Raw genomic sequence first — 56,518 nt, 5'->3', positions numbered from 1 at the left:
CAGACCGCGCGGGAGCGCTACGAGCGCTCCCGCGCGGTGCCATATCCGAACCACTCCACGGAGGCCCTGCGGTGCACGAACTGCCGCAACAGCTGGCCAATGGACTCATCCTCGGCGCGATGTACGGACTCATCGCGATCGGCTACACGATGGTCTACGGAATCATCCAGCTCATCAACTTCGCCCACGGCGAGATCTTCATGATCGGAGGCTTCGGAGCTCTCACCGTGTACCTCTGGATGCCGGCCGGCTCCAACCTCCTCGCAATCGTCCCCCTCATGATCATCGGCGGCGTCATATGCTCCGTCGCCATCAGCGTCGCAGCCGAACGCTTCGCCTACCGGCCGCTGCGCACCGCCCCCAGACTCGCCCCGCTGATCACCGCGATCGGACTCTCCCTCGCACTCCAGCAGGCCATCTGGAAGTGGTACCCCAACGCCACCAAGGACCGACCCTTCCCCCAGTTCAAGGGCGAAGCATTCGACGTCTTCGGCGCCCACATCCAACGCGGTGACCTCTTCGTCCTCATCGCCGCACCCGTCTGCATGATCGCCCTCGGCCTCTTCGTCTCCAAGACCCGCTCCGGCCGCGGCATGCAAGCCACCTCGCAGGACCCCGACACCGCCAAGCTCATGGGCATCAACACCGACCGCATCATCGTCATGGCCTTCGCCATCGGTGCCGCGTTCGCAGCCGTCGCCGCCGTCGCCTACGGGCTCAAGAACGGCCAGATCGGCTTCAAAATGGGCTTCATCATGGGCCTCAAAGCCTTCACCGCAGCCGTACTGGGCGGCATCGGCAACATCTACGGCGCCATGCTCGGCGGAGTCGTACTCGGCGTCGCCGAATCCCTCGCCACCGGCTACATGAGCGACGTCCCCGGCATGGACCTCTTCGGCGGCGGCGCCTGGAAGGACGTATGGGCCTTCGTCCTCCTCATCGTCGTCCTCCTCCTCCGACCCCAGGGCCTACTCGGCGAACGCGTCGCGGACAGGGCGTGATACGGATGACCACCCAGAAAGCACTCATCCCGCTGCCCGCACCGCTCGCCCGGATCGCCACCGCAGCAGGCGCGGCCATCGCACTCGCCGGCACCTTCCTCCCCTGGACCTGGACCTCCGAATTCCCCGGCGACCTCACCGTCACCGGCTACCCCGGCGGCCTCCAGATCCTCACCCTCACCGCAGCGATCCTCACCCTCCTCTTCACCCTCTGCGGATACGGCATCCGAGGCCTGCGCTGGCTCTCCCCCGGCGGCACCAACAGCCCCGTACGCCTCCTCGCCCTCGCCACCCTCGGCACCACCGGCTACACCATCGGTGCCATCGCCTACGAACTCGGCGGCGTAGTCAACCTCGAACCCGGAGCCTGGGTCAGCGGCGTCGGCGCACTCATCGCCTTCATCGCCGCCCTCGGACTCCCCAGCGACGTGGCACTCCCCGCCCACGAAACCCGGCCCGGCGCCTGGAAAACCTTCCGCAACAGCCTCGCCGCACCCTCCGCGGGGCGCGCCAAGGCCCTCCCCGCCTGGGCCGAAATCCTCATCATCGCCGCCTCCTTCGGCGCCGCGCTGTACTTCTTCACCTACGGGATCGACATCCCCACCGAGGAATCCGAACAGTTCATCGGCTTCCTCATCACCGCAGGCTTCACCTTCACCGCACTCACCCGGGCCGGACTCATCGCCCGCCTCACCGCTCTGACCACGAAGCACCGCAACGTCACCCTCACCGCAGCCCTGGTCGCAGCCTTCTGCTTCCCCTTCACCCAGGACACCGCGGAATACGCCCTCATCGGCGCCAACATCCTCATCTTCGCCACCGTCGCACTCGGCCTCAACGTCGTCGTCGGCCTCGCCGGCCTCCTCGACCTCGGCTACGTCGCCTTCCTCGGCGTCGGCGCCTACACCGCCGCCCTCGTCTCCGGCGCACCCCTGTCCGCCATCGGCGTCCACTTCCCCTTCTGGGCCGCCGTCCTCACCGGTGCCGCGGTCTCACTGATCTTCGGCGTCCTCATCGGCGCCCCGACCCTGCGACTGCGCGGCGACTACCTCGCCATCGTCACCCTCGGCTTCGGAGAGATCTTCCGCGTCACCGTCAACAACCTCAACGGCAACAGCGGACCCGACCTCACCAACGGCTCCCAAGGCATCCCGAGCATCCCCGACCTCAACCTCTTCGGGATCGACTTCGGACTCAGCCACGACATCGGCCCCTTCACCCTCAGCCGGCCGGCCAACTACTACCTGATGATGCTCGTCGTCACCGCAGTAGTCGTCCTCGTCTTCCGCCGCTCCGGAGACTCCCGCATCGGCCGCGCCTGGGTCGCCATCCGCGAAGACGAAACAGCAGCCACCGCCATGGGCATCAACGCCTTCCGGCTCAAACTGCTCGCCTTCGCCCTCGGCGCCACCCTCGCCGGACTCGCCGGCACCGTCCAGGCACACGTCAACTACACCGTCACACCCGAGCAGTACCAGTTCGCCGGCTCCGTACCCCCGAACTCCGCCTTCCTCCTCGCCGCCGTCATCCTCGGCGGCATGGGAACCCTCAGCGGACCCTTCGTCGGCGCCGCACTGCTCTACCTCATCCCGGCCAAACTGCAGTTCATGCAGGACTACCAGCTCTTCCTCTTCGGCGTCGCGCTCATCCTCCTGATGCGCTTCCGCCCCGAAGGCCTGGTCGCCGACCGCCGGAAACAACTCGAATTCCACGAGAACGACGAACCCGTCCTCGTACCCGAACCACGGCAACCCGAAGAAGCCGACGCCGGCATCACCAAGGCGGGGGCGTGAACACCATGACCACCACCACGAACACCACGACCACCGTCCTCGACGCCAGCGGCGTCACCATGCGCTTCGGCGGCCTCACCGCCGTACGCAACGTCGACCTCACCGTCAACGCGGGCGAAATCGTCGGACTCATCGGCCCCAACGGCGCCGGAAAAACCACCTTCTTCAACTGCCTCACCGGCCTCTACGTCCCCACCGAGGGCAAGGTCAGCTACAAGGGCACCGTCCTGCCGCCCAAGCCCCACCTCGTCACCAAGGCAGGCATCGCCCGCACCTTCCAGAACATCAGGCTCTTCGCCAACATGACCGTCCTGGAAAACGTCCTCGTCGGACGCCACACCAGAACCAAAGAAGGCCTCTGGTCCGCACTCCTGCGCCTCCCCGGCTTCACCAAAGCCGAACAGGCCAGCCACGAACGCGCCATGGAACTCCTGGAGTTCATCGGCCTCCAGGACAAGGCCGACCACCTCGCGCGCAACCTCCCCTACGGAGACCAGCGCAAGCTGGAAATCGCCCGCGCCCTCGCCAGCGACCCCGGACTCCTCCTCCTGGACGAGCCCACCGCCGGCATGAACCCCCAGGAAACCCGCGTCACCGAAGAACTCATCTTCGCCATCCGGGACCAAGGCATCGCCGTCCTCGTCATCGAGCACGACATGCGCTTCATCTTCAACCTCAGCGACCGCGTCGCCTGCCTCGTCCAGGGCGAAAAACTCGTCGAAGGCACCGCCGAAGTCGTCCAGAGCGACGAACGCGTCATCGCCGCCTACCTCGGCACCCCCTTCGAAGGCGCCCCCGGCGCCGAAGAAGTCGCCGAAGTAGAAGCGGCGGAGGCAGAAGCCGAAGCGGCAACACCCCCCGTCACCAAGAACACCACCACCACCGAGGAGGAGGACACCCGATGACCGCACTGCTCGAGGTCGAGGACCTCCGCGTCGCCTACGGCAAGATCGAAGCCGTCAAAGGCATCTCCTTCAGCGTCGACGCCGGCCAGGTGGTCACCCTCATCGGCACCAACGGCGCCGGCAAAACCACCACCCTGCGCACCCTCTCCGGACTGCTCAAGCCCATCGGCGGACGCATCCTCTTCGAGGGCAAACCACTCACCAACATCCCCGCACACAAGATCGTCGCCCTCGGCCTCGCCCACTCCCCCGAGGGCCGCCACATCTTCCCCCGGCTGACGATCACCGAGAACCTCCTCCTCGGCGCCTACCTCCGCAACGACAAGGCAGGCATCGAGAAGGACATCCAGCGCGCCTACGACCTCTTCCCCATCCTCGGGGAACGCCGGAAGCAGGCCGCCGGAACCCTCTCGGGCGGCGAACAGCAGATGCTCGCCATGGGACGCGCCCTCATGTCCCAGCCCAAACTGCTCATGCTCGACGAGCCCTCCATGGGCCTCTCCCCGATCATGATGCAGAAGATCATGGAGACCATCGTCGAGCTCAAGGCCTCGGGCACCACCATCCTGCTCGTCGAGCAGAACGCCCAGGCCGCCCTCTCCCTCGCGGACCAGGGCCACGTCATGGAGATCGGCAAGATCGTCCTCTCCGGCACCGGAGCGGACCTCCTCCACGACGAGTCCGTCCGCAAGGCGTACCTCGGCGAGGACTGAGCCCTCATACGAAGAAGCCCGCGCCCCGGATGTCCGGGGCGCGGGCTTCTTCGTACGCGCGTACGGGTGGCTACTCGGCCGCCCGCTTCTTCTCCTCGGCGTCCTCGATCAACGCCTCCGCCAGCTGCTGCATCGACAGCCGCCGGTCCATCGACGTCTTCTGGATCCACCGGAACGCGGCAGGCTCGGAGAGCCCGTAGTCCGTCTGCAGGATGCTCTTCGCCCGGTCCACCAGCTTCCGGGTCTCCAGCCGCTGCGACAGGTCCGCGACCTCGCCCTCCAGCGCCTTCAGCTCCGCGAACCGCGACACCGCCATCTCGATGGCCGGTACGACATCGCTCTTGCTGAACGGCTTCACGAGGTACGCCATCGCCCCGGCGTCCCGGGCGCGCTCCACGAGGTCGCGCTGCGAGAACGCGGTGAGCATCAGGACGGGCGCGATGGACTCCTCGGCGATCTTCTCGGCGGCCGAGATGCCGTCGAGGACCGGCATCTTCACATCGAGGATGACCAGGTCCGGCTTGTGCTCCCGGGCGAGCTCGACAGCCTGCTGCCCGTCCCCGGCCTCACCGACGACCGAGTACCCCTCTTCTTCGAGCATCTCTTTGAGGTCGAGGCGGATGAGTGCCTCGTCCTCGGCGATGACGACGCGGGTCGTCAGCGGCGGGACGTGCGACTTGTCGTCGTCGGCGACGGGCTGGGGCGACTCGGGGGTGGTCACGGGGCTCCTTGATTCAGGGCAGGTGCTGCTGCGAAGCAGCCTACCTACCTGCTGTGCGCTTCTGACACCAGGTACACTTCTGTCCGGTCGACTAGCCGGGTTGGCGCAACTGGTGGACGCGGAGGTCTCAAACACCTCTGTCCGAGAGGACATGTGGGTTCGAATCCCATACCCGGCACCATTCCGAGCAAGCGGAGGTTCACGTTCTCGTGAACCTCTGTTTCTTGCTACCTATCGATACACGCCGTCACCCAGAGTGGTGATGTGATCTTCCACAGCACAGAAGTCCGCCAGAAGGCGCTCGCTCTCCTCAGGTCCGGCACCTCGGGCGCTGCCGTCGCCCGGCAGCTGAACGTTCCTCGCGGCACCGTGTCGTACTGGCTCCACATGGACCGCTCCAAGCGGGGCGAGTGTCCGGGCTCGCACAACCCGATGTGCCACCGGTGCGATGGCGTCGATCTCGACGAAGCCGCGTACTCCTATCTCCTGGCCCTGTACTTGGGCGACGGCCATGTAAGCCAGTACGCACAGCACCGAGTACCGAACCTCATGATCACACTCGACGACTCCTGGCCGGGCATTCAGGACGAAGCCGAGGCAGCAATGCGCAAGGTGTTCCCGGACAACGCCACGTGTCGAGTCCGTAAGATCGGCTGCCACAACATCAAGGTCTACTCGAAGCACCTTCACTGCTTATTCCCTCAGCACGGCCCGGGGAAAAAGCACGAGCGTGAGATCACGCTGGAGGCATGGCAGCAGAAGATCGTGGACGCGAATCCGTGGCAATTCGTCCGGGGGCTCATCCACTCGGACGGTTGCCGCATCACTAACTGGACCACTCGCCTCGTCGCAGGTGAGCCGAAGCGGTACGAGTACCCCCGCTACTTCTTCAGCAACAAGTCAGACGACATCCGGAAGCTGTTCGGTGACACGCTCACCGCCCTGGGTGTCCAGTGGACGACCCTGGCCCGCGGCAACGACCCGTTCAACATCTCCGTCGCCCGACGGGCGTCCGTAGCCCTCATGGACGCACACGTCGGGCCGAAATACTGAGCGAACCACCCTACTTCGGGCTGTCATCCTCGCCGATGTGGTGCACGCGCACCAGGTTCGTCGAGCCCGCGACGCCGGGCGGGGAGCCGGCGGTGATGACCACGACGTCGCCCTTCTGGCAGCGGCCGATCTTCAGGAGCTCCTCGTCGACCTGCGCCACCATCGCGTCTGTCGAGTCCACGTGCGGGCCCAGGAACGTCTCCACGCCCCACGTGAGGTTCAGCTGCGACCGAGTGGCCGGGTCGGGGGTGAAGGCCAGCAGCGGGATGGGTGAGCGGTAACGGGAGAGGCGCTTGACCGTGTCGCCGCTCTGGGTGAAGGCGACCAGGAACTTCGCGCCGAGGAAGTCGCCCATCTCCGCTGCCGCGCGGGCGACCGCGCCGCCCTGGGTGCGGGGCTTGTTGCGGTCGGTGAGCGGGGGCAGGCCCTTGGCGAGGATGTCTTCCTCGGCGGCCTCCACGATGCGGGACATCGTGCGGACGGTCTCGATGGGGTACTTGCCGACGCTGGTCTCGCCGGAGAGCATCACGGCGTCCGTGCCGTCGATGACGGCGTTGGCGACGTCGGAGGCTTCGGCGCGGGTGGGGCGGGAGTTGTCGATCATCGAGTCGAGCATCTGGGTGGCGACGATGACCGGCTTGGCGTTGCGCTTGGCGAGTTTGATGGCGCGCTTCTGGACGATCGGGACCTGTTCCAGGGGCATTTCGACGCCGAGGTCGCCGCGGGCGACCATGATGCCGTCGAAGGCGGCGACGATGTCGTCGATGTTGTCGACGGCCTGGGGTTTTTCGACCTTGGCGATGACGGGGAGGCGTCGGCCTTCTTCGTCCATGATGCGGTGGACGTCTTCGATGTCGCGTCCGCTGCGGACGAAGGAGAGGGCGATGACGTCGGCGCCGGTGCGCAGGGCCCAGCGGAGGTCTTCGATGTCCTTTTCGGAGAGGGCGGGGACGGAGACGGCGACGCCGGGGAGGTTGAGGCCTTTGTGGTCGGAGACCATGCCGCCTTCGATGACGGTGGTGTGGACGCGGGGGCCGTCGACTTCGGTGACTTCGAGGGTGACGCGGCCGTCGTCGATGAGGATGCGTTCGCCGGCGGTGACGTCGGCGTTGAGGCCGGCGTAGGTGGTGCCGCAGGTGTGGCGGTCGCCTTCCATGGGTTCGACGGTGATGGTGAAGTCGTCGCCGCGTTCAAGGAGTACGGGTCCTTCGCGGAAGCGTCCGAGGCGGATCTTCGGGCCTTGAAGGTCGGCGAGGATGCCGACGCTGCGGCCGGATTCGTCGGATGCCTTGCGTACGTGGTGGTAGCGGTCTTCGTGTTCGGCGTAGGTGCCGTGGCTGAGGTTGAGGCGGGCGATGTCCATTCCCGCGTCGACCAGGGCTTTGATCTGGTCGTATGTGTCGGTGGCGGGTCCCAGGGTGCAAACGATTTTGGCTCGGCGCATAGGGCGAGCCTAAACCTTACCTACGGGTAGTTAATTGGCTGCGCATGACTGGTCAACGTCCTTTGGGTGAAGGGTTTTTGACAAGTGTTGAATTGTGCGGCGGGGTGCTCGGATGAGCATTCGGTGGAGGGTTCGGGTGGTGCGGGGCCGGGCGGTGTGGGTCCTGAGTTCGCTGTGGCAACCGGGTGTGGTGGTGGATGGTCATCGAACAGAAACCTGCCGGGGGTGTTGCCGGGGGTGGCGTGTGGGTGATTATCTACGCGCGTTGTCCACGCGTGCGTGGGGTCTACGCGCGTTGTGTACGGACTGAACTGTGCACGGAGTGAACTGAGATGTGGGAGACGAGATGCCGCTGAACCGAAGGACGTTCCTGGGCACATCGGCCGCGGCCGGCGCCGGTGTGGCGATCGCGGGTGGTGCCGCGGTGCCTGCCGAGGCGCATGGTCACGGGGCCGGGCACGGGCGTCCGCCAAAGCGGTACTCGTTCACCGTGATGGGGACGACGGATCTGCACGGGAACGCGCTCAACTGGGACTACTTCACGGACAAGGAGTTCGACGACAAGGATCACAACGACGTCGGTCTGGCGAAGATCTCGACGTTGGTGGATCAGGTGCGCCGGGAGAAGGGTCGTCACAACACGCTGATGATCGACGCGGGTGACACGATCCAGGGCACGCAGTTGTCGTACTACTACGCGAAGATCGATCCGATCACGGCGAAGCACGGGCCGGTGCACCCGATGGCGCAGGCGATGAACGCGATCGGGTACGACGCCGCCGCGTTGGGGAACCACGAGTTCAACTACGGCATTCCGGTGTTGCGGAAGTTCGAGGAGCAGTGTGATTTTCCGCTGCTGGGTGCGAATGCGTTGGATGCGAAGACGTTGCGGCCGGCGTTCGCTCCGTATGTGATCAAGAAGTTGCGTACGCCGCACGGCCGGGATGTGAAGGTGGCGATCCTGGGGTTGACGAATCCGGGTATCGCGATCTGGGACAAGGCGAACGTCGGCGGGAAGATGGTGTTCCCGGGTCTTGAGGAGCAGGCGGCGAAGTATGTGCCGCGGCTTCGTTCGATGGGTGCGGATGTGGTGATCGTTTCGGCGCATTCGGGGAACAGCGGGACGTCGTCGTACGGTGATCAGATTCCGTATGTGGAGAACGCCGCGGGTCTGGTGGCGGAGCAGGTGCCGGGTATTGACGCGATTCTGGTGGGTCACGCGCATCTGGAGATTCCCGAGTACTTCGTGGAGAACAAGGAGACCGGTAAGAAGGTCGTGTTGTCCGAGCCGTTGAAGTGGGGGCAGCGGTTGACGTTGTTCGACTTCGATCTGGTGTGGGAGAAGGGGCGCTGGGTGGTCGAGAGGGCCGGTTCGCAGGTGCTGAACTCCAACACGGTGGCGGAGGACCCGAAGATCACGCGGATGCTGGCGGACGAGCACAAGAAGGTTGTGGCGTACGTCAATCAGGTGATCGGTACGTCGACGGCGGCGATGACGACGGCCGAGGCGGCGTGGAAGGACGAGCCGATCATCGATCTGATCAATGTCGTGCAGGCGGAGACGGTGAAGGCGGCGTTGGCGGGTGGCGCGTACGCGGCGTTGCCGGTGTTGTCGCAGGCGTCGTGTTTCTCGCGTACGGCGCAGATTCCGGCGGGGGATGTGACGATCAGGGATGCGGCGGGTCTGTATCTGTTCGAGAACACGCTCGAGGCGCGGTTGCTGACGGGTGCGCAGCTCAAGGATTATCTGGAGTTTTCGGCGCGGTATTACGTGCAGACGGCTGTGGGTGCTCCGGTGGATACGTCGAAGTTGACGAATGCGGGTGGTACGCCTGATTACAATTATGACGTGGTGTCGGGTCTGGCGTATGACATCGATATTGCGAAGCCGAATGGTTCGCGGATTGTGAATCTGTCGTTCGGGGGGAAGGCGATCGATCCGGCGGCGCAGTTTGTGCTGGCGGTGAATAATTACCGTGCGAGTGGTGGCGGTAACTTCCCGCATGTGGCTGGTTCGAAGCAGTTGTGGGCGAATTCGGAGGAGATCCGGAATACGATTATTGCGTGGGTGCGGGCGAAGGGTTCGGTGGATGGTGCTGCGTTCGCTTCGGTGGATTGGCGTCTGACGCGGGATGGTTCGCCGGTGTTCTAGTCGGGTGTGTGTGGGGCGGCCGCTCGTTTTCCTGTGTTCGGGGAGGCGGGCGGCCGTCTTTTTGTGTCCGGGCTTCGTCAGTGGCTTGGGGTGAGGGGGACGAGGTTGGGGGTTTGGGTGGGGATGCCGGTGGTTTGGGGGGTGAGGCCGAAGGTGGTGAAGGCGGTGCGTTGTGGGAGGGGGTAGGGGGTGGTGCCGGTGAGGTGGTTGAGGATGGTGGCGCTGCGCCAGGCGGCGAGGCCGAGGTCGGGTGCGCCGACTCCGTGGGTGTGGCGTTCGGCGTTCTGTACGTAGATGTTGCCGGTGATGGTGGGGTCGAGGTCGAGGCGGTAGTGGGCGTCGATGCGGGGGCGGCCGGCGGTGTCTCGGCGTAGGTGGGTGTCGAGGCTGCCGAGGATTTGGTCGAGGGGGCGTTCGCGGTAGCCGGTGGCGAGGACGACGGCGTCGGTGGTGAGGCGGCTGCGGGTGGCTTGTTGGGTGTGTTCGAGGTGGAGTTCGACGCGGTTGGTGGCGAGGCGGCCTGCGGTGCGGACGGTGACGCCGGGGGTGAGGGTGGCGTCGGGCCAGCCGCCGTGGAGGGTGCGGCGGTAGAGCTCGTCGTGGATGGCGGTGATGGTGTCGTGGTCGATGCCTTTGTGGAGTTGCCATTGGTGGGGGACGAGTTGGTCGCGTACGGGTTCGGGGAGTGCGTGGAAGTAGCGGGTGTAGTCGGGGGTGAAGTGTTCGAGGCCGAGTTTGGAGTACTCCATGGGGGCGAAGGCGGGGGTGCGGGCGAGCCAGTGGAGTTTTTCGTGTCCGGTGGGGCGGGCGCGGAGGAGGTCGAGGAAGATTTCGGCGCCTGATTGTCCTGAGCCGATGACGGTGATGTGTTCGGCGGCGAGTAGTTGTTGGCGGTGGTGGAGGTAGTCGGCGGAGTGGATGACGGGGACGGTTCCGGCGTCGGCGAGGGGTTTGAGGGGTTCGGGGATGTGGGGTTCGGTGCCGATGCCGAGGGCGATGTGGCGGGTGTGGGCGCGGCCGAGGGCTTCGGCTTCGCCGTGGGTGTCGAGTTGGGTGAAGTCGACTTCGAAGAGGTTGTGTCGGGGGTTCCAGCGGATGGCGTCGATTTGGTGGCTGAAGTGGAGTGCGGGGAGTTGTTCGCTGACCCAGCGGCAGTAGGCGTCGTATTCGGCGCGTTGGATGTGGAAGCGCTCGGCGAAGTAGAAGGGGAAGAGCCGGTCGCGGGTGCGTAGGTAGTTGAGGAGGGTCCAGGGGCTGGTGGGGTCGGCGAGGGTGACGAGGTCGGCGAGGAAGGGGACTTGGAGGCTGGCGCCGTCGATGAGGAGGCCGGGGTGCCAGTGGAAGGCGGGGCGTTGGTCGTAGAAGGTGGCGGTGATGGGGTGGGTGAGGCCGTGGGCGAGGGCGGCGAGGGAGAGGTTGAAGGGGCCGATGCCGATGCCGACGAGGTCGTGGGGCTGATCGGTCTGGGGGGTGGGCCGGTCGGTCCGGGCTGTCATCGGTGTGTGTTGCTTTCTGTGAGTTCGGTGGTGGTGCGGGTGACGAGGTCGAGGAGTTTTTGCAGGTCGTCGGGGGTGGTGTGGGGGTTGAGGAGGGTGGCTTTGAGCCAGAGGTGGCCGTGGGTGCGGGTGCGGCCGAGTACGGCGTGGCCTCGGGTGAGGAGGGTGCGGCGGATGGTGGCGACGGTGTGGTCGTCGGTGTCGGTGGGGCGGAAGAGGACGGTGCTGATGGTGGGTCGGTCGTAGAGGTCGAGGGTGGGGGTTTTGGTGATGAGGTCGGCGAGGTGGTGGGCGGCGGTGCAGGTGCGGTCGATGAGGTCGGCGAGTCCTGTGCGGCCGAGTGCTTGGAGGGTGACGGCGATTTTGAGTGCGTCGGGGCGGCGGGTGGTGCGTAGGGAGCGGCCGAGGAGGTCGGGGAGTCCGGCTTCGGTGTCGTCGTCGGCGTTGAGGTAGGGGGCGTGGTGCTGGAGTGGGTCGAGGTGGTGGTGGTCGGGGACGGCGAGGATGCCGGCTGATGCGGGTTGCCAGCCGAGTTTGTGGAGGTCGAGGGCGACGCTGTGGGCGCGGTCGAGGCCGGTGAGCTTGTGGCGGTGGGTGGGGCTGAGGAGGAGTGGTCCGCCGTAGGCGGCGTCGATGTGGAGTTCGGCGCCGTGGGTGTGGCAGAGGTCGGCGATGGCGGGGAGGGGGTCGATCTGGCCGGTGTCGGTGGTGCCTGCGGTGGCGGTGACGAGGAGGGGGTGGTGTCCCTGGTGCCGGGTGAGGGTGTCGTTGAGTGCGGTGAGGTCGAGGGTGCCGTCGGGGGCGGGGACGGTGAGGGGTGTGGGGAGGCCGAGGAGCCAGGCGGCGCGGGTGATGCTGTGGTGGGCGTTGGTGCCGCTGATGGTCTGGATGGTGCCGTGGCGTTCGCGGGCGAGGAGCAGGGCGAGTTGGTTGGCTTCGGTGCCGCCGGTGGTGATGAGGGCGTCGGGGTGGGGGTGGTGGGGGTAGATCTCGGCGGCGAGTGCTGCGGTGGTGTCGGCTTCGAGGGTGGAGGCGGCGGGGGCTTGGTCCCAGGAGTCCATGGAGGGGTTGAGGGCGGAGGCGGCGAGGTCGGCGGCGGTGGCGAGGGCGAGGGGCGGGGTGTGGAGGTGGGCTGCGCAGAGGGGGTCGGCGGGGTCGGCGGCGCCTTCGGCGAGGGCGCCGATGAGGGTGGCGAGGGCGTGGTGGGGGCCGGTTCCGTGTTCGGGGATGAGGGGGTCGAGGGCGGTGCGCATGTGGGTGGTGACGGTGTGGGGTCCGCCGGCGGGGAGGGGGCCGTCGCGGCGGCGGGCGCCTTCTTGGAGTGCGGTGAGGACGGTGTCGATGAGGGGGCGCAGGGCGGTGGGGCCGGTGGTGGATCCGGCGAGGGGTGGGGTGGGCATGGGTGGGTGGCCCTTCGGTGCGCGCGGGTGGGCATGGGGGGACTTGCCAGCTTGTCGGGGTTTGGGTGGGCGCGGCCGGGGAGCCCGGTGATCTGAACTCGAATGGGGGATGGGTGGGCGCTTGGGGGTGTTGGTGTGGGGCGGGGGTGGTAGGGGTGCGCGGGTTGGTGGCTGGACAGGGGTGTGCCCGGCCTGTCCTCGGGGTGAGGGCGGGCCGGGCACGGGTGGTGCGGGTGGTGTGGGGTTCTGGTCAGTGGGCGTTGCGGACGGTGAGGGCGCGGCGGAGGTCGTCGATCTGGTCGGTGAGTTTGCGGCGTAGTGCGGGGATGAGGGCCTGGTCGGTGAGGGCTTGTTCGCCGAGGTGGAGGCTGTCGGCGTCGATGGCGCAGGCGGGGAAGGCGTAGCGTCCGGCGGCTTCGGCGATGGCGGGGCCGCGGCGGACGGCGAGTGCGGTGGCGTCGGGGTAGTAGCGGGGGACGTATGTGGTGAGGAGGTCGGTCTGTTCGGGCTGCCAGAAGCCTTGGGCGGTGGCGGTGAACAGGTAGTTGGACAGGGTGTCGTCGGTGAACATGGCGTGCCAGGCGGCGGCTTTGGCTTCGGGGGTGGGCAGGGCGGCGCGGCAGCGGGCGGCGCCTTCCTGGCCGGTGGCGCTGGGGTCCGCTTGGAGTTCGGCGGTGATGGCCTGTTCGTCGGTGGCGCCGAGGACGGCGAGGCGGGTGAGGATGCGCCAGCGCAGTTCGGGGTCGAGTTCGGGGCCGCCGGGGACGGTGCCGTCGGTGAGCCAGGCGTGGATGGTGTCGGGCTGGGTGGCGGCGTCGATGAAGTGGCGTACGGCGGTGAGGCGGAGGCCGAGGTGGGTGCCGTCCTCGGTGCGGCGGATGAGGTCGCGGGTGAGGGCGGTGAGGGTGGCGAGGGCTGCGGGCCGGTCCTGGGGGGTGACGTAGCGGGCGGCGATCTGGGTGTCGGCGAAGGCGAGGACGCCTTGGAGGAGGGCCAGGTCGGTTTCGTGCGGGAGGTGGGTGCGGGCGGTTTCGAGGTAGGTGGTGGGGGCGAGTTCGCCGTCGCGGACCATGTCGCGGGCGGCGTTCCAGATGACGGCGCGGGTGAGGGCGTCGGGGATGCCGGAGAGGCTGTTGAGGACGGTGTTCCAGGAGTCCGGGTCGAGGCGGATCTTGGCGTAGGTGAGGTCGTTGTCGTTGAGGACGACGAGGGCGGGGCGGCGGCCGGGGCGGGTGGTCGCGCCGTTCGGGGAGGTGTCGTCCGTGGTGGTGCTGTTCTGGGGGATGCCGATGTCGAAGCGGTCGCGCAGGACGAGCCGGTCGGGGCCGGACTGGGTGTCGATGGTGTGGTCGTACGTGCCGACGGTGATGCGGTGGGGGCGGGTGCCGTGGTGGTCGACGGTGAGGGACCAGGTGGTGTCGGCCTCGGTGAGGTGGGGGGTGAGGGTGTCGACTCCGGTGGTGCGCAGCCACTGGTCGGCCCAGGCGTGGACGTCGCGGTCGGTGGCGGAGGCGAGGTTGTCGATGAAGTCGGCGAGGGTGGCGTTGCCGAATTTGTGGCGGGCGAAGTGGGTGTTGATGCCGGCCAGGAAGTCCTTCTCGCCGAGCCAGGCGACGAGTTGGCGCAGGGCGGATGCGCCCTTGGCGTAGGAGATGCCGTCGAAGTTGAGCATCGCGGAGGCGGTGTCGGGGACGGCGGCGGGGTCGGGGGCGACGGGGTGGGTGGAGGGGCGCTGGTCGGCGTCGTATCCCCAGCCCTTGCGGGCGACGCCGAAGTCGACCCAGGTGTCGGTGAAGCGGGTGGCTTCGGCGAGGGTCTGGTAGCCCATGTATTCGGCGAAGGACTCGTTGAGCCAGATGTCGTCCCACCAGGCGAGGGTGACGAGGTCGCCGAACCACATGTGGGCCATTTCGTGGGCGATGACCATGCCGCGGGTCTGGCGTTCGGTGTCGGTGACGGCGGAGCGGTAGATGAATTCGTCGCGGAAGGTGACGAGGCCGGGGTTTTCCATGGCGCCCGCGTTGAATTCGGGGACGAAGGCCTGGTCGTAGGAGTCGAACGGGTAGGGTTCGTCGAATTTTTCCTGGAACCGGTCGAAGCAGGCGCGGGTGATGTCGAGGATCTCGTCGGCGTCGGTGTCGAGGTGGGGGGCGAGGGAGGCGCGGCAGTGGATGCCGAAGGGCAGTCCGGCGTGTTGGGTGGTGACGGAGTGCCAGGGGCCTGCGGCGACGGCGACGAGGTAGGTGGAGACGGGGGGTGTGGGGGCGAGGGTCCAGTGGCCGTCGCCGGTGTGCCGGGCGATGCCGTTGCCGAGGACGGTCCAGCCTTCGGGGGCGGTGACGGTGAGGGCGAAGACGGATTTGAGGTCGGGCTGGTCGAACGCGGCGAAGACGCGTTGGACGTCTTCCATGAAGAGCTGGGTGTAGACGTAGGTCTCGTTGTCGGTGGGGTCGGTGAAGCGGTGCATGCCTTCGCCGGTGCGGGAGTAGCGCATGGTGGCGTCCACGCGCAGTTCGTGGGGTCCGGCGGTGAGGGCGGTGAGGGGGTAGCGGTTCTCGGTGAGGTCCGCGGGGTCCAGGGGGTGCCCGTCGAGGGTGAGGGAGCGCAAGGTGGCGGGCTTGATCTCGACGAAGGTGTCACCGGTGGCGAGGGCGGTGAACTGGATGACGGTGTGGGAGTCGAAGGTCTCCTCCCCTGCGGTGAGATCGAGGTCGATCGTGTACCGCTGTACGTCGAGGAACTGGGCTCGGGCCTGCGCTTCATCGCGCGTCAGTACGGACATGGGGGCCATGCTGCCGTATGCGGTGGGCGGTGTGCAGGTGCGTTCTCGCTGGGCTGACGGGGCCCGGGGGTGTCCTTTGAGGGCTAAGATTCTTGATGACGGTGTACCTGTACGGAGGAGTGCCCGGGATGGCGAAGAACGGCTCTGGGGGGTCCGGGGATTCGGCCGGTTCCGCGTCGCGGGAGGACGCGGTGGCGTCGATCGTGGCGGACTGGCGGCGGGAGCGGCCGGAGCTGGATACGGCTCCGTTGGAGGTGTTCGGCCGGCTGCACCGGGCGTTCCTGCGGTACAGCGCGGCGATCTCGCGGCCGGTGGAGCGCAAGGGGCTGTCGATGGCGGGTTTCGACGTGCTGACGGCGCTGCGGCGGGCGGGGGCGCCGTTCCGGCGTACGGCGGGTGAGCTGGCCGATTCGGGGTTGATCAGTTCGGCGGGGGTGACGCTGCGGATAGACCGTCTGGAGAAGGACGGGCTGATCCGGCGGGAGCGGGATCCGCAGGACCGGCGGGTGGTGCATTCGCGGCTGACGGACGAGGGGCTGTCGGTGATCGACGAGCTGTTCTCGGAGCATCTGGACAATGAGCGGCGGATGCTGGCGGGGTTGTCGCCCGAGGAGTGTGCGCAGTTGGCCGGGCTGCTGGAGAAGCTGGAGCGGTCTGTGCTGGCGGCGGAGTCGGACGCGTAGGGGTGCGTGGGGGCGCTCCGCGGGGGCGCCGTTGCCTCGGCGCCGGGGGGTGTCCTCAATCGCCGGACGGGCTTGATGTGCCGGGGGGGTGTCCGGGCGATTGAGGACTCGTGCGGGAGCGGGGTTCAGCTCGCTGCCTGGGTTTCCGCCTCGGTGCGGTACATGCGGCGGACGCGGACCACGCCCAGGTCGTGCTGGTAGAGGTTTTCCGCCTGGTCGGCGTCGGTGCGCAGGTCTTCCAGCATGATGCGGTCCTGTTCGAGGACGTCCCAGTGGCGGTCCTCCAGGAGCGTCTTGTAGAGGAAGCGCCAGGTGTCGCGCTGCCAGTCGGTGACCTTGCGGTAGCGCCAGAAGAAGACGGCGCAGCGGTTCTCGTCGATGGGGGTGGCCATGCCGACGATGCCGAAGGGTCCGCCGGGGCCGGCGGTCGGTGGGTAGGGGATGGTGAGGTCGACCCAGTCGACGCCGGTGCGGCAGAGTTCGACCCAGTCGAAGTTGACGCCGCTCTGGTCGGTCTTCTCGAAGAAGAAGCCGCGTTCGGTCTCGCGGATGCGGAAGCGTGCGGTGGTCTGGCCTTCGGCCATGCTGTGCGAGTCGCGGTGGAGGAACGAGCCGTGCATGGGGTCGAGGAGGTTCTCGACGGCGTAGCGCCAGTTGACGTTCCACTCGGCGTAGCAGAGGAACGCGGACGTGCCGGGGTCGGTGAGGTGTTCGGGGAGTACGAGCGGGGTGGGTTCGGGGTGCTCGTTGTCGCCGAAGTAGGCGAGGATGCCGCCGGCGGTTTCGATGACGTGGGGGGCCGCGACGAGCTGTTTGCCTTCGAGGTTGCAGCCGGGGAGGCCGGGTACGGCGGCGACGGTGCCGGTGCCGTCGACCTGGACGCCGTGGTACCAGCAGGCGATGCGGTCGCCGAGGTGTTTGCCGAGGGAGAGGCGGGCGCCGCGGTGGGGGCAGCGGTCCTCCAGCATGTGGAGGGTGCCGTCGGCGCGGCGGAAGAGGAGCCATTCCTCGCCGAGGAGGGTGAGGCGCTTCATGCCGCCGGCGGGGACGGAGTCGGAGGGGCAGACGGCGTACCACTGGTTGCGGAGGCCGGTGGCGTAGAGCCGGTCGGCGGTGCGGTTGCCGGGGCGGGCGACTTCGGAGGGGCGGGTGGGGGTGCCGGGCTGCACGGGGGTGGTGGTGTGGGTGGTCATGGTCGTCTCACGCTCCCAGGCGTCGCATCTCGTTGCGGAAGGTGTCCTCGGTCCACGGGCTGCCGTCGGGGGCGGGCAGGTCGCGGGCGTTGAGTCCGGCGACGAGGCCGGGCAGGTCATGGGCTCCGCTGCCGAAGACCTCTTCGATCACTGCGGCGAGCTTCTTCTCGTACGGGGTGGGCTCGGCGGTGCGTGCCTGGTGGGGCTCGAGGTACTGCGGGGTGGTCGGGCTGGTCATGTCGGCTCCCTTCGGGGGCGTGTCAGAGGTCGAGTACGAGGCGGGGGGTGCGGGAGCGGGAGACGCAGAGCATCATCGAGGCGCCGGCTTCGCGTTCGGTGTCGGTGAGGAGGAAGTCGCGGTGGTCCGGGGTGCCTTCGAGGACTTTGGTCTCGCAGGTGCCGCAGATGCCGTCGCGGCAGGAGGAGGCGACGGGGATGCCGGCGTTCTCCAGGGCGTCGAGTGCGGAGGTGGTGGGGCCGACCTCGACGGTGCGTCCGGTGCGGGAGCAGACGATGTCGAAGCCGGTGTCCTCGCCGTCGCGGGGTGCGGGGGTGGGGGCGGTGAAGCGTTCGGTGCGGGCGTCGGGGTGGCGTTCCTCGACTGCGGCGAGGAGGGGTTCGGGGCCGCAGCAGTAGACCTGGGTGCCGGGTGTCAGGTCGCCGAGGAGGGTGTCGAGGTCGAGGTGGCCGTGTTCGTCCTGGGGGATGAACGCGACGGTTCCGCCGGAGTGTGCGGCGAGGGCGGTGAGTTCGGCGCCGAAGGCCATGGAGGTGCGGGTGCGGCCGCCGTGGGCGAGCTGCCACGGGGTGCCGGTGCGGGTGGCCTCGCGGGCCATGGCGAGGAGCGGGGTGATGCCGATGCCGCCCGCGATGAAGAGGTAGCCGGTGGCGTCGCCCGTGGTGTCGAGCTCGAAGTGGTTGCGTGGGCCCTGGACGTGGACGGTCTGGCCGGGGCGGAGCTGGGTGTGGAGGTGGGCGGAGCCGCCGCGGGAGGCGGGTTCGCGCAGGACGCCGATGCGCCAGTGGGTGGTGTCGGCGGGGTCGGAGCACAAGGAGTACTGGCGGATGTGTCCGCCGGTGTGTACGTCGATGTGGGCGCCGGGCCGCCAGGCGGGGAGGGGGTTTCCGCCGGGGTGGGTGAGTTCGATGCTCAGGACGCCGTCGGCCTCCCAGGTCATGCGGTGGACGAGCAGGTCGAGCCGGGGTTCCTCGGCGGTGGTCATGACGGGTTGCCTCCCTGTCCAGGGGTATCGGTCGCGGTGGCGGGGAGCTTGACCGGCGGGGTGAACGGGGTGTTCATCGGGCCGAGTGCGGTGAGGTCGATCTCGACGAGGGTGGGGCCCGGGGAGGCGATGGCCTCCTTGATGACGGGTCCGGCGTCGGCTTCGGCGGCGATGCGTGCGTACGGGAGGCCGACGGCGGCGGCGAGGAGCGCGAAGTCGGGGGTGGTGAGGTCGACTCCGGAGCGGCGCGGGAAGTGGGTGTCCTGCATGTTGCGCAGGACGCCGTAGCCGCCGTCGTTGAAGACGAGGAGGGTGAGGTCGGGCTTTTCCTGGGCGAGGGTGAGGAGTTCGCCGAGGTGCACGGCGAGGCCTCCGTCGCCGGCGATGACGACGGTGGGGGTGCCGGGGCGGCCGAGTGCGGCGCCGATGCCCATCGCGAGGCCCTGTCCGATGCCGCCGCCGCGCGGGAAGACGTTGGTGGCCGGGTCGGTGATCTCCAGGAGCCGGTTTCCCCAGGTGGAGGAGGGGATGGTGACGTCGCGGGCGATGACGGAGCCGGGCGGGCAGGCGTCGCGGATGGCGTCGTTGATCGCGGCCTGGGGTCCGATGGCGTGGCGTTGTGTGCTGCGGGCGTCGGTGCGGGCCTTGCGGACGCGGGCGGGCCAGCTCGTCTCCGTGCCGCCGCTGGTGACGCGCCCCAGGAGCGCGGCGAGTACGGCGGTGGCGTCGCCGTGGAGGGCGACGGTGGCCGGGTACACGCGGCCGGGGGCGGCCGGGTCGAGGTCCAGTTGGATGTGGACGGGCGGGAGTTCGAGGCTGTAGTCGGCGGTTTCGTTGGAGCGGAAGTGGGTGCCGATGGACAGCAGGACGTCGGCTTCGGCGAGCAGGGCGCGGCCGGCGGGCGCGGTGGCGTAGTTGCCGAGGACGCGGTCGTCGGACTCGGGGACGCTGCCGCGGCCGGAGTTGGAGGTGACGAGTCCGGCGTTCAGCGCGTCGAGGAGTGCGGCGAGTTCGGGGCGGGCACTGTTCGCTCCGCCGCCGGCCCAGACGAGGGGGCGGCGGGCGGCGGAGAGCAGGGCGGCCGCTTCGTCGAGGAGTGCCGGGCCGGGCAGGGCGGGGGTGGCCGGCTCGGGCACGGGGGTGCCGGTGAGTTCCTGGGGGGCGAACTGCAGGTCGATGGGCCATTCGACGCTGACGGGTCCGTGCGGGGCGGTGCGTGCGCGGGCCGCCGCGTCGCGGAGGATGTCGCCGGCGTCGGCGGCGTCGGTGACGGTGACGGCGTGGGTGGAGACCGCGCGGAGCATGCCGAGCTGGTCCTTGGTCTCGTGGATGAAGCCGCGTCCGGAGCCGAGGTATTCGCTGTCGATCTGTCCGGTGATGTGGAGGACGGGGGTGCCGGAGCTGAGGGACTCGATGAGGGAGCCTGCCGCGTTGCCCGCTCCCGTGCCGGTGCTGGTGAGGGCGCAGCCGAGGTTGCCGGTGGCGCGGGCGTAGCCGTCGGCGGCGTTGACGGCTGCGGCTTCGTGGCGGACGGGGACGAAGCGCAGGTCGCGGTCGACGGCTTCGACGAGCGGCAGGTTGTGCACGCTGACGATGCCGAACACCGTGTCGACGCCGAGTCCGCGCAGCGTCTCGACGAGCAGGTCGCCGCCATTGGGTCGGGTCATGTCGGGTGCTCCTGGGGTGGGTGGGGTGGGGGTGGGTGCTATGCGACGGCGCGGTTGACGCCGCCGCAGACGTCGACGGTCGTGCCGGTGATGTAGGAGGCCCTGGGTGACAGGAGTGCGGTGACGGCGTACGCGACTTCGTCGGCGTTGCCGAGGCGGCCGAGCGCGATGCCGCGGTCGGCGGCGAGTTCTGCCTGCCAGGCGGGGTAGTCGAGGGGGCTGCCGGAGGCGGCGTAGCGGCGTTCCCACTGTCCGGTGTCGACGAGGCCGAGGCAGACGGAGTTGACGCGGATGCCGTCGGGGGCGAGTTCCTTGGACAGGGAGGTGGAGAGGTTGAGGATGCCGGCGCGGGCGGCGCTGGTGGTCATCAGTGCGGTCTCGGGTTGTTTGGCGAGGACGGCGTTGATGTTGACGACGGAGGCGTTGCCGGATGCGCGGAGGTGGGGCAGGGCGGCGTTCAGGGGGTTGAGGACGCCGAAGAACTTGAGTTCGAGTTCGTCGCGCCAGTCGGCGGCGGTGGTCTCGGCGAAGGGTTTCATCCGGGAGGCGCCGGCGTTGTTGACGAGTCCGTCGAGGCCGCCGAGGTGGGCGGCCGCGTTCTCGGTGAACGCCTGTACGGCGGCTTCGTCGGTGACGTCGCAGGGGGCGTGGTAGAGCGCGTCCGGGCCGGCGAGGCCGTCAAGGGCTTCGTCGAGGGCGTCGGCGCGGCGGCCGCAGGTGGCGACGCGGGCGCCTTCGGCGAGCAGCATGCGGACCGTGGCGAGGCCGACGCCGGAGCTGCCGCCTGTGACGAGGATGCGGTGGCCTTTCAGGCGGAGGTCCATGGGGTTCCTTGCGGGTCGGGTGGCGGTGGGGTGAGGCGGGGGGGCCGGCGCGACCGCTTCTGTCCTCGAACGCCGGACGGGTTCGATGCCGTCACTGCATCGTGAAGCCGCCGTTGACCGCGAAGGTCTGGCCCGTGATGTAGCCGGACTCGTCGCCGATGAGGAAGGCGATCAGCCCGACCAGGTCGGCGGGTTGCTGGGGCCGGGAGATGGCCCGGTTGAGGCGGTACAGCTCGTGGCGTTCGGCGGGGATGTCGACGGCGGACTCCCCTTCGGTGAGGCCGGGGGCGACGGCGTTGACGGTGATGCCGTAGTCGCCGGTCTCGCGTGCCATGGCCCGGGTCAGGGAGATGACGGCGCCCTTGGACGCGATGTAGTGGGCGAGGCGGGGCGAGCCGTACAGGGCGGCGTCCGAGGCGAGGTTGACGATGCGTCCGCTGCCGTGGTCCCGCATGAGCGGGAGGAGGGCGCGGGCGACGAGCCAGGGGCCGCGGGCGTTGACCGCCATGATGCGGTCCCATGCCTCGACGTCGATCTCGTGGAACGGTTTGCCGCCCACCGCGTTGGCGAGTCCGGCGTTGTTGACCAGTCCGTACAGCCGGGTGCCGTCGCCGGCGAGGGTGGCGGCCAGGGCCGCGGCGGAGTCGGGGTCGGTGACGTCGAGCGGGTGGTAGTCCGCGGTGATGCCGTCGGCGCGCAGTTCGGCGGCGGCCTGCTGTCCGGTGGTGGCGTCGAGTTCGGCGATGACGACGCGGTGGCCGTCGTTGCCGATCCGGCGGGCCGCGGCCAGTCCCAGGCCGCGGCCGGCGCCGGTGACGACGACCGTACGGGGGGTGTCGTCGGTGGCCATCAGTCGCGGGTGATGCCGTGCATCGGGGAGTGCTCGGGATAGGTGGGGACCTGGGGCTTCTGCGTGCCGATGATGACGCAGAACAGGGCGTCGGTGTCGCCCTCGTTCTTCAGGGAGCGCGCCACTCCGGCGGGGACGACGATCATGTCGCGGTAGCCGAGGGTGCGGTACTCGGCCTCGTCGGCGCCGCGGTGGATGCCGACCTTGACCTGGCCCTCCAGGACGAAGAAGGCCTCCTCGACGTCGTGGTGGGTGTGCTCGGGGCCTTCGGCGCCCGGCGGGAGCAGCATGTTGGAGAGGGTGAAGCCGCCGGAGGGCAGGATGCGGTTGTCGTTCTCGTGGTTTCCGGTGGCGCCGGAGCCGACGTAGCGGATCTGGGCGCGGCGGTACTGGGCGCCGGCCTTCTCCTGGAAGGAGAGGGTGTTCCAGTCGGGTTCGCGGGAGTCCTTGGTGGCGATGAGCGAGTCGGTGAACTTGGCGAGGTCGCCGTCGGTCTCGTACGGGGTGTTGTCGATGGGCACGGGATGCTCCTCGGTTCGGTGGTGGGGGTGGGGTGCGTCGTTACGCGGGTATGCGGGCGACGACGTGGAGGTGGGCGCGGACCCAGGCGTTGAAGGCCTCGGGGCGTTCCTGGTTGGAGAGGTGTCCGGCGCCGGAGAGGGTGACGTAGACGGACTTGGTGAGTGCTCCGGCGATGGCCTGGGACTCGTCGGTTCCGGTGACGGTGTCCTGTTCGCCGCACAGGACGAGGGCGGGTGCGGCGATGGCGGGCAGGTCGTCGGTGAGGTCGGCCTCGGCCATGGACGCGGTGGCGTAGCCGTAACCGGGGTTGCGCAGGGAGGCGGCCATGGTGGCGACGACGCGTTCGACGAGGGCGGGGGGTGCGGCGTCGGAGACGAGGCGTGGTCCGCGGACGGCGGCGAAGGCCTCGGGGCCCTGGTCGGCGAGTTGCCGCGCCCGTCCGCGCATGGCCTCGGCCTTGTCGGGGTGGGTGCCGGAGCCGCGGCTGGAGTCGGCGACGATCAGGGAGGCGACGAGGTCGGGGTGGCGGGTGGCCAGGCGCAGGGCGATGACGCCGCCCCAGGAGACGCCGAGGACGTGGGCGGGGCCTTTGCCGTGTTCGCGGATGAGGGCGGCGGCGGTGTCGGCGTAGCCGTCGAGGCCGGGGGCGTGGTCGGGGTCGGCGGAGTCCGCGTAGCCGGGTGCGTCCCAGGCCACGACGTGTACCTGGTCGGCGAGGGCGTCGAGTTGCGGGGTGAACGCGGCGGAGGAGGACCCGATGCCGTGCAGGCAGAGCAGCAGTGGGGCGTCCGGGTCGCCGGCTTCCCGCGTACGGACGTGGGCGGTGGCGGTCACAGGATCTGTCCGGCCCGGCCGACGACGGCGCCGAGGCTGCGGAGCACGGCGTGCGGGACGACCTGGCTGGTGGCGGGGTTCGCCTCGTCGGGGCGGTGGGCGACCTCGAAGCGGTACGTGCCGTGCGGGCCGGCCGCTTCGATGACGTGCCGGGTGAGGGTGGCGGCCGGGTCGGCGATGACGACGACCTGGACGAGGGCGGGGTCGCCGGTGGCGAGGGCGACGGATGCGGCGACGTTGGTCGACTTGGGGAACTTCACCGGGACGTCGATCGCGGTGCCGCGCATCACCTCGACGGGTCCGGTGGCCGTCCGCAGCCGCTCGGTGAGGTCGGCGTCCATCCACGGCTGGTGGAGGGTGGCGGGGAGTTTGGTGGTGGTCAGGGTGACGGAGGTGAGGGGGCCGAGCCCGCGGACCGCCTGGAGGAGGTCGAGTCCGCCGACCGCTCCGCCGGTGAAGTAGACGCGCCCCGGTCCGGCGGCGCGCAGGCGGTCGGTGAGGTCGGGGTCGACGAGGGCGCCGGTGGAGGCGATCAGCAGGTCGGCGCCGCTGTCGAGGACGCGCTCGGCCCATTCCCGTACGACTGCCTGGCCTGCTGCCTCGACGATGAGGTCGCAGACGGCGAGGGCGTCCTCGAAGGAGAGCTGGGGTGCGGGGGCGTCGACGAGGGGGCGGTTGTCGATGATGCAGGTGAGTTCGGCGCCGGGGATGTGGCCTTCGGCGAGGGCGGTGCCGACGACGCGTCCGATGGCGCCCCAGCCGACGAGGCCGATGCGGCGCACGGGGCGGGCGGGGCGGGCGGCGGTGTCCGGGCGGGGGGTGAGGGTGGCGGTCATGCGGTCACCTCTTCGGTGGTGTCGGAGGGGGTGGCGGCGAGGGGCCCGGGGTCGGGCGTGCCGGCCATGTGGCCGCGGATGCCGGGTGAGGGCGGGCCCGCGGTCCCCCACAGGTCGGAGAGGTCGGGGGTGCGGCGCCAGACCTTGGCGATCCAGGCGTCCTCGACGATCTGGGCGACCTCGGAGGTGTATTCGCAGACGAGTCCGGCGGGGTCGGTGAAGTAGGAGAAGGTGTTGTTGCCGGGGCCGTGCCGGCCGGGCCCCCACTGGGGGGTGATGCCGTGGTGGCGCAGGCGGCCGAGGCCGCGCATGAAGTGGTCGATGGACGTCATCTCGTAGGCGACGTGGTTGAGGGAGGTCCATGCGGCCTGGTTGAACGCGATGCAGTGGTGGTCGGCGTTGCAGCGCAGGAACGCCATCTGGTGCTCGGACCAGTCGGAGACGCGCAGTCCGAGGACCGAGGTGTAGAAGGCGACGGCGGCGTCGATGTCCGTGGTGTTGAGGACGGTGTGGGTGACGCCGACGGGGACGGCGGAGTCCCGGCCGCGCGGGGTGACGGCGTGGGTCTGGGCGCTGAGTTCGATCAGCCGGCCCTCGGGGTCGGTGAAGCGGAGCCCGTAGCCGCCGCCGACCTGGTCGAGGGGGCCGGGTCCGGCGACGGGCGCGATGCCCCGGGCGAGGAGCCGGCGGGCTGCCTCGTCGATCTCGGCGGGGGTGGCGACGGCGAAGGTGATGCGGCCGAGGCCGTTCCGCTCGCCGCGGGCGAGGTGGAGGACGTGGTGTTCCTCGCCGGTGCCGCGCAGCCAGGTGGCGTCCGCTTCGCGTTCGACGGGTTCCAGGCCCCAGACCTCGCGGTAGAAGTCGGCGGACTCGGTGAAGGCGGGGGTGCGCAGTTCGACGGAGCGCAGGGCGCGCAGCCGGGCGACGGGTCCGAGCAGGGGGCGTGGGGTTTCTTCGTACGGCATGGGGGGCTCCGTATTCGTCTCGCTCGGCTTCACTGGGCGGCCCAGGGCAGGGGGGTGGTGTCGGTGGCCCAGTAGAGGGACTTCTGCCGCTGGTAGCCGCGGATGAGGTCGCGTCCCTTCTCGGTGCCGATGCCGCTGTCCTTCAGTCCGCCGAACGGGGTGGAGATGCTGAACTGCTTGTACGTGTTGATCCAGACGGTGCCCGCGTCGATGCGGCGGGCGAGGCGCCAGGCTCTGGCGTGGTCGCGGGTCCAGATGCCGCAGGCCAGTCCGTAGACGCTGTCGTTGGCCCGGTCGACGAGGTCGTCCTCGTCGTCGAAGGGCAGGGCGACGACGACGGGTCCGAAGATCTCCTCCTGGCAGACGCGGGCGGTGTTCGGCAGACCGTCCAGGACGGTGGGCAGGTAGTAGGCGCCGTCGCGGTAGCGCTCGCCCTCGGGGGCCGCTCCCCCGCACCGGACGGTGGCGCCCTCCTCGCGGGCCAGGTCGACGTAGGCGGCGACGCTGTCGCGGTGCTTGTGGTGGACGAGGGGGGCGACCTGGGTGTCGGGGTCGGTGCCGGGTCCGACGCGGAGCTTCTCCGTACGGGAGACGAGTTCGCCGAGGAACTCCTCGTAGCGGGAGCGGGCGATGAAGAGGCGGGAGCCGGCGATGCAGCTCTGGCCGCTGGAGGAGAAGACGCCGTACATGACGCCGGCGAGGGCCTGCTCCAGGTCGGCGTCCTCCAGCACGATCGTCGGGGACTTGCCGCCGAGTTCGAGGGAGACGGGGATGAGCTTGTCGGCGGCGGCGTGGGCGAGGGTGCGGCCGGTGGACGTGCCGCCGGTGAAGGTGATCTTCTCCACGGCCGGGTGGCGGACGATGGCGTCGCCGATGACGCTGCCGCGGCCGGGCAGGACGGAGAGCAGGGCGGTGGGCAGGGCGGCCTCGGTGAGTGCCTGGTGGACGAGGCGGCCGAGCGCGAGGGCGACCAGGGGGGTCCACTCGGCGGGCTTGAGGAGGACCGCGTTGCCCGCGGCGAGGGCGGGGGCGAGCTTCTGGGCGTCGCTGGCGATCGGCGAGTTCCACGGGGTGATCGCGCCGACGACGCCGATGGGTTCGTGGACGCTCATGGTGACGTACGGGCCGCGGGAGGGGGTGAGGGCGTCCTCGGCGGTCTCCAGGGCGGCGGCGGTGTAGCGGAAGGTGGCGGCGGCGCTGTGGACGAGGGCGCGGGTCTCGGTGCGGCACTTGCCGGTGTCGGCGGTCTGGAGGGCGGAGAGCCGGTCGGCGCTCTGCTCGACGAGGTCGGCGATGCGGTGGAGCAGCCGGGCGCGGAGGTGGGCGGGGAGTTCGCGCCAGGCGGGTTCGTGGGCGGCGCGGGCGGCTGCGGTGGCGGCCTCCTCGACGTCGTCGAGGGATGCGGCGTGCACGGTGGCGATGACCTGGCCTGTGGCCGGGTCGACCGTCTCGATGAGGGCGCCACGGCCCTGCCGCCACTGCCCCGCGACCAACACCTCGTCGGCAAGCATCCGTTGGCCTCCTGCGATCGAATCGGTTACCTCAGGGCTAAAAATCTAAGGGCTTAAATAAATCTCCGCAAGCCCCCCCGGCAAAATCTCCTTTTGCCTCCAGGGGGTTGACGGCCACCACCCCGCGACCGGTAAAACTTAAGCACTTAAAAGCTAGGCACTTACAGAGCCAGCGGCAGAGATCAGTGGGTGACCTCACAAGCTCGCGAGCGCCGTGCGGCCGTTCCCGCCCGTACGCTCAGCTCGTTCCCGTCCCCCTCGCCGCCCCGTACACCTGGCTCCCCAACCGCTCCGGCCCCACCGCGGAGCAGGAGGAACCCTGGATGAGCACCGATACCTCGCCGGACGCCGCCGCCCCCGGCTCCCCGCCCGCCGGCACGACCCGCACCACCATCGCCGCCCGCTTCGAGCGCCTGCCGCTCTCCCGCTGGCACGTCACCGTCCGCCTGATCGTGGGGGTCGTCACCTTCTTCGAGGCCTTCGACCAGCTGCTGATCGCCTACGCGCTGCCGGAGCTCCGTGACGAGTGGCAGCTGTCCACGGGCGACGCCACGGCGGTCCTCACGGTCGGCTCGGCCGGGATGCTCGTCGGCGCGCTGCTGTCGGGGCGGCTGGCCGACCGCTACGGCCGGGTGAAGGTGATCGCGTACTGCGTGGCCGCGTCCGGACTCGTGAGCCTGGCGCTGACCGCGTGCACCTCGCTCACCCCGTTCCTGGCCCTGCGCTTCGTCCAGGGGCTGGCGATCGGGGGCGAGGTTCCGGTGGCGGCGGCCTTCATCAGCGAGATCACCCGGAGCTTCAAGCGGGGCCGCTTCGTCCTGCTGTACGAACTCGTCTTCCCGGCCGGTCTCACCATCGGCGCCCTGGTCGCGGCCTGGGTGGTCCCGGCGGCGGGCTGGCGCGTGATGTTCGCGGTCGCCGCCGTGCCCGGCCTGCTGGCCTTCCTCGTCCAGCGCAAGGTGCCGGAGTCGCCGCGCTGGCTGGCGGAACGGGGACGCCTGGCAGAGGCCGAGGCCGTCATGACCGAGATCGAGACCAAGGTGTCCGCGGCGACGGGCGAACCACTCCCCCGGCCACGTGTCGGCGCCGCCGCCACCACCCCGGCACCCACGGCCGTGGCCGCGACCCCGGCGGAACGCGCCGCGACCGGCCCGCGCGGCCTGTTCACCGGCCGCTACCGGCGCCGCACCCTGGTCGTCGGCGCGATCTGGTTCACCGGCTACTTCGTCAACTACGGCGTGACGTCCTGGCTCCCCAGCATCTACAAGGACGAGTACGGCCTCACCCTCTCCGACGCCCTGCTCTACTCCACCGTGACGTCGGTCGCAGGCCTGCTCGGCTGCCTGATCGTCGCCCTCACCGTGGACGTCCTCGGCCGCCGCCGGATCTTCGCCCTCTGCCTCGGCGCCTCGGCCGCACTCCTGCTCACCCTGGCCGCCCTCGGCGCCGGTACCCCTGCGGAGGTCCTGATCTGGACCTCCCTCTCGGCGGTCGGCTTCTTCGGCTCCAACATCTGCCTGTACCTGTACACACCCGAGCTCTACCCGACCCGGATGCGCGCCCTGGGCTGCAGCGTCGGCGGCGCGGTCAACCGGCTGGGCGTGATCCTCGGCCCGATCCTGGTGGGCGTCGTCTACGCGGCCGGCGACAGCGTCGCCGCGGTGTTCGTGATGCTGGGGGCGGTGGCCCTGGTGGGCGCGGTGGTGGCGGGGACACTGGCGGAGGAGACGGCGAACCGGCCGCTGGAGGAGATCTCGCCCTGAGCCCCCGCCCCGGGCTCTCCCCTCGCTACTCCCCCGCCCCGTTCGCCGACTCCTCCGCGATCCGCTCATGGTGGCGGATGACCTCGGCCACGATGAAGTTCAGCAGCTTCTCGGCGAAGGCCGGGTCGAGGTGGGCGCTCTCCGCCAGTTGCCGCAGCCGGGCGATCTGGCGGGACTCCCGGGCCGGGTCGGCCGGGGGGAGCTGGTGGGCGGCCTTGAGGTGACCGACCTGCTGGGTGCACTTGAAGCGCTCGGCGAGCATGTGGACAACAGCCGCGTCGATGTTGTCGATGCTCTCGCGCAGCCGGTTCAGCTCGGCGCCTACGGAATCGTCGATGTCGCTCGTGGTCATGGTCAGTGAGCTTAGAGGGGCCCGGCTACGTGATGATCGTCGGAGGGTGTTCCGGGTCCGGCACCCGGTCGCTCCAGCCACCCGGCACGCTGCGCCCCTGCTGTTCGCGGAACCGGACGGGGGCCATACCGACGCGTCGGGCGAACAGCCGGGAGAAGTACGCCGGGTCGTCGTAGCCGACGCGGCGGGCGACCGCGGCGACGGGCAGGTCACTGGTGGCCAGGAGCTCCTTGGCGCGCCCCAGCCGGATGCCGAGGAGGTAGTCCTTCGGGCTGCACCCGGCCCCCCGCCGTACCGCCGTGCGCAGCTCGGCGGGGGTCATGCCGTGCCGGGCGGCGTGCTCGGCGACGGAGAGCGGCTGGAAGGCGTCGCGAGCCAGGGCCTGGAGCACCGGGTCGCCGTCGGGGCTGACGTCGGCGCGCGCCCGGCGGAGCGCGACGAGGAGTTCGTGGACGGCCGCCCCGGTCTCCACCTCCAGCAGCGGGTTGCCGCGCCGGGCCGCCCGTACCATCCGGCCGATCGCGGCCCGCGGTGCCGCGGTGTCGGCGAGCGGGACGAGGGGGCGTTCGGGTTCGATGTAGCCGAGTTCGGCGTACGTGGTCGTGGCGGGTCCGGTGAAGTCGACGAAGCTCTCGTCCCAGCCGGTGACCGGATCGGCGCCGTAGTGGTGCGGGGTGCCGGGGGTCAGCCAGATCAGGCTGGGCGCGGTGACGGGCACCCGGCGCCCGTCGGGTCCCGCGAACCATCCGCTGCCCGCGTTGATGACGACGGCCACGTGGTGGTCCAGGGTGCGGGGGCCGACGGTCGGCAGCGTGCCGTGCTGCAGGCCGACCCCCAGGCAGACCAGGCCGAGGCGGTGGTGGAGCGGGCTCGGGGTGAAGAAGCGCATCCAGGTGTGGTACATCGGCCCTCGCTCCTCCGCCCGCGGCCTTCTGACGTGCGGCGTCGTGTGTGCGTCGTGTGCTGCGTCCAAACAGCAGCGATCTTTGTCCATGGACCGGCCGCACGCCAGGGGGCGACGCTGGGCCGTGACCTTACTCCCGGGTTCGCCCGCTCCGTCACACCTACCGCGTTCCGCTCGCACCGGGCCGCGCAGCGCGGCGTTCTCGGGACCGCGCGCACAGGAGAGAACGAGCACGATGGCTGACTTCACCGTGGGCGACGACCACTTCCGGCTCGACGGGAAGCCCGTACGGCTGCTTTCGGGGGCCCTGCACTACTTCCGGGTGCACGAGGCGCAGTGGGAGCACCGGCTGTCGATGCTGCGGGCGATGGGCCTGAACTGTGTAGAGACGTACGTGCCGTGGAATCTCCACGAGCCGCGGCCCGGCGAGTTCCGTGACGTGGGGGCGCTCGGCCGGTTCCTGGACGCGGCGCGGCGGGCCGGTCTGTGGGCGGTCGTCCGCCCGGGACCGTACATCTGCGCGGAGTGGGAGAACGGCGGGTTGCCGGCCTGGGTGACCGGGCGGTTCGGCCGGCGGGTGCGGACCCGGGACGCGGGGTATCTGACCGCGGTGGAGCGGTGGTTCGCCGAGCTGCTGCCGCAGGTGGCGGAGCGGCAGATCGACCGCGGCGGTCCGGTGATCATGGTGCAGGCGGAGAACGAGTACGGCAGTTACGGCACCGACGCCGTCTATCTGCGCCGGATCACGGCGATGCTCGGTGAGTGCGGTGTGAGCGTGCCGCTGTTCACCTCCGACGGGCCCGAGGACCACATGCTCACCGGCGGTTCGGTGGCCGGCCTGCTCGCCACGGCGAACTTCGGTTCGGGCGCGCGCGAGGCGTTCCGGGTGCTGCGCCGCCATCAGCCCGGTGGTCCGCTGATGTGCATGGAGTTCTGGTGCGGCTGGTTCGAGCACTGGGGCGCGCCGCCGGTCCTGCGGGATCCGGCGCAGGCCGCCGGCGCGTTGCGGGAGATCCTGGAGTGCGGGGCCTCGGTGAACATCTACATGGCGCACGGGGGGACGAACTTCGCCGGCTGGGCGGGCGCCAACCGTTCCGGGCCGCTGCAGGACGAGGACCTGCTGCCGACGGTGACGTCGTACGACTACGACGCGCCGGTCGACGAGTACGGGCGGCCCACGGAGAAGTTCCGCCTGTTCCGGGAGGTCCTGGCCGCGTACGCGGACGGGCCGCTCCCCCCGCTGCCGCCCGAGCCCGCCGGCCTCGCACCGGTGCGGGCCGAACTGACCGAGTGGGCGCCGCTGCCCGACGTCATGGAGGCGCTGGGGGACGAGGAGGCGGCGCGGTCCGGTGTGCCGCCCACGTTCGAGGAGCTGGGGGTGGATCGCGGCCTGGTGCGCTACCGCGTCGCGGTGCCGGGTCCGCGGAGCCCGTACACCCTGGCGGTCTCGGGGCTGCGGGACCGGGCGGTGGTGTACGTGGACGGGATCCGCAAGGGCGTCCTGACCGAGGGCGACAACTGCCTGGCGGAACCGGTGGGCGGGCCCGCCGAGGTGGAACTGTGGGTGGAGTCGCTGGGCCGGGTCAACTACGGGCCGCGGCTGGGCGAGCCGAAGGGGATCACCGGCGGTGTGCTGCACGAACGCCAGTTCCTGCACGGTGTACGGGCGCGGGCGCTGCGCCTCGACGCGTTCGACGGGCCGGCCGCCGTGGAGGGCGTCCCCTTCGTACCGGTCGACGGGTCCGGGGGGACCGGCCTGTACCGGGGCACGTTCGAGGTCGCGGATGTGTCCGGGACGGGGCACGCGGGGCTCGAACTGCCGGGCTGGACGCGGGGGTTCGTCTGGGTGAACGGGTTCTGCCTCGGGCGCTACTGGGCGGCGGGCCCGCAGCGGACGCTGTACGTGCCGGGTCCGGTGCTGCGGGACGGGGCCAACGAGGTGTGGGTGCTGGAGCTGGAGGGCGCGGCGGCACCGTACGCGCTGCTGGGGCCGGGCGTGCCGGTGCGGGCGGGCGTGCCGGCCGACGCGGACGCCTGACGGCCCCCGCCCGCCGCGGTTTACAGTGGTGAGGAGCTGAGCGTCGCGGAGTGGGGGTGGGCACGTGCCGGACGACCTCCACCGCAGCCCGGTGGTGCACGGCTTCCCCCATCTGGCCACCGTCCACTCGTCGATCACCGCGCTGTACCGGCGGCTGTCGTACGACGGCGTGCACCGCTTCGCCCCCAGTCTCGCCCCCGTCGACGCGGCGTTCGCCGATGCGGACGACCTGCACCTCGGTGCGCAGCGGGTGGCGCGGGCGATGGTGCAGCACCTGCGGCTGCCGGACGCCCGGATCATCGTGGCGTTCCGTGCGATGGAGCATGCGGGAAGTGTCGAACTGGCGTCGGGCCCGGAGTACTTCATCGAACTGAACGACCGCTTCCGTACCCATCGCAGGGACATCGGTGCCGCGTTGTCGCACGAGGTCACGCACGTGCTGTTGCACCGGCTCGGCCTGGAGTTCCCGGGGACGCGTGAGAACGAGATCCTCACCGACACCGCGGCGGCCTATCTGGGGGCGGGCTGGCTGTTGTTGGACGCGTTCCGTCAGGACGCCACGTCCAGTCAGAAGCTCGGCTACCTCACCCCGGAGGAGTTCGGGTACGTGCTGGCCAAGCGGGCGCTCGCGTTCGACGAGGATCCCTCGCCGTGGTTCACCAGCCCGCAGGCGTACACGGCGTACACCAAGGGGCGGGCGCAGGCCCTGCGGGAGAGCGCGCAGCCGCCGCTGACGGCTGCGGGGTGGGCGGGCCGGCGCCGTTACGCCAAGGACCGCCGCTACGCCCAGGATCATCCCGGGGCGCTTCTGGCCCCGGGTCCGGAGGTTCCGTACGCCTTCGAGTCCGGCGCGGACGGGCTGCGGGTCGCGTTCCCGTGCCCGACCTGCCATCAGCGCAACAGGGTTCCGGTCCGGGGCCGGGTGCGGGCGCGGTGCGGGCTGTGCCGGACGGTGCTGGACTGCACCACCTGAGGCGGCCGCCGCGGGCCGCGGGAAGCCGGTGCCGGCGCGGCTCGGGGTACGGACAAGCCCGCCCGGCGTCCGAGGACGGAAGCGGTGCTCCGGGCGGACCCGGTTGCCGCTCCGTCCTCGCACGCCGGACGGGCTGTCCGAACGAGAGGCCCTAGGCCGCGCGACGGCCACGTGCGGGCGCGCCACCGCGGCCGGAGCCGCCGGAGCGACCCGCGCCGCCCGCACCGGAGGCACGCGAAGCGCCACCCGTGCCGGAGCCGCGCGTGGCGCCACCGGCGCCCGAGCCCCGGGACGCGCCGCCCGCGCCCTGTGCACCGCTGCCGCCGGCGGCACCCGCGCCACCGCGTCGGCCACGGCCGCGGCTGCCCGAGCGGAATCCGCCGCCGGTGCCGGTGCCCGCACCCGTACCCGCGCCGGACCGAGTGCGCTGCTTCGGCGGGGTCGGCTGCGGGACCTCGATCACGATCGCGACACCGGACGGTTCGCGCGCCCCGGTGATCCGGGAGAGCTCGTCGTCGGTGGACTTGATGCGGGTGGTGTGGGGCGCGATGCCCGCGTCCTGCATCAGCCGGGTCATCTCCCGCTTCTCCTCGGGCAGCACCAGCGTGACGACGCTGCCGGACTCGCCGGCGCGCGCCGTGCGGCCGCCCCGGTGGAGGTAGTCCTTGTGGTCGGTGGGCGGGTCCACGTTGACGACCAGGTCGAGGTCGTCGATGTGGATGCCACGGGCCGCCACGTTCGTCGCGACGAGCGCGGTGACCTCGCCGGTCTTGAACTGGTCCAGGGTCCGGTTGCGCTGCGGCTGCGAGCGTCCACCGTGCAGGGCGGCAGCCCGTACACCGCTGGCGAGCAGCCGCTTGGCGAAGCGGTCGGCGGCGCGCTTGGTGTCGACGAACATGATCACGCGGCCCTCGCGGGCGGCGATCTTCATGGCGACGACCTTCTTGTCGGTCTCGTCGAGGACATGGAGCACGTGGTGCTCCATGGTGGTGACGGCACCGGCGGACGGGTCGACGGAGTGCACGACGGGGTCGGTCAGGAACATCTTGACCAGCCGGTCGATGTTCTTGTCCAGGGTCGCGGAGAAGAGCATCCGCTGGCCGTCGTCCTCGACCTGCTTGAGCAGGGCGACGACCTGCGGCATGAAGCCCATGTCGGCCATCTGGTCGGCCTCGTCGAGGACCGTGATGGAGACCTGGTCCAGGCGGCAGTCGCCGCGTTCGATGAGGTCCTTGAGGCGGCCGGGCGTGGCGACGACCACTTCGGCGCCTCGGCGCAGGGTGCCGGACTGCTTGCTGATCGACATGCCGCCGACGACGGTCGCCATCCGCAGGTTCACGGAGGTGGCGTACGGCGTCAGCGCGTCGGTGACCTGCTGGGCGAGCTCGCGGGTCGGGACGAGGACGAGCGCCAGCGGCGCCTTCGGCTCGGAGCGGCGCCCGGCGGTGCGGGCCAGCAGCGCGAGGCCGAAGGCGAGGGTCTTGCCGGAGCCGGTGCGGCCGCGGCCGAGAATGTCCCGGCCGGCGAGCGAGTTCGGCAGGGTGGCGCCCTGGATCGGGAACGGGTCGGTGACGCCCTGCGCGGCAAGGGTCTTCAGCAGGGCGGCGGGCATGTCCAGCTCGGCGAACGCCTCGACGGCGGGCAGTGCGGGGGTCATGGTTTCGGGCAGGGCGAACTCACCCTGCGGCGGCGTGGCCCTGCGACGGGGTGACGCCTTGCCGGATCCCTTGCCGGAACCCTGTGCGGTTGCCTTTGCCTGGGCCGTGCCACGCCCCCTCGACGGGCGATTGCGGGCGGGACGGTCCTGACGTTCGGAGCGGGTCATACGGAATTGCCCTCCTGGGGGATTCCTGGGAACTACGTGGACTGCTGGGGACTGCGGGAGAGTTCCGGGGGCTGCGTGGACGTGCGGGCATACCGCTGTCCGCCGCGCGCGGATCACCCGGGACCTCCGGGGTGCTTCGTCGCACCCGTTGCGGGGCGCCGTTCGGCGCCCGTCTTTGCGCTACTTCCCAGGGACAGCACAAGCCGGGACCCGCACCTTCACGGTGCGGGCCCCGGCTGCGAGGTACGCGTCCGGCAATTAGGCCGGGACGATGTTCTCCGCCTGCGGGCCCTTCTGGCCCTGCGTGACGTCGAAGGAGACCTTCTGGCCCTCCTGGAGCTCACGGAAGCCCTGGGTGGCGATGTTGGAGTAGTGGGCGAAGACGTCGGCGCCGCCGCCGTCCTGCTCAATGAAGCCGAAGCCCTTTTCCGAGTTGAACCACTTCACGGTTCCAGTAGCCATGTCGTTCTCCTAAAACAGGTGCAGTGCCGGAAATCCGCACTTTACGAATTCCAAGTCGCCGCATTGAGCCCCACCCGGAGAAAGCCGGAAAACAATAAAGCGCCTGACGAAGCATTCCGTCAGGCGCACATAAAGTTCATGGGTACCAAAACTGCAACCGGATCACCGTAGCACGATCTGCCGACCAGCGGTGGGACACGCCGCGCCGCCGGCCGGCAAGTTTCCGGGAGAACCCATGGGGCGTACGGGCCGGAGCCGATTCGAAGCAGTTTCGAAGCGGCTCGAACCGCGTCCTCCCCGTTCAGCGACGCAGGGCGATGCCGTCCAGGACCATCGAGAGGTACTGGCGGGCGATCTCCTCGGGGCTGTGCTGCCCGCCCGGCCGGTACCAGGACGCGGCGACCCAGACGGTGTCGCGGACGAAGCGGTAGGTGAGGCGGATGTCGAGGTCGTCCCGGAAGGTCCGGTCGGCGACGCCGCGCTCCAGGGTGCCGAGCCAGGCCTTCTCGAACTTCTCCTGCGAGTCGACGAGGTACTGGAACCGGGGCTGGGCGGCCAGGTGCCGGGCCTCCTTCTGGTAGATGGCGACGGCGGCGCGGTGCCGGTCGATCTCGCGGAAGGACTCGGTGACGAGCGCCTCGATGGTCTCCCGGGGGCCGAGACCGGCGTCCAGAACGGCGTCGTACCCCTCCCAGAGCTCGTTCAGGAAGGTGGAGAGGATCTCGTCGAGCATCGATTCCTTGGAATCGAAGTGGTAGTACAGGCTGCCCGCGAGCATGCCGGCCGCGTCCGCGATCCTGCGGACGGTCGTGGCGTTGTATCCCTGGGCGGCGAACACCTCGGCGGCCGTGGCGAGCAGTTCGCCACGGCGCTCGGGCGAGGGGGTCACCGGGGACTTCTTCTTGGTAGGCACCCGCCCATTCTCCGCCCGGCGGGAGGGCCCGTGGACGGGCCCCGTGGCCCGGGGCCCCGGGCGGGGCCGGTCAGGGGGCCGTGACCGTCGAGCCGTCGTCGTTGCCCCTGCGGATCGTGTGCAGCGGCCGGCCGGGGCGCCAGGTCTGGATGACCAGGGTGTCGCCGCCCTCCAGACCGATGCGCACCACCTCGGTGAGCTCCACCCGGAAGAGGTGGAAGGGTTCCGGCGGCTTCACCTCGCCGATGAAGCGGGCCAGGAACCCGGGGTCGGTCACCTCCACCGCGCGTCCCGAGATCCGTACGTCCCCGTCGGCCATCTCGGCGTCGGGGCCGGGGTTCGCCTGCACCGCGAAGCGGGGGTCGCGGAACAGGTCCAGCGCCTTGCGCGAGTTCGGCATCATGCCGAGGAGCGGCTCGTCCAGCCGGAATTCCACTTCGAGGCCGGTCACCCGGGGCGAGCCGTCCTTGCGGAGGGTCGCCAGGACATGGTGCTTGTACTGCTCGAAGCGCTTGCGCACGGTGTCGGCGAAGTCGGGCTCCGCCGACCGGAAGTCTGCCCAGGAGGATGTGGTCATGGCTCCATCGAACCCGGGAATCCCGACATCCTCTGTCCGGATTCACCGAGCGCGGTCCCGGACCACCCGGACGGATGCCGTGCGGGCCCCGGCGTGCTGTGCTGGAAGGGGTGGAGGCCGCCGTCCGGGCGGCGGGGAGGGCCGCTCCCGCTCCGAGGTGAGTTCAGATGGCGATCTTCATGAAGGCGTCGCTGCCGGGTATGACGACGGACCAGTACGAGAAGCTCAACGGGGAACTGCAGTCCATGCCCGGGGACACGTTCGCCGGGTGCCTCGCGCACGTCTGCGTCCCCACCGACGCGGGCATCGAGGTGTACGACCTCTGGGAGTCCGAGGAGGCCATGGACAAGTTCGGCGCGGTGATGATGCCCGTCGCCGAGAAGCAGGGGCTGCCCGCCACGGGTGAGCGCCCGAAGGTCTCGCAGGTACACCGCTACTGGATACCCGGCTCGTAGCCCGACAGGGTGATCAGTGCCGCGTACCCCTGCGTCCGCAGCACGCATGACGCCCTGCTCCGCAGCAACACCGCGTCGTAGCGGCCGAGTCCGGTGTCCGTGCCGTCGATGACGGCACCGTCCTCCAGCGCCACGGCGATCACCGCCCCGCCCTCCGGAGCCATCAGCCGGAGGGTGCCGCACACCACCGCCGTCTCGGCCCGTGTGCGGTCCCTGCGGTACATCACGTTGAGGTTCACGACCGGGCCCCCCAGCAGCCGCCCGTCGGTCTCCACGTCGCCCGGGAAGTCGTGCGGCCAGTACGGCTCGTCGACGATGTGGTGCTCCCCGCCCACCATCAGGTCCATCCCGGCCCCCTCCACCACGGTCAGGGTGCGGTCGACGCCCGGGAACACGGAGAACGGCCCGTCCGCGGCCACGTCCGCCAGACTGACCCGCCAGTCGAAGGCGCCGGTCGTGGCGGCGGGGGACGCGGCGATCTCGCGTGTGGTGCCCCCGCCGTTCTTCCACGCCACCGGTGTGCGGCCTGCCGCGCGCAGGATCCGGTATGCCTCGGCGGTCATCAGCGGGCTCCGATCGTCGGGGGTGGGGAGCCCCGAGCCTAGACCGCTCCCCCGGGTTCGCTATCTTGATCGCCGCCGCCCCCACCGGCCTCTGGTCCGTACACCGATGAAGGAGCCGGCCATGGAGGCCGCCGTCACCACGTGCTATCGCCATCCCTCGTACGAGACGTACGTGAGCTGCACCCGTTGCGAGCGGTTCATCTGCCCGGACTGCATGCGCGAGGCGGCCGTCGGCCATCACTGCGTGGAGTGCGTGAAGGAGGGGCAGCGCTCGGTGCGGCAGGCGCGGACCGTGTTCGGCGGTGCGGTGTCCCGGAGCGCGGTGCCGCTGGTCACCTATGTGCTGATGGGCCTGAACATCCTGGCGTACCTGGCCGAGCTGGTCCGGCCGGGGATCGTCGACCGGTTCGCGATGACGGGCGCCGGGCTGACCGGCCCGGACGGCAGCCAGTACGTCTACGTGGACGGGAGCTTCCCCGGCTTCGACGTGATCGGCGTGGTGGACGGTGAGTGGTACCGGCTGCTGACCGGGGCCTTCCTGCACCTGCCGCCGGGCGAGTCCGCGTTCGGTTCGCTGCCGTTCGGCGTGCTGCACATCGCCTTCAACATGTACGCGCTGTGGAATCTGGGCCGGGTCGTCGAGCAGCAGCTGGGGCGGGTCCGGTATCTCGCGCTGTATCTGCTGTCCGCACTGGGCGGTTCGGTGCTGGTCTACCTGGTCGCGCCGCTCGACCTGGTGATGGGCGCCTCGGGAGCGGTCTTCGGTCTCGCCGCGTCGTTCTACGTCATCAACCGGCGGCTGGGCCGGGACATGCGGGCGGTCAACCGGTTCCTGGCCGGGTTCCTGGTCTGGATGGTGATCTCGGCGGCCTTCACCTCGTGGGAGGGGCATCTGGGCGGGCTGCTGACCGGCGGGGTCGTCACGGTCGTCTACGCGTACGCCCCGGCGCAGCGGCGTACGCCGGTCCAGGCGGCCGGGTGTGTGGTGCTGTTCGCCGTGCTGGTGCTGCTGGTGGTCCTCAAGAGCTCGGCGCTGACGGGCTGAGGAGCCGTCCGGCAGCCTCTCATCGGGTGTCCGGTCTGACACGATGACCGCATGCGGAATGATCACTCCGCGCCGGGAGCCGCGCGTTCCGGTGCGGTCACCCTCGTGCGGCGGCTGCACCCACTGGACTGGCTGGCGGGCGGGCTGCTCGTCCTGGGGCTGATCGCCGCGGCGACCGGGCTGCTGCCCTCGGGGCCCGCCGCCGACCAGATGCGGCGCATCGGGCCCCTGCTGGCGTTCCTGGCCACGGTGATCGTGCTGGCGGAGCTGTCGGGCCGGGCGCAGGTCTTCGATGTGGTGGCGGCCTGGGTGGCGCGGGCGGGCAGGGGTCGCTATCCGCTGCTCTTCGGGCTCTGCGTGGTGTTCGCGTCGCTGACCACCATCACTCTGAACCTGGACACCACGGCGGTCCTGCTGACGCCGGTGATGCTGGCGCTAGGAACCCGGGTGGGCATCGCGGCCCTGCCGTTGGCGATGACGACGGTGTGGCTGGCCAACACGGCGAGTCTGCTGCTGCCGGTGTCGAACCTGACCAATCTGCTGGCGGCGGACCGGGTGGCGCTGTCCCCGGCCGGTCTGGCCGCCGTGATGTGGCTGCCCCAGCTGGCCGCGATCGGGATGACGGCCCTGTGCCTGTGGGTGTTCTACTGGCGCCGCGGCCGGCGCGGCGCGGACCGCTACACCCCGCCGGCGGTGCCGGTGGCCGGTGATCCGGTGCTGCTGCGGATCTGTGCGGTGGCGTGCGGCGGTTTCCTGCTGGCGATCCTGCTGGTGGACGTCCCGCTGTGGTCGGCCTCGCTGGTCGCGATGGTGGTCGTGGTGGCGGCCTACGCGGTGCGGCGCCGCGAGGAGCTGCGGGTCTCGCTGGTCCCGTGGCGGCTGCTGGTGCTGGTGCCGGGGATGTTCCTGGTCGTGGAGACGGTCAACGCGCACGGACTGCACGAGCTGCTGGTGCGGGCGCTCGGCTCGGACAACGGGTTCGCGGGCATGCTGCGGTCGGCCGGGGTGGGTGCGGGGCTGGCCAACGTGCTGAACAACCTGCCGGCGTACGTGGCGGGCGAGGCGGTGATCCCCGCGGACAACCACAACCAGCTGCTGGCCCTGCTGATCGGGGTCAACGCGGGGTCCGTCGTCACGCCGTGGGGTTCGCTGGCGACGCTGCTCTGGTTCGAGCGGTGCCGTTGGCAGGGGACGCGCATCGCCGTGGGGCGCTTCGTCCTGACCGGTCTGGTGCTGTCGGTGACGGCGGTGTCCGCCGCCACCTGTGCGCTGGCTCTGGTCACCTGAGGCGCCGCGTCCGGCGACCTGCCCCGGGATGCGCCACGGCGCCTGCCGAATCGTCCGGTCGGGGACGGGCAGGCGCCGCGTTCAGTTCCGTACGCCGTTGTACGGGACGTCTGGTGTGCCGTGTCAGACCGTCAGGGAACGGTCCGTCGGGCGGATCGGGGCCGGCAGTGCGCTGGCTCCGGTCAGGAAGCGGTCCACGCCGCGTGCCGCGGAGCGGCCCTCGGCGATGGCCCACACGATGAGGGACTGGCCGCGGCCGGCGTCTCCGGCGACGAACACGCCGTCGACGTTGGTCGCGTAGTCGTCGTCGCGGGCGACGTTGCCCCGCGCGTCGAGCTCGAGACCGAACTGCTGGACCAGCCCGTTGGCCTGGTCCGTGCCGGTGAAGCCCATCGCGAGGGTGACCAGCTGTGCGGGGATCTGCCGCTCGGTGCCGGGCTTCTGCTCCAGCTTACCGTCCTTGAACTCCACCTCTGCGAGGTGGAGGGTCTGGACGTTGCCGTCCTCGTCGCCCTCGAAGTGGGTGGTGGAGACGGAGTAGACCCGCTCGCCGCCCTCCTCGTGCGCGGAGGTGACCTTGTAGAGCATGGGGAAGGTCGGCCAGGGCTGGTTGGCGTTCCGGTCCTCGCCCGGCTGCGGCATGATCTCCAGCTGGGTGACGGAGGCGGCGCCCTGCCGGTGGGCGGTGCCGACGCAGTCGGCGCCGGTGTCGCCGCCGCCGATGACGACGACGTGCTTGCCCTCGGCGGTGATCGGGGAGACCGTCAGGTCGCCCTCCTGCACCTTGTTGGCCAGCGGCAGGTACTCCATCGCGAAGTGCACGCCGTTCAGCTCACGGCCCGGGACGGGCAGATCGCGGGAGACGGTGGCACCCGCCGCGATGACGACGGCGTCGTAGCGGCGCCGCAGCTTCGCGGCGTCGACGTCCTTGCCGACCTCGACCTCGGTGCGGAACTTGGTGCCCTCCGCGCGCATCTGCTCGATGCGGCGGTTGATGTGCGCCTTCTCCATCTTGAACTCGGGGATGCCGTACCGCAGGAGTCCCCCGATGCGGTCCGCGCGCTCGTAGACGGCGACGGTGTGGCCGGCCCGGGTCAGCTGCTGGGCGGCGGCCAGTCCGGCCGGGCCGGAGCCGATGACGGCCACGGTCTTGCCGGAGAGGCGCTCGGGCGGCTGCGGGGTGACGTCGCCGCGGTCCCACGCCTGGTCGATGATCGAGACTTCGACGTTCTTGATCGTGACGGCCGGCTGGTTGATGCCGAGGACGCACGCCGACTCGCACGGGGCCGGGCAGAGCCGCCCGGTGAACTCCGGGAAGTTGTTCGTGGCGTGCAGCCGCTCGGACGCGGCGGTCCAGTCCTCGCGGTAGGCGTAGTCGTTCCACTCGGGGATGAGGTTTCCGAGCGGGCAGCCGTTGTGGCAGAACGGGATGCCGCAGTCCATGCAGCGGCCGGCCTGCTTGCTGATGATCGGGAGCAGCGAGCCCGGAACGTAGACCTCGTTCCAGTCCTTGACGCGCTCGCCGACGGGGCGGGTCTCGGCGACCTCGCGGCCGGTGGTCAGGAAGCCCTTGGGGTCAGCCATTGGTCGCCGCCTCCATCATCTTCTCGGTGGTCTCCTGCTCGGAGAGACCGGCGAGCTCAGCGGCGTCCTTGGCGGCGAGCACTGCCTTGTAGGTGGACGGGATGATCTTGCTGAAGCGAGCCGCCGCGGTGGTCCAGTCGGCCAGCAGCTTCTCGGCGACCGTGGATCCGGTCTCCTCCTGGTGGCGGCGCACGACGTCGTGCAGCCACTGCTTGTCCGCGTCGGAAGGCTCCTCGATCGCGCCGAGGTTGCCGACGTTGACGTGGTCGCGGTCCAGGTCGATGACGTAGGCGACACCGCCCGACATGCCGGCCGCGAAGTTGCGTCCGGTCTCGCCGAGGACGACGGCGTGTCCGCCGGTCATGTACTCGCAGCCGTGGTCGCCCACGCCTTCGGAGACGACCGTGGCGCCGGAGTTGCGGACGCAGAACCGCTCACCGGTGCGGCCGCGCAGGAACAGTTCGCCGCCGGTGGCACCGTAGGCGATGGTGTTGCCCGCGATGGTGGAGTACTCGGCGAGGTGGTCGGCGCCGCGGTCCGGGCGGACGACGACGCGGCCGCCGGAGAGGCCCTTGCCGACGTAGTCGTTGGCGTCGCCCTCCAGGCGCAGCGTCACACCGCTGGGGAGGAAGGCGCCGAAGGACTGGCCCGCGGAGCCGGTGAAGGTGATGTCGATGGTGTCCTGGGGCAGGCCCGCACCGCCGAACTTCTTCGTGACCTCGTGACCGAGCATCGTGCCGACGGTGCGGTTGATGTTGCGGATCGCGACCTGGGCGCGGACGGGCAGGGCGGACTCGGCGCTGTCGGCGTTCAGGGCGTCGGCGGCGAGCTTGATCAGCTCGTTGTCGAGGGCCTTGGTGAGCCCGTGGTCCTGTTCGGCGATCTGGTGACGGACGGCGCCTTCGGCCAGCTCGGGGACGTAGAACAGCGGGGCGAGGTCGAGGCCCTGGGCCTTCCAGTGCGTGATCGCACGGTCGGTGTCCAGGAGCTCGGCGTGGCCGACGGCCTCTTCGATCGTACGGAAGCCGAGCTCTGCGAGGATTTCGCGGACTTCCTGGGCGATGAACTCGAAGAAGTTGACGATGTACTCGGCCTTGCCGGAGAAGCGGTCGCGCAGGACCGGGTTCTGGGTGGCGATGCCGACCGGGCAGGTGTCGAGGTGGCAGACGCGCATCATGACGCAGCCGGAGACGACGAGCGGAGCGGTCGCGAAACCGAACTCCTCGGCGCCCAGCAGTGCGGCGATGACGACGTCGCGGCCGGTCTTGAGCTGGCCGTCGGTCTGCACGACGATGCGGTCGCGCAGGCCGTTGAGCAGCAGGGTCTGCTGGGTCTCGGCGAGGCCGAGCTCCCAGGGTCCGCCCGCGTGCTTCAGGGAGGTGAGCGGGGAGGCGCCCGTTCCGCCGTCGTGGCCGGAGATGAGGACGACGTCCGCGTGCGCCTTGGAGACACCGGCGGCGACCGTGCCGACGCCGACCTCGGAGACCAGCTTCACGTGGATGCGGGCCGCCGGGTTGGCGTTCTTGAGGTCGTGGATCAGCTGAGCCAGGTCCTCGATGGAGTAGATGTCGTGGTGCGGCGGCGGGGAGATCAGGCCGACACCCGGGGTGGAGTGCCGGGTCTTGGCGACCCACGGGTAGACCTTGTGGCCGGGCAGCTGGCCGCCCTCGCCGGGCTTGGCGCCCTGCGCCATCTTGATCTGGATGTCGTCCGCGTTGACCAGGTACTCGCTGGTGACACCGAAGCGGCCGGAGGCGACCTGCTTGATGGACGAGCGGCGGGCCGGGTCGTAGAGCCGGTCGGCGTCCTCGCCGCCCTCACCGGTGTTGGACTTGCCGCCCAGCTGGTTCATGGCGATGGCGAGGGTCTCGTGCGCCTCGCGGGAGATGGAGCCGTACGACATGGCGCCGGTGGAGAAGCGCTTGACGATGTCGGCCACGGACTCGACCTCGTCGATGTCGATGGCCTCGCGGTCCGAGGCGAAGCCGAAGAGTCCGCGCAGCGTCATCAGGCGCTCGGACTGCTCGTTCACCCGGTCCGTGTACTTCTTGAAGATGTCGTAGCGGCGGTTGCGCGCGGCGTGCTGGAGGCGGAAGACCGTCTCCGGGTCGAACAGGTGCGGCTCGCCCTCGCGGCGCCACTGGTACTCGCCGCCGATCTCCAGCGCGCGGTGCGAGGCGGAGATGCCGGTGGCGGGGTAGCCCTTGGCGTGCCGGGCGGCGACCTCCTTGGCGACGACGTCGAGTCCGGCGCCGCCGATCTTGGTGGCGGTGCCGTTGAAGTACTGCTCGACGAAGGCCTCGTCGAGGCCGACGGCCTCGAAGACCTGGGCGCCGCGGTAGGAGGCGACGGTGGAGATGCCCATCTTGGACATCACCTTCAGGACGCCCTTGCCCAGCGCGTAGATGAGGTTGCGAATGGCCTGTTCGGCGTCGATGCCCTCGATGAAGGTGCCGGCCCGGACGAGGTCCTCGACGGACTCCATGGCCAGGTACGGGTTGACCGCGGCGGCGCCGTAGCCGATCAGCAGGGCGACGTGGTGGACCTCGCGGACGTCACCGGCCTCGACCAGCAGGCCCACCTGGGTGCGCTGCTTGGTGCGGATGAGGTGGTGGTGGACGGCCGAGGTGAGCAGCAGCGACGGGATCGGCGCGTGCTCGGCGTCGGAGTGCCGGTCGGACAGGACGATCAGGCGGGCGCCGTCCTCTATGGCGGCGTCGACCTCGGTGGTGATCTGCTCGATCCGCGCGGCGAGGGCCTCGCCGCCACCGCCGACCCGGTAGAGGCCGGAAAGCGTCGCCGCCTTCATGCCCGGCATGTCGCCGTCGGCGTTGATGTGTATGAGCTTGGCCAGCTCGTCGTTGTCGATCACCGGGAAGGGCAGGGTGACCGCGCGGCACGCGGCGGCGGTCGGCTCCAGGATGTTCCCCTGGGGGCCCAGCGTGGAGCGCAGCGAGGTGACGAGCTCCTCGCGGATGGCGTCCAGCGGCGGGTTGGTGACCTGCGCGAACAGCTGGGTGAAGTAGTCGAAGAGCAGCCGGGGGCGCTCGGAGAGCGCGGCGATCGGCGAGTCCGTGCCCATGGAGCCCAGTGGTTCGCCGGCGGTGCGGGCCATCGGGGCGAGGAGGACGCGGAGCTCTTCCTCGGTGTAGCCGAAGGTCTGCTGGCGGCGGGTGACGGAGGCGTGGGTGTGGACGATGTGCTCGCGCTCGGGGAGGTCCTCGAGCTCGATCTCGCCGGTTTCCAGCCACTCCTCGTAAGGGTTCTCGGCGGCGAGGGACGCCTTGATCTCGTCGTCCTCGATGATGCGGTGCTCGGCGGTGTCGACGAGGAACATCTTGCCGGGCTGGAGGCGGCCCTTGCGGACGACCTTCGCGGGGTCGATGTCCAGGACGCCGACCTCGGAGGAGAGGACGACGAGGCCGTCGTCGGTGACCCAGTAGCGGCCGGGGCGCAGACCGTTGCGGTCGAGGACCGCGCCGACCTGGGTGCCGTCGGTGAAGGTGACGCAGGCCGGGCCGTCCCAGGGCTCCATCATCGTGGAGTGGTACTGGTAGAAGGCACGCCGTGCCGGGTCCATGGACGCGTGGTTCTCCCACGCCTCGGGGACCATCATCAGCACCGAGTGCGGCAGCGAGCGGCCGCCGAGGTGGAGCAGCTCCAGGACCTCGTCGAACGAGGCCGAGTCGGAGGCGTCGGGGGTGCAGACGGGGAAGATCCGGTCGAGCTGCGCCTCGCCGAAGAGGCTGGAGGCGAGCTGGGACTCGCGGGCCTTCATCCAGTTGCGGTTGCCCTTGACCGTGTTGATCTCGCCGTTGTGCGCGACGAAGCGGTACGGGTGTGCGAGCGGCCAGCTCGGGAAGGTGTTGGTGGAGAAGCGGGAGTGGACGAGCGCGACCGTGGTGGCGAAGCGGCGGTCGGAGAGGTCCGGGAAGAACGGCTCCAGCTGTCCGGTGGTGAGCATCCCCTTGTAGACGATCGTGCGGGCGGAGAGCGACGGGAAGTAGACCCCGGTCTCACGCTCGGCGCGCTTGCGCAGCACGAAGGCCTTGCGGTCCAGGACGATGCCGGTGCTCTCGCCGTCCGCGACGAAGAGCTGGCGGAACTCGGGCATGGTGGCGCGGGCGCCGTTGCCGAGGATGCCGGGGGTGACCGGGACCTCGCGCCAGCCGAGGACCTTGAGGCCTTCTTCGGCGGCGATCTTCTCGAGGTCGCGGACGGCCTCGGTGGAGTCGTCCGCGGGCAGGAAGGCGATGCCGACGGCGTAGGCGCCGGCCTCGGGGAGCTCGAAGGTGACCTCTTCGCGCAGGAAGGCGTCCGGGACCTGGAGCAGGATTCCGGCACCGTCACCGGAGTCGGGCTCGGATCCGGTGGCGCCGCGGTGTTCGAGGTTGCGCAGTACGGTCAGCGCCTGCTCGACCAGCTCGTGGCCGGCCACACCGGTCAGAGTGGCTACGAACCCGACACCGCAGGCGTCGTGCTCGTTGCGGGGGTCGTACATCCCCTGCTGGGCGGGGCGACCGTCCATGGGCGACCAGGCGTCGGTGCGCATCGGCTCTCCCGTCGTCGTCGTGGCATATGCGTGCCGAGGGACGACGTTGGCCCTCTGCGAAATTTCGTGCAGATTACATGATGGGACGCTTCTCAAAAAGCGGATAGCTCGTTCCAACATACGGACACCGCCGTGGCGGTGGAGGGGGTCGCAGTCGGAGGATCGGCGCCCGGGAGACCGCAGAGAGCAGGCGTCGTTGCCTGCGGTGTCTACGGCTCATGCCCAGCGGCAACGGAAACGAAACCGCCGGGTAATGACTACTTATGTGTAGCCCTGCATAGAGTCTCATTTTACGTCGCGTACGGCCGATCCGCCCAGTGGCGGTGGTCAGGACGTACGTCACACGGGTGGCGGACACGTCACGGCCACGCACACCGGGGGTGTGCGTGGCCGTGATGGGTGCCGGTCCTCGGGCTCAGCCTCCGACGGCGACGCCGAACAGCGCGCCCAGCCCGTACGTGATCGCGGCCGCCGCACCGCCGAGGACCAGCTGCCGCAGCCCGCTGAACCACCAGCTGCGGGCCGTGACCCTGGCCACGACCGCGCCGCAGCCGAAGAGTCCGGCCAGGGCGAGCAGTACCGCGGGCCACATCGCGTCCGCACCGAGCAGGAAGGGCAGCACGGGCAGCAGCGCACCCAGCGCGAAGGCGCCGAACGAGGACACGGCGGCGACGAGGGGTGACGGCAGGTCGCCCGGGTCGATGCCCAGCTCCTCGCGGGCGTGGATCTCCAGGGCCTGCTCCGGGTCGCGCGACAGCTGCCGGGCGACCTCGCGGGCCAGCCCCGCCTCGACCCCGCGGGACTCGTAGAGCTCGGCGAGCTCCCGCTCCTCGTCCTTGGGGTGCTTGCGCAGCTCCCGCCGCTCGATGTCGAGCTCGGCCTCGACGAGCTCGCGCTGCGAGGCGACGGAGGTGTATTCGCCGGCCGCCATGGAGAAGGCCCCCGCGGCCAGACCGGCCAGACCGGTGATCACGATGGTGCGGTGCGAGACGTCGCCGCCCGCGACACCGGTCATCAGCGCGAGGTTCGAGACGAGCCCGTCCATGGCACCGAACACCGCCGGACGCAGCCATCCGCCGTTCACGTCACGGTGGGTGTGGTTGTCCCGGTGCGCCTCGTGCAGTACGGCTTCGGTCTCGATGATGGACACAGCTCTCCCCTTCTCCGGCATCGGATTCCGATCGCCCCGCCCCCGCTCGTCATCATCGAAAATACGCACGAAAAATGGCCCCCGCCAGCAAGGCAGGCCGTACTTACCACCGTGTGTAACCACGTAGGTACGCCTTGCCTTGCTGTCCGAAGGCCGTCATCCGACTGGCCCTTTTGTGGTGATAATCGGCCTCTGTCATGGCTCCGCGTGGCACAGATCCCACAGGGACGAGAACTGGCTCGCTGCGAGCGAAGGGTCGACGCGATGGAGCTGACCGCAGGAAATCCGGCAGGGCCGCCGGAGAACGGCGCGCGGGCGGCCGTACGCGGGGCTCCCGGCCCGGCCGGTCCGGCCCGGGGCGGCCTCGGTGACCGGGCCCGGGGCGCGCTGCTGGGGCTCGCGGTGGGCGACGCGCTGGGCGCACCCGCGGAGAACATGCGGCCCTCGGAGATCCGCCGCCGCTGGGGCCGGATCGAGGGCTTCGTGAGCGACGACCCGGCGGGCACGGACGACACGGAGTACGCGATCTTCTCCGGGCTGCTGCTGGCCCGGCACGGCTCCGCGCTCACGGTCACGCATGTCGAGCGGGCCTGGCACCTGTGGATCGCCGACCTGGACGAGGGCCCGTTCCGCGGCGCCGGTTTCAGTGAGCGGGGCACGCTGGAGAACCTGCGCCGGGGCCTCGCCGCTCCCATCTCGGCCCAGCACCGGCACGCCTGGAGCGACGGTCTGGCGATGCGGGCGGCCCCCTTCGGCGTCTTCGCCGCGGGCCGCCCCAAGGAGGCGGCCCGGCTGGTCGCGGTGGACGGCCGGGTGAGCCATGACGGGGAGGGGATCTACGGCGGGCAGGCGGTGGCGGCCGGGGTGGCGGCCGCGATGACCGGAGCCGGGGTCACCTCCGTGATCGCCGCCGCGCTCTCCGTCGTACCGATGGACTCGTGGACGGCGCGCTCGCTGCGCCGGGCGGTGACGGCCGCGCAGCGCCCGTATCCCGACCGTCTGACGCGGGAGCGGGCGGTGCGTTCGGCCGTCGTCATCGGCGGATATCCGTGGACGGACCTGGCGCCGGAGGCGGTGGGGCTGGCCTTCGGCGCGTTCGCGGCGGCGCACGGCGACTTCCGTACGGCGGTGCTGACGGCGGTCAACATGGGCCGCGACGCCGATACGACGGCCGCGGTGGCGGGCGCCCTGGCCGGGGCGCTGCACGGCGCGTCCGCCATTCCGCGCCTCTGGGCGGACGCGATCGGCCCGGTCCGCGGCAGCTGTCTGCCGTCGATGCGCGGCCACCACGTCCTGGACATCGCGGAGCTGCTCACCCCGGACGAGACGGAGGAGCGGGGCGGGGGCGAGCGGGGCGGCGGCGACCGGGGCCGCGACGAGCGGGGCGGCGACGGCCCGCACGGGGCCGAGGTCTGCGGGGCTTCCCGCCCCGGAACGGGGGTGGGGCGATGACCACGGCCAGGGACACCTCCCGCACCGCACCCCGGGAGGCCGCCGGATACGCGGACGGTCCACGCGAGCACCTCGGCGACGAGCGGCCGCGGGAGGCCGCACGGCCCGCGTCCGGCCCGGCGGCCGGCCGCCCGGCCGCACCGCGCCGGGCCCGGATCGAAGGACTGCTGCTCGGGCTCGCGGCCGGGGACGCCGCCGGGTGGCCGGCCGCGCGGCACCGGGCGGCCCGGATGCCCGAGTGGACCCGGCGTCTGACCCGTGAGCTCGACACCTTCGCCGAGCAGAACGCGACCACCACCCTCCCGGTCCCCATCGCGCTGAACCAGCCGCCCGAGCCGCTGCGGCTCGGCCCGTCCGACGACGCCGAATGGGCCGCCTTCGCCGCCGGGACCGTACTCACCTCGGCGGCGGGTGCGCTGCAGTCCATGGCCCCCGGACGGCGGATGCGGGCGGCCGTGGACGCCGCCTGGAACGCGCTGGCCGCCGAGGTCGCCGCGGCGGCCGCCCGGGCGCCCGAGGTCGAGTCCGCGGTGCTGCCGCTGCGGGCCCGGATCTCGGTCCGGGCCGGCCTCGGCAACCTCGCCGCCGGGCTCCGGCCGCCCGCCACCGGTCATGACAACCCGCACTACTTCGACGACGCGGCATGTGTGCGCGCCGCCGTGCTGGCCGTCGTGCACCCCGGCGACCCCGAGGCCGCGGCCGACCTCGCGGAGTTCGACGCGCGATACACCCAGGACGGTGACGGGGTGCACGGGGCTCGGGCGATGGCCGCCGCGATCGCCAAGGCGCTCGGCGGTGCGGACGTGGACACCGCGGTGAACGCCGCGCTCGCCCAGCTCCCGGAGGGCACCGAGATCGCGCGCAACGCCGCCCACGCGGTCCGGATCGCCCGGGACTTCGCCGGTGAGCGGGCCGGGGCGTTCGCCCTCGTACCGGTGCTGGAGCATCAGATCGTCGACCACGTCTACAGCTACGGGATCGCCGCGGCCGAGACCGTCCCCGTCGCCCTCGCGCTGGCCACCGCCGCCCGCGGCGACATCGCGCAGGCCGTGCCGTCGGCGGCCTGCCTCTCCCGGGTCGCCGACTCGGCGCCCGCCCTGGCCGGGGCGCTCACCGGGGCGCTGGGCTCGATCACCGCCGTGCCCGACGGCTGGCGCGAGGCGTGCCGCACCCTGGCGGGCTGCGCGCTGCCCCGTTTCGCGGGCACGGATCTGATCGAACTCGCCGGGCTGCTGGCAGACACGGAACCAGCGCCTCCGGGTGGACAATTCGGACATGACATCCACAGCGCCGACGGCGCCCACGAGGTCCGCGGCCCCCACGACACCCGCGGCGCCCACCCTCGATGAACGGATCGCGGGCGCGCTCGTCGGCGCGGCCGTCGGCGACGCGCTCGGCGGCCCGGTCGAGGGCCGGCCCCCCGAGCAGATCGTGGCCCGCCACGGCGGACGGATCACCGGCGTCGTCGGTCCCTGGGACGGCGACGACTGGCGGACCGCCCGCCCGATCGCGCCGTACCACAAGGGCGACGGGCACGTCACTGACGACACCCTGATGACCCATGCGCTGGTGCGCGTGTACGGGAAGGTCCGCGGCCATCTCGACGCGTACTCCGTCGCCGACCACCTCGTACCGGAGCTGATCTCGCACCCGCGCTGGATTCCGGAACTGGAGGCGGAGGCGCTGCCGCTCCAGCGGATCTTCCTCGCCGAGAAGTGGATCGTCGCCCGGCTGCACTACGGCCACGTCGACCCGCGCGAGGCGGGGGCCGGGAACATCGTCAACTGCGGGGCGGCGATGTACATGGCGCCGGTCGGCCTGGTGAACGCCGCTCATCCGCGGGCCGCGTACGCCGAGGCGCTGGATGTGGCGGGTGCCCATCAGTCGTCGTACGGAAGGGAGGCGGCCGGAGTGTTCGCGGCCGCGGTCGCCGCGGCGTGCGTGCCGGGGGCGACGCCCGTGAGCGTCGTGGAGACGTGTCTGTCGCTGGCCAAGGACGGCACGCGGGCGGCGATCGACGCGGTCTGCGAAACAGCCGTCGGATACCGGGACTTCGAGTCGGCGCTCGCCCCGCTGCGGGAGGCCGTCGCCCCCTTCGACACGGTCGGCCCCGACTACCGCGCCCCCTCGCTCGGCGCCCGCCGTCCGTCCCGGCTGCACGCCATCGAGGAACTCCCCGTCGCCCTCGGGATGCTGCTGGTGGCGGACGGGGACTACCGGCGGACGGTGCTCGGTTCGGTCAACTACGGGCGGGACTGCGACTCGATCGCCACAATGAGCGGCGCGATCGCGGGCGCGCTGCACGGTGAGGGGGCGGTTCCCGCCGACTGGGTGACGACGGTCGGTGAGGCCAGCCGGCTCGATCTGCACGCCCCGGCGCGCAGCCTCGCCGAGGTCGCCCGCGAGGTGTTCGCGCAGGACACGGCCCGCCGCCGCGCCCACGAGGTCTCCTTCGCCACGCTGGCGGACCGGCCATGAACGCGACGGTGCGGGTTACCTGGGTCCAGCCCGAGGACCTCGTCGGGCACGAGTTGCGGCAGGCCGCCGAGGACGGGCGGGACGTCCGGGACATCGAGCGCCGGTGGTACGAGGCCGGCGGCTCGCCCGCCCCGGACCGCGCGGGTGCCTCGGAGCCTCCCGCCTCTTCCGGGCTGCGCGCGGTGGCCGGCCGGCTGCTGGACGAACTCGCCCTGCTGGAATCGCCGCTGACGGAGGCCGAGCCGACCGCCCTCGACGCGATCAGGGCCGCCTGCCCGCACTGGCCGCGCCCCCGCACGGAACCGTCGCCCGCGGACCACGAGCGGCTGCACGCGGCCTGGCTGGGCCGCGCCGCCGGCTGTCTGCTGGGCAAGCCCGTCGAGAAGCTGCCGCTGGAGGGCATCCGCGCCCTGGCCCGCGCCACCGGCAACTGGCCGCTCAGCACCTGGTTCACCGCCCGCGGCCTGCCCCCGGCGCTGGCCGCCACGTATCCCTGGAACCGCCGTTCCGCGGCCACCTCCCTGGCCGAGAACATCGACGGGATGCCCGAGGACGACGACCTCAACCACCCGCTGCTCACGGTGCGGTTGCTCCAGCGGTACGGCAGGTCGTTCAGCACTGCCGACCTGGCCCGGCTCTGGCTGGAGGAACTTCCGGCGGGGCGCACGTTCACCGCCGAGCGGGTCGCGTACCGCAATCTGCTCGACGGCCTCGAACCGCCGGACACCGCCCGCTACCGCAATCCGTTCCGGGAGTGGATCGGGGCACAGATCCGCGCCGACGTGCACGGCTGGACCCATCCCGGCGACCCGGCCGCGGCGGCGGAGCAGGCTCACCGCGACGCGGTCCTCACCCATACGGGGAACGGGGTGTACGGCGCGATGTTCACCGCGGCGGCGCTCGCCGAGGCGGCCGGCGGCGAGGCCGATGTGCACGGCGCTCTCGCCGCCGGTCTGCGCGTGGTGCCACCGGGCTCGCGGTTCGCGCAGGCGGTGCGGGACGGTATCACCACGGCCGGCGAGGAGGACAGCTTCGATACGGTCGTCGACCGGCTGCACGCGGCGTACGGCAGGTACCACTGGGTGCACGTGCTGCCCAACGCGGCTCTGCTCGCCGCCGCCCTCACCCACGCCGACGGTGACTTCACCGGCTCCATCTGCCGCGCGGTCTCCGGCGGCTGGGACACCGACTCCAACGGGGCGACCGCCGGTTCGCTCGCCGGTCTGCTGGCCGGGCGGCCGGACGCGCTGCCCGACCGATGGACCACCCCGCTGAAGAACCGGCTGGCCACGTCCGTCCCCGGTTTCGACTCGGTCGGCTTCGACACCCTCGCCGACCTGACCCACCGGCTCACCCACGAGGAGGCACTCCGCCCATGACCAAAGTCGCGGTGCTCGGCAGCACCAATATGGATCTTGTGGCCTACGTCGACCGGGCCCCGGAGCGCGGGGAGACCGTCACCGGGCGGGAGTTCCGCACCATTCCCGGCGGCAAGGGCGCCAACCAGGCCGTCGCCGCCGCCCGCGCGGGCGGTGACGTGATGATGATCGGTGCGGTGGGCGACGACGAGTACGGCGTCCGGATGCGGGAGAACCTGGAGCACTCCGGCGTCGACACCGATCTGCTGCACACCGCGGAAGGGCCCAGCGGCACCGCGCACATCGTGGTCGACGGCAAGGGCTCCAACGCCATCGTGGTCATCCCCGGCGCCAACGGCACCGTCACCGCGCTCGGCCCGGGCGAGATCGCCGCCATCGCCGAGGCCGACCTGCTGCTGCTCCAGCTGGAACTGCCGCTGAGCGCCGTGACCGAGGGAGCCCGGGCGGCCCACGCCCAGGGGGTGCGGACGGTCCTCACCCCGTCCCCCGTACAGCAGCTGCCCGCCGAACTCCTCGACTGCGTCGATTTGCTGATCGCCAATGAGTACGAGGCGGCCGAACTGTCGGGTCACGCCGAACCGCACGCCGCGGCCGAGATCCTGCTCAGCCAGGTGCCGGCGGTCGTCATCACGCTCGGCGCGAAGGGCTGCCTGTACGCGGCCCGGGGCGGTCAGACCGTCCACTTCCCCGCCCCGGACGTGACCGCCGTCGACACCACCGGCGCCGGGGACACCTTCGCCGGCACGCTCGCCGTGGCACTCGGCGAGGGGCAGCCCGTACCGAAGGCCGTCGCCTGGGCCGCCGCGGCCGCCGCGCTCTGCGTACAGAAGCCCGGCGCCTCGATCTCCATGCCGTACCGCACCGAAATCGACGCCGCGTGAGCGCGCCGGAAGCACCTCCCCTGACCGGGCTGCGGGTCATCGATCTCGCCACGCTGTTCGCGGGCCCCCTGTGCGCCACGATGCTGGGCGACTTCGGCGCCGACGTGATCAAGGTCGAGCACCCGGTCCGTCCCGATCCGTCCCGGGGGCACGGCCCGACGAAGGACGGGGTCGGTCTGTGGTGGAAGCTGCTCGGCCGCAACAAGCGCAACCTCACGCTCGACCTCTCCTGCCCCGGCGGCCGCGATCTCCTGCTGCGGCTCGCCGCCGGCACCGACGTCATCATCGAGAACTTCCGGCCGGGCACGCTGGAGCGGTGGGGGCTCGGGCCGGCGGAGCTGCACGCCGTCAACCCGCGGCTGGTGCTGGTCCGGGTGACCGGCTTCGGCCAGTTCGGCCCGTACGCGCACCGGCCCGGCTTCGGCACGCTGGCGGAGGCGATGAGCGGGTTCGCGGCGATCACCGGGGAGCCGGACGGTCCTCCGACCCTGCCGCCGTTCGGCCTCGCCGACTCGATCGCGGCGCTCGCCACCTCGTTCGCCGTGATGGCCGCGCTGGCCGGCCGGGACCGCACGGGCGTGGGGCAGGTCGTCGACATGGCGATCATCGAGCCGATCCTCACGGTGCTCGGCCCCCAGCCGCTCTGGTACGACCAGTTGGGTTACGTCCAGCCGCGCACCGGCAACCGTTCGCGCAACAACGCCCCGCGCAACACCTACCGCACCTCGGACGGTCAGTGGGTGGCCGTCTCCACCTCGGCGCAGTCCGTCGCGGAACGCGTGATGCGTCTGGTGGGCCGGGCGGAGCTGATCGACGAACCGTGGTTCGCCGCCGGCACCACGCGGGCCGAGCACAGCGACGAGCTCGACGAGGCGGTCGGCCACTGGATCGCGCGGCGCACCCGCGACGAGGTGCTGTCGGCTTTCGAGAAGGCGGAGGCCGCCATCGCGCCCATCCACGACATCCGTGACGTGATGGAGGACCCGCAGTACCGCGCCCTGGACTCCATCACGGAGGTCGACGACCCGGAGCTGGGCCCGCTGCGGATGCAGAACGTCCTCTTCCGGCTCTCCGGGACGCCGGGGTCGATCCGCTGGACGGGACGGCCGCACGGCGCGGACACGGAGGAGATCCTCACCGGGCTGGGTCTGAGCGGCGCGGAGATCGCGACGCTCCGGACGGAGCGTGTCCTGTGACCACCGAGACCCCGCTCACGTGGCTGTACGTCCCCGGTGACCGGCCGGACGTGGTGCGCAAGGCACGCGACTCGGGGGCGGACGTGGTGATCGTCGACCTGGAGGACGCGGTCGCCCCCGACCGCAAGGAGTACGCCCGGTCGGCCGCCGTCGAGCTGCTCAGCGAACCGGCCTCCCCGACGGCGGCACCGGTCCATGTCCGGGTCAACGACGAGGCGGACGTGCTGACCCTGGCCGGGCTGCCGGGTCTCGCGGAACTCCGGCTGCCGAAGATCACGCATGCCGCGTCCGTCCACCACATCGCGGCGCTGGCCCCGGGCGTCGCCCTCTGCCCGCTGCTGGAGTCGGCGCTGGGCATCGAGCACGCGTACTCGGTGGCCAGCGCCCATCCGCAGGTGCGCTCCATCGCCCTCGGGGAGGCGGACCTGCGGGCGGATCTGGGTGTACGGGACGACGCCGGGCTGGACTGGTCGCGCAGCCGGGTGGTGGTCGCGGCCCGCGCGGCCGGGCTCGCCCCGCCGGCACAGTCGGTGTTCCCGGACGTCCTGGACCTGGACGGGCTGTGGGCGTCCTGTGTCCGCGGGCGGGCGCTCGGCTTCCTCGGCCGGGCGGCGATCCACCCCCGCCAGCTCCCGGTGATCGAGCGGGCGTTCCGGCCGACGGCGCAGGAGGTCGAGGCAGCGCAGGAGATCGTCGAGGCGGCCCGGGTCGAGGCGGGAGCGCTGGCCCTGCCGGACGGCCGCTTCGTCGACGCGGCGGTGGTGGCCCAGGCCCACCGCACGCTCGCCCTGGCGGAATCGAGCCCGTCCGGCGATTGAGGACACCTGGCGCCGGTGGGCGTGCTCACCACGTGACGAGGGGCCGCCGGATCGTCCGGCGGCCCCTCGTCCTGGTCTGTGCGTGGGCGTCAGCCCTTGGCCGTCTGCGCCTCACCGTTCGACTTCGGCGCGTCCTCGTCCGCGTCGGATTCGGTCCCGGCATCGGTCCCGGCGTCGGCCGGCTTCGCGTCGGCGGACTCCGGGTCGCCGCTCCCGGCCTCGCCGGACTCCCCGTCCTCGGCGCCTGCGGCGTCTACCGCCCCCGGCTCGACGATCTCCTCGCGCCCCGGCCGTACCTTCGCCGAGATCACGATGTACGTCACCGCCAGCACGAACACGATCAGCGCGGTCCACACGTTCAGCCGCAGACCCAGGATGTGGTGGGCCTCGTCGACGCGCATGTACTCGATCCAGGCGCGGCCCGCGCAGTACGAGGCGACGTACAGCGCGAACGCCCGTCCGTGTCCGAGCTTGAAGCGGCGGTCCGCCCAGATCACGAGGAGCGCCACACCGATGCACCACAGCGACTCGTACAGGAAGGTCGGGTGGTAGGTGCCGGCGACCCGGTTGGGGCCCTCGCTGATCTTCAGCGCCCACGGCACGTCGGTCGCCTTGCCGTACAGCTCCTGGTTGAACCAGTTGCCCCAGCGGCCGCAGGCCTGGGCCAGGGCGATGCCCGGTGCGAGCGCGTCGGCCCAGGCGGGCAGCGGGATGCCGCGGCGGCGGCAGCCGATCCAGGCACCGACCGCGCCGAGCGCGATCGCACCCCAGATGCCGAGGCCGCCCTGCCAGATCTTGAAGGCGTCGACCCAGTCCTCACCGTCGCTGAAGTACAGCTGGTAGTCGGTGATGACGTGGTAGAGCCTGCCGCCGACGAGGCCGAAGGGCACGGCCCAGACGGCGATGTCGGCAACGGTGCCGGCTCTGCCGCCTCGGGCGACCCAGCGCTTGTTGCCGAACCAGACGGCGACGAAGACACCGATGATGATGCAGAACGCGTAGCCGCGGAGCGGGATCGGTCCGAGATCGATCACGCCGGTCGACGGGCTGGGGATGTAGGCAAGATTCATGGCATCGTCGACGCTACCCTGCCGGGCGGGACGTACGGCAACCCGCCCGACAACGTCTGGGTAACGAGCCGGTCATCGATTCCCCCGGTTGCCCGCCTCACAGGAGCCTCTCACGAGCCCGAGGGGGCGGTCGTGACGGTGCCCGGCTTCTTGCCCTTGTTGGCCTCGGCGACCCATTTCTTCAGGTTGGCCACGGTGATGGGCTCGTCCCCCTTCTTGGGGAAGATCGACTC

Annotated in this window: 48 protein-coding genes and 1 tRNA gene (1 of these 49 cut by a window edge); 21 read left to right on the top strand and 28 right to left on the bottom strand. The window is 70.8% G+C overall.

Annotated elements, in window-relative coordinates:
* Positions 1–71: 71 nt before the first annotated feature.
* The 4 genes from ACFYPA_RS25360 to ACFYPA_RS25345 are packed head-to-tail and all read left to right on the top strand — an operon-like array spanning position 72 to position 4,412.
* On the top strand, positions 72–1,001 hold the full coding sequence (locus ACFYPA_RS25360) for a branched-chain amino acid ABC transporter permease (RefSeq protein WP_219573769.1): 930 nt from the start codon (positions 72–74) through the stop codon (positions 999–1,001).
* A gap of 5 nt (positions 1,002–1,006) precedes the next feature.
* Positions 1,007–2,794, top strand: coding sequence for a branched-chain amino acid ABC transporter permease (locus ACFYPA_RS25355; RefSeq protein WP_359350330.1), 1,788 nt, complete (start codon positions 1,007–1,009; stop codon positions 2,792–2,794).
* Positions 2,795–2,799: 5 nt separating this feature from the next.
* A complete protein-coding gene (locus tag ACFYPA_RS25350; RefSeq protein ID WP_359083454.1) occupies positions 2,800–3,699 on the top strand; it encodes an ABC transporter ATP-binding protein in 900 nt (299 codons plus the stop codon).
* The gene (locus ACFYPA_RS25345) at positions 3,696–4,412 is read left to right on the top strand and encodes an ABC transporter ATP-binding protein (protein WP_326735622.1); all 717 of its coding nucleotides are present in this window, start codon (positions 3,696–3,698) and stop codon (positions 4,410–4,412) included. Before ACFYPA_RS25350 ends, ACFYPA_RS25345 begins: the two co-directional genes overlap by 4 nt.
* 70 nt (positions 4,413–4,482) lie before the next feature.
* Here the strand turns inward: ACFYPA_RS25345 and ACFYPA_RS25340 are convergent, their stop codons facing one another.
* Positions 4,483–5,133 (bottom strand): ANTAR domain-containing response regulator, encoded by a 651-nt coding sequence (locus ACFYPA_RS25340; protein WP_148015825.1) that lies wholly within the window; start codon positions 5,131–5,133, stop codon positions 4,483–4,485.
* A gap of 94 nt (positions 5,134–5,227) precedes the next feature.
* Between ACFYPA_RS25340 and ACFYPA_RS25335 the strand changes: the two genes are divergently transcribed.
* Positions 5,228–5,314: transfer RNA gene (locus ACFYPA_RS25335), tRNA-Leu, on the top strand.
* Between the two features lie 83 nt (positions 5,315–5,397).
* A complete protein-coding gene (locus ACFYPA_RS25330) occupies positions 5,398–6,186 on the top strand; it encodes a helix-turn-helix domain-containing protein (protein WP_359314753.1) in 789 nt (262 codons plus the stop codon).
* 10 nt (positions 6,187–6,196) lie between these two features.
* Here the strand turns inward: ACFYPA_RS25330 and pyk are convergent, their stop codons facing one another.
* A complete protein-coding gene (pyk, locus tag ACFYPA_RS25325; RefSeq protein ID WP_359083311.1) occupies positions 6,197–7,630 on the bottom strand; it encodes a pyruvate kinase in 1,434 nt (477 codons plus the stop codon).
* Between the two features lie 346 nt (positions 7,631–7,976).
* On the opposite strand from pyk, the gene ACFYPA_RS25320 reads away from it, so the two are divergent.
* Positions 7,977–9,782, top strand: a complete 1,806-nt coding sequence (locus tag ACFYPA_RS25320) for a 5'-nucleotidase C-terminal domain-containing protein (protein WP_359314954.1) — start codon at positions 7,977–7,979, stop codon at positions 9,780–9,782.
* A 77-nt stretch (positions 9,783–9,859) separates the two neighbouring features.
* Here ACFYPA_RS25320 and ACFYPA_RS25315 read toward each other — a convergent pair whose 3' ends face one another.
* From ACFYPA_RS25315 to pepN, 3 genes are all read right to left on the bottom strand, one after another.
* Complete coding sequence (locus tag ACFYPA_RS25315; protein WP_359314750.1) at positions 9,860–11,278, bottom strand: SidA/IucD/PvdA family monooxygenase; 1,419 nt, start codon at positions 11,276–11,278, stop codon at positions 9,860–9,862.
* The gene (locus ACFYPA_RS25310) at positions 11,275–12,678 is read right to left on the bottom strand and encodes an aminotransferase class V-fold PLP-dependent enzyme (RefSeq protein WP_359314748.1); all 1,404 of its coding nucleotides are present in this window, start codon (positions 12,676–12,678) and stop codon (positions 11,275–11,277) included. The genes ACFYPA_RS25315 and ACFYPA_RS25310 overlap by 4 nt, the downstream gene beginning before the upstream one ends.
* A gap of 250 nt (positions 12,679–12,928) precedes the next feature.
* Positions 12,929–15,460: an aminopeptidase N gene (gene pepN / locus ACFYPA_RS25305; protein WP_389134304.1), complete on the bottom strand. Its 2,532-nt coding sequence runs from the start codon at positions 15,458–15,460 to the stop codon at positions 12,929–12,931.
* 128 nt (positions 15,461–15,588) lie between these two features.
* On the opposite strand from pepN, the gene ACFYPA_RS25300 reads away from it, so the two are divergent.
* On the top strand, positions 15,589–16,143 hold the full coding sequence (locus tag ACFYPA_RS25300; RefSeq protein WP_359083306.1) for a MarR family transcriptional regulator: 555 nt from the start codon (positions 15,589–15,591) through the stop codon (positions 16,141–16,143).
* A 125-nt stretch (positions 16,144–16,268) separates the two neighbouring features.
* On the opposite strand, the gene ACFYPA_RS25295 is transcribed toward ACFYPA_RS25300, so the two are convergent.
* The 11 genes from ACFYPA_RS25295 to ACFYPA_RS25245 all read right to left on the bottom strand — a co-directional run bounded on the left by ACFYPA_RS25295 (position 16,269) and on the right by ACFYPA_RS25245 (position 26,568).
* Entirely contained in the window at positions 16,269–17,336 is a 1,068-nt protein-coding gene (locus tag ACFYPA_RS25295; RefSeq protein ID WP_389134301.1) for a Rieske 2Fe-2S domain-containing protein, read from the bottom strand.
* Between the two features lie 7 nt (positions 17,337–17,343).
* Entirely contained in the window at positions 17,344–17,574 is a 231-nt protein-coding gene (locus tag ACFYPA_RS25290) for a recombinase-like helix-turn-helix domain-containing protein (RefSeq protein ID WP_359083304.1), read from the bottom strand.
* 22 nt (positions 17,575–17,596) lie between these two features.
* Complete coding sequence (locus ACFYPA_RS25285; protein ID WP_389134298.1) at positions 17,597–18,559, bottom strand: PDR/VanB family oxidoreductase; 963 nt, start codon at positions 18,557–18,559, stop codon at positions 17,597–17,599.
* Positions 18,556–20,226 (bottom strand): thiamine pyrophosphate-binding protein, encoded by a 1,671-nt coding sequence (locus ACFYPA_RS25280; protein WP_359350320.1) that lies wholly within the window; start codon positions 20,224–20,226, stop codon positions 18,556–18,558. Before ACFYPA_RS25280 ends, ACFYPA_RS25285 begins: the two co-directional genes overlap by 4 nt.
* A gap of 38 nt (positions 20,227–20,264) precedes the next feature.
* On the bottom strand, positions 20,265–21,050 hold the full coding sequence (locus ACFYPA_RS25275) for an SDR family oxidoreductase (RefSeq protein WP_359083301.1): 786 nt from the start codon (positions 21,048–21,050) through the stop codon (positions 20,265–20,267).
* A gap of 91 nt (positions 21,051–21,141) precedes the next feature.
* Entirely contained in the window at positions 21,142–21,900 is a 759-nt protein-coding gene (locus ACFYPA_RS25270) for an SDR family oxidoreductase (protein WP_359314736.1), read from the bottom strand.
* The gene (locus tag ACFYPA_RS25265) at positions 21,900–22,421 is read right to left on the bottom strand and encodes a cupin domain-containing protein (protein WP_389134295.1); all 522 of its coding nucleotides are present in this window, start codon (positions 22,419–22,421) and stop codon (positions 21,900–21,902) included. Before ACFYPA_RS25265 ends, ACFYPA_RS25270 begins: the two co-directional genes overlap by 1 nt.
* Before the next feature lie 40 nt (positions 22,422–22,461).
* Positions 22,462–23,256: an alpha/beta hydrolase gene (locus tag ACFYPA_RS25260; RefSeq protein WP_359314733.1), complete on the bottom strand. Its 795-nt coding sequence runs from the start codon at positions 23,254–23,256 to the stop codon at positions 22,462–22,464.
* Positions 23,253–24,092 (bottom strand): aspartate dehydrogenase domain-containing protein, encoded by an 840-nt coding sequence (locus tag ACFYPA_RS25255; protein ID WP_359314731.1) that lies wholly within the window; start codon positions 24,090–24,092, stop codon positions 23,253–23,255. The genes ACFYPA_RS25260 and ACFYPA_RS25255 overlap by 4 nt, the downstream gene beginning before the upstream one ends.
* On the bottom strand, positions 24,089–25,057 hold the full coding sequence (locus ACFYPA_RS25250; RefSeq protein ID WP_359083296.1) for a VOC family protein: 969 nt from the start codon (positions 25,055–25,057) through the stop codon (positions 24,089–24,091). Before ACFYPA_RS25250 ends, ACFYPA_RS25255 begins: the two co-directional genes overlap by 4 nt.
* A 29-nt stretch (positions 25,058–25,086) precedes the next feature.
* Positions 25,087–26,568, bottom strand: a complete 1,482-nt coding sequence (locus tag ACFYPA_RS25245) for an aldehyde dehydrogenase (RefSeq protein WP_359083294.1) — start codon at positions 26,566–26,568, stop codon at positions 25,087–25,089.
* 323 nt (positions 26,569–26,891) lie between these two features.
* Here ACFYPA_RS25245 and ACFYPA_RS25240 point away from each other — a divergent pair, with 323 nt between their 5' ends.
* Positions 26,892–28,331: an MFS transporter gene (locus tag ACFYPA_RS25240; protein WP_359083450.1), complete on the top strand. Its 1,440-nt coding sequence runs from the start codon at positions 26,892–26,894 to the stop codon at positions 28,329–28,331.
* A 25-nt stretch (positions 28,332–28,356) separates the two neighbouring features.
* Here ACFYPA_RS25240 and ACFYPA_RS25235 read toward each other — a convergent pair whose 3' ends face one another.
* Both ACFYPA_RS25235 and ACFYPA_RS25230 read right to left on the bottom strand, forming a co-directional pair.
* Positions 28,357–28,683: a chorismate mutase gene (locus tag ACFYPA_RS25235; protein ID WP_359314726.1), complete on the bottom strand. Its 327-nt coding sequence runs from the start codon at positions 28,681–28,683 to the stop codon at positions 28,357–28,359.
* A gap of 25 nt (positions 28,684–28,708) precedes the next feature.
* A complete protein-coding gene (locus ACFYPA_RS25230) occupies positions 28,709–29,587 on the bottom strand; it encodes an AraC family transcriptional regulator (protein WP_359083291.1) in 879 nt (292 codons plus the stop codon).
* A gap of 235 nt (positions 29,588–29,822) precedes the next feature.
* Here ACFYPA_RS25230 and ACFYPA_RS25225 point away from each other — a divergent pair, with 235 nt between their 5' ends.
* Both ACFYPA_RS25225 and ACFYPA_RS25220 read left to right on the top strand, forming a co-directional pair.
* Complete coding sequence (locus ACFYPA_RS25225; protein WP_389134290.1) at positions 29,823–31,625, top strand: beta-galactosidase; 1,803 nt, start codon at positions 29,823–29,825, stop codon at positions 31,623–31,625.
* A 64-nt stretch (positions 31,626–31,689) separates the two neighbouring features.
* Complete coding sequence (locus tag ACFYPA_RS25220) at positions 31,690–32,598, top strand: hypothetical protein (RefSeq protein WP_359314720.1); 909 nt, start codon at positions 31,690–31,692, stop codon at positions 32,596–32,598.
* A gap of 151 nt (positions 32,599–32,749) precedes the next feature.
* Here ACFYPA_RS25220 and ACFYPA_RS25215 read toward each other — a convergent pair whose 3' ends face one another.
* The 4 genes from ACFYPA_RS25215 to ACFYPA_RS25200 form a co-directional block, all read right to left on the bottom strand.
* Positions 32,750–34,423, bottom strand: a complete 1,674-nt coding sequence (locus tag ACFYPA_RS25215; protein WP_389134287.1) for a DEAD/DEAH box helicase — start codon at positions 34,421–34,423, stop codon at positions 32,750–32,752.
* 258 nt (positions 34,424–34,681) lie between these two features.
* On the bottom strand, positions 34,682–34,885 hold the full coding sequence (locus tag ACFYPA_RS25210) for a cold-shock protein (protein ID WP_015607926.1): 204 nt from the start codon (positions 34,883–34,885) through the stop codon (positions 34,682–34,684).
* A gap of 301 nt (positions 34,886–35,186) precedes the next feature.
* On the bottom strand, positions 35,187–35,798 hold the full coding sequence (locus ACFYPA_RS25205; protein WP_359314714.1) for a TetR/AcrR family transcriptional regulator: 612 nt from the start codon (positions 35,796–35,798) through the stop codon (positions 35,187–35,189).
* Between the two features lie 70 nt (positions 35,799–35,868).
* Positions 35,869–36,375, bottom strand: a complete 507-nt coding sequence (locus tag ACFYPA_RS25200; protein WP_359083286.1) for a pyridoxamine 5'-phosphate oxidase family protein — start codon at positions 36,373–36,375, stop codon at positions 35,869–35,871.
* A gap of 167 nt (positions 36,376–36,542) precedes the next feature.
* Here ACFYPA_RS25200 and ACFYPA_RS25195 point away from each other — a divergent pair, with 167 nt between their 5' ends.
* Positions 36,543–36,830, top strand: coding sequence for a hypothetical protein (locus tag ACFYPA_RS25195; RefSeq protein ID WP_359083285.1), 288 nt, complete (start codon positions 36,543–36,545; stop codon positions 36,828–36,830).
* Here the strand turns inward: ACFYPA_RS25195 and ACFYPA_RS25190 are convergent.
* Positions 36,809–37,393 carry a HutD family protein gene (locus tag ACFYPA_RS25190; protein WP_359314711.1) on the bottom strand — a complete coding sequence of 195 codons (585 nt, stop codon included), beginning with the start codon at positions 37,391–37,393 and terminating at the stop codon, positions 36,809–36,811. The genes ACFYPA_RS25195 and ACFYPA_RS25190 overlap by 22 nt on opposite strands.
* A gap of 121 nt (positions 37,394–37,514) precedes the next feature.
* Here ACFYPA_RS25190 and ACFYPA_RS25185 point away from each other — a divergent pair, with 121 nt between their 5' ends.
* On the top strand, positions 37,515–38,438 hold the full coding sequence (locus tag ACFYPA_RS25185; RefSeq protein ID WP_359083283.1) for a rhomboid family intramembrane serine protease: 924 nt from the start codon (positions 37,515–37,517) through the stop codon (positions 38,436–38,438).
* A 51-nt stretch (positions 38,439–38,489) separates the two neighbouring features.
* On the top strand, positions 38,490–39,725 hold the full coding sequence (locus ACFYPA_RS25180) for an SLC13 family permease (RefSeq protein WP_359083282.1): 1,236 nt from the start codon (positions 38,490–38,492) through the stop codon (positions 39,723–39,725).
* A gap of 123 nt (positions 39,726–39,848) precedes the next feature.
* On the opposite strand, the gene ACFYPA_RS25175 is transcribed toward ACFYPA_RS25180, so the two are convergent.
* From ACFYPA_RS25175 to ACFYPA_RS25165, 3 genes are all read right to left on the bottom strand, one after another.
* Positions 39,849–41,309 (bottom strand): glutamate synthase subunit beta, encoded by a 1,461-nt coding sequence (locus ACFYPA_RS25175; RefSeq protein ID WP_359314705.1) that lies wholly within the window; start codon positions 41,307–41,309, stop codon positions 39,849–39,851.
* Positions 41,302–45,861, bottom strand: a complete 4,560-nt coding sequence (gltB, locus tag ACFYPA_RS25170; protein ID WP_389134283.1) for a glutamate synthase large subunit — start codon at positions 45,859–45,861, stop codon at positions 41,302–41,304. Before gltB ends, ACFYPA_RS25175 begins: the two co-directional genes overlap by 8 nt.
* Before the next feature lie 415 nt (positions 45,862–46,276).
* Positions 46,277–47,011 carry a VIT1/CCC1 transporter family protein gene (locus ACFYPA_RS25165; protein ID WP_359314697.1) on the bottom strand — a complete coding sequence of 245 codons (735 nt, stop codon included), beginning with the start codon at positions 47,009–47,011 and terminating at the stop codon, positions 46,277–46,279.
* Positions 47,012–47,275: 264 nt separating this feature from the next.
* Here ACFYPA_RS25165 and ACFYPA_RS25160 point away from each other — a divergent pair, with 264 nt between their 5' ends.
* From ACFYPA_RS25160 to ACFYPA_RS25130, 7 genes are read left to right on the top strand one after another with little or no spacing between them, the layout of a single operon-like run.
* On the top strand, positions 47,276–48,463 hold the full coding sequence (locus tag ACFYPA_RS25160; RefSeq protein ID WP_359314694.1) for an ADP-ribosylglycohydrolase family protein: 1,188 nt from the start codon (positions 47,276–47,278) through the stop codon (positions 48,461–48,463).
* The gene (locus ACFYPA_RS25155) at positions 48,460–49,812 is read left to right on the top strand and encodes an ADP-ribosylglycohydrolase family protein (protein ID WP_359314691.1); all 1,353 of its coding nucleotides are present in this window, start codon (positions 48,460–48,462) and stop codon (positions 49,810–49,812) included. Before ACFYPA_RS25160 ends, ACFYPA_RS25155 begins: the two co-directional genes overlap by 4 nt.
* Entirely contained in the window at positions 49,739–50,941 is a 1,203-nt protein-coding gene (locus ACFYPA_RS25150) for an ADP-ribosylglycohydrolase family protein (RefSeq protein WP_359314689.1), read from the top strand. Before ACFYPA_RS25155 ends, ACFYPA_RS25150 begins: the two co-directional genes overlap by 74 nt.
* Entirely contained in the window at positions 50,938–52,320 is a 1,383-nt protein-coding gene (locus tag ACFYPA_RS25145; RefSeq protein ID WP_359314686.1) for an ADP-ribosylglycohydrolase family protein, read from the top strand. Before ACFYPA_RS25150 ends, ACFYPA_RS25145 begins: the two co-directional genes overlap by 4 nt.
* Positions 52,317–53,201, top strand: a complete 885-nt coding sequence (rbsK, locus tag ACFYPA_RS25140) for a ribokinase (RefSeq protein ID WP_359083275.1) — start codon at positions 52,317–52,319, stop codon at positions 53,199–53,201. Before ACFYPA_RS25145 ends, rbsK begins: the two co-directional genes overlap by 4 nt.
* On the top strand, positions 53,198–54,397 hold the full coding sequence (locus ACFYPA_RS25135; protein ID WP_359314683.1) for a CoA transferase: 1,200 nt from the start codon (positions 53,198–53,200) through the stop codon (positions 54,395–54,397). The genes rbsK and ACFYPA_RS25135 overlap by 4 nt, the downstream gene beginning before the upstream one ends.
* The gene (locus ACFYPA_RS25130; protein WP_389134277.1) at positions 54,394–55,215 is read left to right on the top strand and encodes an HpcH/HpaI aldolase/citrate lyase family protein; all 822 of its coding nucleotides are present in this window, start codon (positions 54,394–54,396) and stop codon (positions 55,213–55,215) included. Before ACFYPA_RS25135 ends, ACFYPA_RS25130 begins: the two co-directional genes overlap by 4 nt.
* Positions 55,216–55,304: 89 nt before the next feature.
* Here ACFYPA_RS25130 and lgt read toward each other — a convergent pair whose 3' ends face one another.
* Positions 55,305–56,285 carry a prolipoprotein diacylglyceryl transferase gene (gene lgt, locus ACFYPA_RS25125; RefSeq protein WP_359314680.1) on the bottom strand — a complete coding sequence of 327 codons (981 nt, stop codon included), beginning with the start codon at positions 56,283–56,285 and terminating at the stop codon, positions 55,305–55,307.
* 110 nt (positions 56,286–56,395) lie between these two features.
* Positions 56,396–56,518 carry the 3' end of a thioredoxin domain-containing protein gene (locus tag ACFYPA_RS25120; RefSeq protein WP_359314677.1) on the bottom strand. Its footprint extends 705 nt past the window's final position, so 123 of the gene's 828 nt are visible here — the last part of the coding sequence; the start codon falls outside the window, past its right edge — the gene reads right to left on this strand; its stop codon occupies positions 56,396–56,398.

This window comes from Streptomyces sp. NPDC005775 (genome assembly GCF_042871565.1).
GTDB lineage: Bacteria > Actinomycetota > Actinomycetes > Streptomycetales > Streptomycetaceae > Streptomyces.
Note: the sequence above shows the minus strand (reverse complement) of the source record. Positions and strands in the feature narration are given on the sequence as shown.

Excerpts from the sequence above, each read along its gene's own strand:
- ACFYPA_RS25210 (WP_015607926.1), bottom strand. The coding sequence starts at position 34,885 with ATGGCTACTGGAACCGTGAAGTGGTTCAACTCGGAAAAGGGCTTCGGC.
- ACFYPA_RS25350 (WP_359083454.1), top strand. The coding sequence starts at position 2,800 with ATGACCACCACCACGAACACCACGACCACCGTCCTCGACGCCAGCGGC.
- ACFYPA_RS25255 (WP_359314731.1), bottom strand. The coding sequence starts at position 24,092 with ATGACCGCCACCCTCACCCCCCGCCCGGACACCGCCGCCCGCCCCGCC.
- ACFYPA_RS25310 (WP_359314748.1), bottom strand. The coding sequence starts at position 12,678 with ATGCCCACCCCACCCCTCGCCGGATCCACCACCGGCCCCACCGCCCTG.
- ACFYPA_RS25280 (WP_359350320.1), bottom strand. The coding sequence starts at position 20,226 with ATGACCCGACCCAATGGCGGCGACCTGCTCGTCGAGACGCTGCGCGGA.
- ACFYPA_RS25355 (WP_359350330.1), top strand. The coding sequence starts at position 1,007 with ATGACCACCCAGAAAGCACTCATCCCGCTGCCCGCACCGCTCGCCCGG.
- ACFYPA_RS25230 (WP_359083291.1), bottom strand. The coding sequence starts at position 29,587 with ATGTACCACACCTGGATGCGCTTCTTCACCCCGAGCCCGCTCCACCAC.
- ACFYPA_RS25295 (WP_389134301.1), bottom strand. The coding sequence starts at position 17,336 with ATGACCACCCACACCACCACCCCCGTGCAGCCCGGCACCCCCACCCGC.
- ACFYPA_RS25190 (WP_359314711.1), bottom strand. The coding sequence starts at position 37,393 with ATGACCGCCGAGGCATACCGGATCCTGCGCGCGGCAGGCCGCACACCG.
- pepN (WP_389134304.1), bottom strand. The coding sequence starts at position 15,460 with ATGTCCGTACTGACGCGCGATGAAGCGCAGGCCCGAGCCCAGTTCCTC.
- ACFYPA_RS25290 (WP_359083304.1), bottom strand. The coding sequence starts at position 17,574 with ATGACCAGCCCGACCACCCCGCAGTACCTCGAGCCCCACCAGGCACGC.
- ACFYPA_RS25275 (WP_359083301.1), bottom strand. The coding sequence starts at position 21,050 with ATGGACCTCCGCCTGAAAGGCCACCGCATCCTCGTCACAGGCGGCAGC.
- ACFYPA_RS25315 (WP_359314750.1), bottom strand. The coding sequence starts at position 11,278 with ATGACAGCCCGGACCGACCGGCCCACCCCCCAGACCGATCAGCCCCAC.
- ACFYPA_RS25320 (WP_359314954.1), top strand. The coding sequence starts at position 7,977 with ATGCCGCTGAACCGAAGGACGTTCCTGGGCACATCGGCCGCGGCCGGC.
- gltB (WP_389134283.1), bottom strand. The coding sequence starts at position 45,861 with ATGCGCACCGACGCCTGGTCGCCCATGGACGGTCGCCCCGCCCAGCAG.
- ACFYPA_RS25155 (WP_359314691.1), top strand. The coding sequence starts at position 48,460 with ATGACCACGGCCAGGGACACCTCCCGCACCGCACCCCGGGAGGCCGCC.
- ACFYPA_RS25160 (WP_359314694.1), top strand. The coding sequence starts at position 47,276 with ATGGAGCTGACCGCAGGAAATCCGGCAGGGCCGCCGGAGAACGGCGCG.
- ACFYPA_RS25175 (WP_359314705.1), bottom strand. The coding sequence starts at position 41,309 with ATGGCTGACCCCAAGGGCTTCCTGACCACCGGCCGCGAGGTCGCCGAG.
- ACFYPA_RS25235 (WP_359314726.1), bottom strand. The coding sequence starts at position 28,683 with ATGACCACGAGCGACATCGACGATTCCGTAGGCGCCGAGCTGAACCGG.
- pyk (WP_359083311.1), bottom strand. The coding sequence starts at position 7,630 with ATGCGCCGAGCCAAAATCGTTTGCACCCTGGGACCCGCCACCGACACA.
- ACFYPA_RS25200 (WP_359083286.1), bottom strand. The coding sequence starts at position 36,375 with ATGACCACATCCTCCTGGGCAGACTTCCGGTCGGCGGAGCCCGACTTC.
- ACFYPA_RS25270 (WP_359314736.1), bottom strand. The coding sequence starts at position 21,900 with ATGGCCACCGACGACACCCCCCGTACGGTCGTCGTCACCGGCGCCGGC.
- ACFYPA_RS25180 (WP_359083282.1), top strand. The coding sequence starts at position 38,490 with ATGCGGAATGATCACTCCGCGCCGGGAGCCGCGCGTTCCGGTGCGGTC.
- ACFYPA_RS25250 (WP_359083296.1), bottom strand. The coding sequence starts at position 25,057 with ATGCCGTACGAAGAAACCCCACGCCCCCTGCTCGGACCCGTCGCCCGG.
- ACFYPA_RS25345 (WP_326735622.1), top strand. The coding sequence starts at position 3,696 with ATGACCGCACTGCTCGAGGTCGAGGACCTCCGCGTCGCCTACGGCAAG.
- lgt (WP_359314680.1), bottom strand. The coding sequence starts at position 56,285 with ATGAATCTTGCCTACATCCCCAGCCCGTCGACCGGCGTGATCGATCTC.
- ACFYPA_RS25225 (WP_389134290.1), top strand. The coding sequence starts at position 29,823 with ATGGCTGACTTCACCGTGGGCGACGACCACTTCCGGCTCGACGGGAAG.
- ACFYPA_RS25285 (WP_389134298.1), bottom strand. The coding sequence starts at position 18,559 with ATGACCACCGCCGAGGAACCCCGGCTCGACCTGCTCGTCCACCGCATG.
- ACFYPA_RS25150 (WP_359314689.1), top strand. The coding sequence starts at position 49,739 with ATGACATCCACAGCGCCGACGGCGCCCACGAGGTCCGCGGCCCCCACG.
- ACFYPA_RS25185 (WP_359083283.1), top strand. The coding sequence starts at position 37,515 with ATGGAGGCCGCCGTCACCACGTGCTATCGCCATCCCTCGTACGAGACG.
- ACFYPA_RS25195 (WP_359083285.1), top strand. The coding sequence starts at position 36,543 with ATGGCGATCTTCATGAAGGCGTCGCTGCCGGGTATGACGACGGACCAG.
- ACFYPA_RS25215 (WP_389134287.1), bottom strand. The coding sequence starts at position 34,423 with ATGACCCGCTCCGAACGTCAGGACCGTCCCGCCCGCAATCGCCCGTCG.
- rbsK (WP_359083275.1), top strand. The coding sequence starts at position 52,317 with ATGACCAAAGTCGCGGTGCTCGGCAGCACCAATATGGATCTTGTGGCC.
- ACFYPA_RS25245 (WP_359083294.1), bottom strand. The coding sequence starts at position 26,568 with ATGCTTGCCGACGAGGTGTTGGTCGCGGGGCAGTGGCGGCAGGGCCGT.
- ACFYPA_RS25145 (WP_359314686.1), top strand. The coding sequence starts at position 50,938 with ATGAACGCGACGGTGCGGGTTACCTGGGTCCAGCCCGAGGACCTCGTC.
- ACFYPA_RS25240 (WP_359083450.1), top strand. The coding sequence starts at position 26,892 with ATGAGCACCGATACCTCGCCGGACGCCGCCGCCCCCGGCTCCCCGCCC.
- ACFYPA_RS25300 (WP_359083306.1), top strand. The coding sequence starts at position 15,589 with ATGGCGAAGAACGGCTCTGGGGGGTCCGGGGATTCGGCCGGTTCCGCG.